At 67.9% G+C, this 54,821-nt stretch carries 50 protein-coding genes, 1 tRNA gene, 1 pseudogene and 1 riboswitch (2 of these 53 running past the window's edge); of the genes and pseudogenes, 24 read left to right on the top strand and 28 right to left on the bottom strand.

Features of this window, described 5'->3' with window-relative positions; translation table 11 throughout:
- A protein-coding gene (metX, locus tag IEX93_RS02020; RefSeq protein WP_188845909.1) for a homoserine O-acetyltransferase MetX crosses the window boundary here: on the bottom strand, positions 1-1,083 show its 5' portion. Its footprint begins 60 nt before the window's first position; only the first 1,083 of its 1,143 coding nucleotides appear in the window; its start codon is at positions 1,081-1,083; the stop codon falls past the left edge of the window.
- Entirely contained in the window at positions 1,080-2,345 is a 1,266-nt protein-coding gene (locus tag IEX93_RS02015; RefSeq protein WP_188845907.1) for an O-acetylhomoserine aminocarboxypropyltransferase/cysteine synthase family protein, read from the bottom strand. Before IEX93_RS02015 ends, metX begins: the two co-directional genes overlap by 4 nt.
- Before the next feature lie 116 nt (positions 2,346-2,461).
- A riboswitch (SAM riboswitch) is annotated at positions 2,462-2,598 on the bottom strand.
- Positions 2,599-2,713: 115 nt separating this feature from the next.
- Here IEX93_RS02015 and IEX93_RS02010 point away from each other — a divergent pair.
- From IEX93_RS02010 to IEX93_RS01990, 5 genes are all read left to right on the top strand, one after another.
- Positions 2,714-2,790: transfer RNA gene (locus IEX93_RS02010), tRNA-Pro, on the top strand.
- Positions 2,791-2,852: 62 nt separating this feature from the next.
- Positions 2,853-4,337: a Na/Pi cotransporter family protein gene (locus IEX93_RS02005; protein ID WP_188845905.1), complete on the top strand. Its 1,485-nt coding sequence runs from the start codon at positions 2,853-2,855 to the stop codon at positions 4,335-4,337.
- Between the two features lie 9 nt (positions 4,338-4,346).
- Positions 4,347-4,862, top strand: coding sequence for an RsmD family RNA methyltransferase (locus IEX93_RS02000; protein WP_188845904.1), 516 nt, complete (start codon positions 4,347-4,349; stop codon positions 4,860-4,862).
- Positions 4,863-5,363: a pantetheine-phosphate adenylyltransferase gene (gene coaD / locus IEX93_RS01995; protein ID WP_188845902.1), complete on the top strand. Its 501-nt coding sequence runs from the start codon at positions 4,863-4,865 to the stop codon at positions 5,361-5,363.
- Positions 5,364-5,383: 20 nt separating this feature from the next.
- Positions 5,384-6,976, top strand: coding sequence for an aldehyde dehydrogenase family protein (locus tag IEX93_RS01990; RefSeq protein ID WP_188845900.1), 1,593 nt, complete (start codon positions 5,384-5,386; stop codon positions 6,974-6,976).
- Positions 6,977-7,002: 26 nt separating this feature from the next.
- Here IEX93_RS01990 and aroH read toward each other — a convergent pair whose 3' ends face one another.
- Positions 7,003-7,371 (bottom strand): chorismate mutase, encoded by a 369-nt coding sequence (gene aroH / locus IEX93_RS01985; protein WP_188845898.1) that lies wholly within the window; start codon positions 7,369-7,371, stop codon positions 7,003-7,005.
- 68 nt (positions 7,372-7,439) lie between these two features.
- On the opposite strand from aroH, the gene IEX93_RS01980 reads away from it, so the two are divergent.
- Entirely contained in the window at positions 7,440-8,123 is a 684-nt protein-coding gene (locus tag IEX93_RS01980; RefSeq protein WP_188845966.1) for a PIG-L deacetylase family protein, read from the top strand.
- Positions 8,124-8,181: 58 nt separating this feature from the next.
- Here IEX93_RS01980 and IEX93_RS11425 read toward each other — a convergent pair.
- From IEX93_RS11425 to IEX93_RS01950, 7 genes and pseudogenes are all read right to left on the bottom strand, one after another.
- Positions 8,182-8,940 (bottom strand): annotated as a pseudogene (locus tag IEX93_RS11425) (chloride channel protein); the annotation flags it as partial.
- Positions 8,941-9,302: 362 nt separating this feature from the next.
- Positions 9,303-10,412, bottom strand: a complete 1,110-nt coding sequence (locus IEX93_RS01975) for an amidohydrolase family protein (protein ID WP_188845896.1) — start codon at positions 10,410-10,412, stop codon at positions 9,303-9,305.
- Complete coding sequence (locus IEX93_RS01970) at positions 10,393-11,175, bottom strand: GNAT family N-acetyltransferase (RefSeq protein WP_188845889.1); 783 nt, start codon at positions 11,173-11,175, stop codon at positions 10,393-10,395. The genes IEX93_RS01975 and IEX93_RS01970 overlap by 20 nt, the downstream gene beginning before the upstream one ends.
- Positions 11,148-12,257, bottom strand: coding sequence for an o-succinylbenzoate synthase (menC, locus tag IEX93_RS01965; protein ID WP_188845887.1), 1,110 nt, complete (start codon positions 12,255-12,257; stop codon positions 11,148-11,150). Before menC ends, IEX93_RS01970 begins: the two co-directional genes overlap by 28 nt.
- Positions 12,248-13,513 carry a serine--tRNA ligase gene (serS, locus tag IEX93_RS01960; RefSeq protein WP_188845885.1) on the bottom strand — a complete coding sequence of 422 codons (1,266 nt, stop codon included), beginning with the start codon at positions 13,511-13,513 and terminating at the stop codon, positions 12,248-12,250. The genes menC and serS overlap by 10 nt, the downstream gene beginning before the upstream one ends.
- 2 nt (positions 13,514-13,515) lie before the next feature.
- A complete protein-coding gene (gene gatC / locus IEX93_RS01955) occupies positions 13,516-13,785 on the bottom strand; it encodes an Asp-tRNA(Asn)/Glu-tRNA(Gln) amidotransferase subunit GatC (RefSeq protein ID WP_188845883.1) in 270 nt (89 codons plus the stop codon).
- Positions 13,786-13,795: 10 nt separating this feature from the next.
- Positions 13,796-14,539, bottom strand: coding sequence for a DUF554 domain-containing protein (locus IEX93_RS01950; RefSeq protein WP_188845881.1), 744 nt, complete (start codon positions 14,537-14,539; stop codon positions 13,796-13,798).
- Between the two features lie 21 nt (positions 14,540-14,560).
- Between IEX93_RS01950 and mnmC2 the strand changes: the two genes are divergently transcribed.
- Complete coding sequence (mnmC2, locus tag IEX93_RS01945) at positions 14,561-15,214, top strand: tRNA (5-methylaminomethyl-2-thiouridine)(34)-methyltransferase MnmC2 (protein ID WP_188845879.1); 654 nt, start codon at positions 14,561-14,563, stop codon at positions 15,212-15,214.
- Here mnmC2 and IEX93_RS01940 read toward each other — a convergent pair.
- Positions 15,123-16,301: a polysaccharide deacetylase family protein gene (locus IEX93_RS01940; protein ID WP_188845878.1), complete on the bottom strand. Its 1,179-nt coding sequence runs from the start codon at positions 16,299-16,301 to the stop codon at positions 15,123-15,125. The genes mnmC2 and IEX93_RS01940 overlap by 92 nt on opposite strands.
- The gene (locus IEX93_RS01935; protein ID WP_188845876.1) at positions 16,292-17,458 is read right to left on the bottom strand and encodes an MFS transporter; all 1,167 of its coding nucleotides are present in this window, start codon (positions 17,456-17,458) and stop codon (positions 16,292-16,294) included. The genes IEX93_RS01940 and IEX93_RS01935 overlap by 10 nt, the downstream gene beginning before the upstream one ends.
- 14 nt (positions 17,459-17,472) lie before the next feature.
- Between IEX93_RS01935 and IEX93_RS01930 the strand changes: the two genes are divergently transcribed.
- Positions 17,473-18,156, top strand: a complete 684-nt coding sequence (locus IEX93_RS01930; RefSeq protein ID WP_188845874.1) for a glycosyltransferase family 2 protein — start codon at positions 17,473-17,475, stop codon at positions 18,154-18,156.
- Here the strand turns inward: IEX93_RS01930 and IEX93_RS01925 are convergent.
- Genes IEX93_RS01925 through IEX93_RS01910 form a run of 4 tightly spaced genes read right to left on the bottom strand, consistent with a single transcriptional unit; the run spans position 18,104 to position 22,000 of the window.
- Entirely contained in the window at positions 18,104-19,306 is a 1,203-nt protein-coding gene (locus IEX93_RS01925) for a glycosyltransferase family 4 protein (protein ID WP_188845873.1), read from the bottom strand. The genes IEX93_RS01930 and IEX93_RS01925 overlap by 53 nt on opposite strands.
- The gene (locus tag IEX93_RS01920; protein ID WP_188845871.1) at positions 19,307-20,386 is read right to left on the bottom strand and encodes a glycosyltransferase family 4 protein; all 1,080 of its coding nucleotides are present in this window, start codon (positions 20,384-20,386) and stop codon (positions 19,307-19,309) included.
- On the bottom strand, positions 20,379-21,425 hold the full coding sequence (locus IEX93_RS01915; protein ID WP_188845869.1) for a glycosyltransferase family 4 protein: 1,047 nt from the start codon (positions 21,423-21,425) through the stop codon (positions 20,379-20,381). The genes IEX93_RS01920 and IEX93_RS01915 overlap by 8 nt, the downstream gene beginning before the upstream one ends.
- On the bottom strand, positions 21,407-22,000 hold the full coding sequence (locus tag IEX93_RS01910) for a pyroglutamyl-peptidase I (protein ID WP_188845867.1): 594 nt from the start codon (positions 21,998-22,000) through the stop codon (positions 21,407-21,409). Before IEX93_RS01910 ends, IEX93_RS01915 begins: the two co-directional genes overlap by 19 nt.
- A 31-nt stretch (positions 22,001-22,031) precedes the next feature.
- On the opposite strand from IEX93_RS01910, the gene IEX93_RS01905 reads away from it, so the two are divergent.
- From IEX93_RS01905 to IEX93_RS01885, 5 genes are all read left to right on the top strand, one after another.
- Positions 22,032-22,868 (top strand): DegV family protein, encoded by an 837-nt coding sequence (locus tag IEX93_RS01905; protein WP_229906072.1) that lies wholly within the window; start codon positions 22,032-22,034, stop codon positions 22,866-22,868.
- 23 nt (positions 22,869-22,891) lie between these two features.
- Positions 22,892-25,828, top strand: coding sequence for a transcription-repair coupling factor (gene mfd / locus IEX93_RS01900; RefSeq protein WP_188845863.1), 2,937 nt, complete (start codon positions 22,892-22,894; stop codon positions 25,826-25,828).
- A 141-nt stretch (positions 25,829-25,969) separates the two neighbouring features.
- The gene (locus IEX93_RS01895; RefSeq protein WP_188845861.1) at positions 25,970-28,261 is read left to right on the top strand and encodes a 3-hydroxyacyl-CoA dehydrogenase/enoyl-CoA hydratase family protein; all 2,292 of its coding nucleotides are present in this window, start codon (positions 25,970-25,972) and stop codon (positions 28,259-28,261) included.
- A 32-nt stretch (positions 28,262-28,293) separates the two neighbouring features.
- The gene (locus IEX93_RS01890) at positions 28,294-29,487 is read left to right on the top strand and encodes a thiolase family protein (protein ID WP_188845859.1); all 1,194 of its coding nucleotides are present in this window, start codon (positions 28,294-28,296) and stop codon (positions 29,485-29,487) included.
- Between the two features lie 10 nt (positions 29,488-29,497).
- Positions 29,498-31,225: an acyl-CoA dehydrogenase FadE gene (locus IEX93_RS01885; RefSeq protein WP_188845858.1), complete on the top strand. Its 1,728-nt coding sequence runs from the start codon at positions 29,498-29,500 to the stop codon at positions 31,223-31,225.
- A 92-nt stretch (positions 31,226-31,317) separates the two neighbouring features.
- Here the strand turns inward: IEX93_RS01885 and cysS are convergent, their stop codons facing one another.
- Positions 31,318-32,760 (bottom strand): cysteine--tRNA ligase, encoded by a 1,443-nt coding sequence (gene cysS, locus IEX93_RS01880; RefSeq protein ID WP_188845856.1) that lies wholly within the window; start codon positions 32,758-32,760, stop codon positions 31,318-31,320.
- Between the two features lie 37 nt (positions 32,761-32,797).
- Between cysS and hslO the strand changes: the two genes are divergently transcribed.
- The 3 genes from hslO to IEX93_RS01865 are packed head-to-tail and all read left to right on the top strand — an operon-like array spanning position 32,798 to position 35,497.
- Positions 32,798-33,823, top strand: coding sequence for an Hsp33 family molecular chaperone HslO (gene hslO, locus IEX93_RS01875; protein WP_188845854.1), 1,026 nt, complete (start codon positions 32,798-32,800; stop codon positions 33,821-33,823).
- 12 nt (positions 33,824-33,835) lie between these two features.
- Positions 33,836-34,249 (top strand): universal stress protein, encoded by a 414-nt coding sequence (locus IEX93_RS01870; protein ID WP_188845852.1) that lies wholly within the window; start codon positions 33,836-33,838, stop codon positions 34,247-34,249.
- Between the two features lie 9 nt (positions 34,250-34,258).
- A complete protein-coding gene (locus tag IEX93_RS01865) occupies positions 34,259-35,497 on the top strand; it encodes an O-acetylhomoserine aminocarboxypropyltransferase/cysteine synthase family protein (RefSeq protein WP_188845850.1) in 1,239 nt (412 codons plus the stop codon).
- A 90-nt stretch (positions 35,498-35,587) separates the two neighbouring features.
- Here the strand turns inward: IEX93_RS01865 and IEX93_RS01860 are convergent, their stop codons facing one another.
- From IEX93_RS01860 to IEX93_RS01850, 3 genes are read right to left on the bottom strand one after another with little or no spacing between them, the layout of a single operon-like run.
- Positions 35,588-36,814: an aminopeptidase gene (locus IEX93_RS01860; protein ID WP_188845849.1), complete on the bottom strand. Its 1,227-nt coding sequence runs from the start codon at positions 36,812-36,814 to the stop codon at positions 35,588-35,590.
- A 32-nt stretch (positions 36,815-36,846) separates the two neighbouring features.
- Positions 36,847-36,987: a hypothetical protein gene (locus IEX93_RS01855; RefSeq protein WP_188845847.1), complete on the bottom strand. Its 141-nt coding sequence runs from the start codon at positions 36,985-36,987 to the stop codon at positions 36,847-36,849.
- A gap of 9 nt (positions 36,988-36,996) precedes the next feature.
- Entirely contained in the window at positions 36,997-37,254 is a 258-nt protein-coding gene (locus IEX93_RS01850) for an HTH domain-containing protein (protein WP_188845845.1), read from the bottom strand.
- A 35-nt stretch (positions 37,255-37,289) separates the two neighbouring features.
- On the opposite strand from IEX93_RS01850, the gene polX reads away from it, so the two are divergent.
- Positions 37,290-39,017, top strand: a complete 1,728-nt coding sequence (gene polX, locus IEX93_RS01845) for a DNA polymerase/3'-5' exonuclease PolX (protein ID WP_188845844.1) — start codon at positions 37,290-37,292, stop codon at positions 39,015-39,017.
- On the opposite strand, the gene IEX93_RS01840 is transcribed toward polX, so the two are convergent.
- The gene (locus IEX93_RS01840; RefSeq protein ID WP_188845841.1) at positions 38,995-39,654 is read right to left on the bottom strand and encodes a type-5 uracil-DNA glycosylase; all 660 of its coding nucleotides are present in this window, start codon (positions 39,652-39,654) and stop codon (positions 38,995-38,997) included. The two genes, polX and IEX93_RS01840, sit on opposite strands and share 23 nt — an antisense overlap.
- A complete protein-coding gene (locus tag IEX93_RS01835; RefSeq protein WP_188845839.1) occupies positions 39,654-41,219 on the bottom strand; it encodes an acyl-CoA carboxylase subunit beta in 1,566 nt (521 codons plus the stop codon). The genes IEX93_RS01840 and IEX93_RS01835 overlap by 1 nt, the downstream gene beginning before the upstream one ends.
- Positions 41,220-41,277: 58 nt before the next feature.
- Here IEX93_RS01835 and IEX93_RS01830 point away from each other — a divergent pair, with 58 nt between their 5' ends.
- A complete protein-coding gene (locus tag IEX93_RS01830) occupies positions 41,278-41,748 on the top strand; it encodes a hypothetical protein (protein WP_188845837.1) in 471 nt (156 codons plus the stop codon).
- A 49-nt stretch (positions 41,749-41,797) separates the two neighbouring features.
- Here the strand turns inward: IEX93_RS01830 and IEX93_RS01825 are convergent, their stop codons facing one another.
- Genes IEX93_RS01825 through IEX93_RS01815 form a run of 3 tightly spaced genes read right to left on the bottom strand, consistent with a single transcriptional unit; the run spans position 41,798 to position 44,654 of the window.
- On the bottom strand, positions 41,798-42,742 hold the full coding sequence (locus tag IEX93_RS01825; RefSeq protein ID WP_188845836.1) for an electron transfer flavoprotein subunit alpha/FixB family protein: 945 nt from the start codon (positions 42,740-42,742) through the stop codon (positions 41,798-41,800).
- A 9-nt stretch (positions 42,743-42,751) separates the two neighbouring features.
- Positions 42,752-43,495 carry an electron transfer flavoprotein subunit beta/FixA family protein gene (locus tag IEX93_RS01820; protein WP_188845834.1) on the bottom strand — a complete coding sequence of 248 codons (744 nt, stop codon included), beginning with the start codon at positions 43,493-43,495 and terminating at the stop codon, positions 42,752-42,754.
- Between the two features lie 13 nt (positions 43,496-43,508).
- Positions 43,509-44,654, bottom strand: coding sequence for an acyl-CoA dehydrogenase family protein (locus IEX93_RS01815; protein WP_188845832.1), 1,146 nt, complete (start codon positions 44,652-44,654; stop codon positions 43,509-43,511).
- 96 nt (positions 44,655-44,750) lie between these two features.
- Between IEX93_RS01815 and IEX93_RS01810 the strand changes: the two genes are divergently transcribed.
- The 3 genes from IEX93_RS01810 to IEX93_RS01800 are packed head-to-tail and all read left to right on the top strand — an operon-like array spanning position 44,751 to position 49,085.
- Positions 44,751-47,645: an ATP-binding protein gene (locus IEX93_RS01810; RefSeq protein WP_188845830.1), complete on the top strand. Its 2,895-nt coding sequence runs from the start codon at positions 44,751-44,753 to the stop codon at positions 47,643-47,645.
- Positions 47,617-47,979 carry a response regulator gene (locus IEX93_RS01805; RefSeq protein WP_188845828.1) on the top strand — a complete coding sequence of 121 codons (363 nt, stop codon included), beginning with the start codon at positions 47,617-47,619 and terminating at the stop codon, positions 47,977-47,979. The genes IEX93_RS01810 and IEX93_RS01805 overlap by 29 nt, the downstream gene beginning before the upstream one ends.
- A 32-nt stretch (positions 47,980-48,011) precedes the next feature.
- On the top strand, positions 48,012-49,085 hold the full coding sequence (locus IEX93_RS01800; protein WP_188845826.1) for a TRAP transporter substrate-binding protein: 1,074 nt from the start codon (positions 48,012-48,014) through the stop codon (positions 49,083-49,085).
- Here IEX93_RS01800 and galK read toward each other — a convergent pair.
- Positions 49,082-50,125, bottom strand: a complete 1,044-nt coding sequence (gene galK / locus IEX93_RS01795) for a galactokinase (protein ID WP_188845824.1) — start codon at positions 50,123-50,125, stop codon at positions 49,082-49,084. The genes IEX93_RS01800 and galK overlap by 4 nt on opposite strands.
- A 7-nt stretch (positions 50,126-50,132) precedes the next feature.
- Complete coding sequence (locus IEX93_RS01790; protein WP_188845822.1) at positions 50,133-50,978, bottom strand: metal ABC transporter substrate-binding protein; 846 nt, start codon at positions 50,976-50,978, stop codon at positions 50,133-50,135.
- 62 nt (positions 50,979-51,040) lie between these two features.
- Between IEX93_RS01790 and IEX93_RS01785 the strand changes: the two genes are divergently transcribed.
- Positions 51,041-52,711 (top strand): ABC-ATPase domain-containing protein, encoded by a 1,671-nt coding sequence (locus IEX93_RS01785; RefSeq protein WP_188845820.1) that lies wholly within the window; start codon positions 51,041-51,043, stop codon positions 52,709-52,711.
- A 6-nt stretch (positions 52,712-52,717) separates the two neighbouring features.
- Here the strand turns inward: IEX93_RS01785 and IEX93_RS01780 are convergent, their stop codons facing one another.
- Entirely contained in the window at positions 52,718-54,259 is a 1,542-nt protein-coding gene (locus IEX93_RS01780) for an acyl-CoA dehydrogenase family protein (RefSeq protein ID WP_188845818.1), read from the bottom strand.
- 96 nt (positions 54,260-54,355) lie between these two features.
- On the opposite strand from IEX93_RS01780, the gene IEX93_RS01775 reads away from it, so the two are divergent.
- Positions 54,356-54,757 carry a MarR family winged helix-turn-helix transcriptional regulator gene (locus tag IEX93_RS01775; RefSeq protein ID WP_188845816.1) on the top strand — a complete coding sequence of 134 codons (402 nt, stop codon included), beginning with the start codon at positions 54,356-54,358 and terminating at the stop codon, positions 54,755-54,757.
- Positions 54,754-54,821, top strand: partial view of an MDR family MFS transporter gene (locus tag IEX93_RS01770; RefSeq protein ID WP_188845814.1) — the 5' end (the start) only. The gene runs 1,990 nt beyond the window's last position; the window shows 68 of its 2,058 coding nt (coding positions 1-68); its start codon is at positions 54,754-54,756; its stop codon lies beyond the right edge, outside the window. The genes IEX93_RS01775 and IEX93_RS01770 overlap by 4 nt, the downstream gene beginning before the upstream one ends.

The following is a 54,821-nucleotide window of genomic DNA, read 5'->3' as shown; positions in this document are numbered from 1 at the left end:
GTGCCCGTGGGGGCTTTTGATCTCCCGGTAGCGCCCCCCCGCCAGCCGGGCCGCCTGGCGCACCTCCCAGGCGGGGTAGAGGAGGTCGGTGTCTATGCCCACGAAGAGGGAGGGGATCCCCCGGAGCCGCTTCAGGGCCTCCTCCACCCCGCCCCGGCCCCGGCCCACGTCGTGGGTGTCCATGGCCCGGGAGAGGACCAGGTAGCTTTCCGCGTGGAAGCGCTTTAGGAACTTCTCCCCCTGGTAGTCCAGGTAGCTTTCCCCAAGCGCGGGCTCGGCCCCCCAGCGGGCCTCAAACCCCTCGGGGGCCCGGTAGCTCATCATGGCGATGCCCCGGGCCAGGGCCATCCCTTTGGGGGCGGGGTTCCCCTTTTGGTACTCCGGGTCTTGGAGGATGGCCTGGCGGGCCAGGTGGTTGAAGGCCCTGGCCCAAGGCCCGTGCCGGGCGGGGGCCGCCAGGACCACGAGCTTCTTCACCCTCTCCGGGTACATGAGGGCGAACTCCAAGGCCACCATCCCCCCGAGGCTTCCCCCGATGACGGTGGCCCTTTCCACCCCCAGGTGGTCCAAAAGCCTCGCCTGGGCCCGGGCCAGGTCCCGGATGGTGAGGGGAGGGAAGTCCCGGCCGTAGGGCCTGCCCGTGCGGGGGTCTAGGGAAAGGGGGCCGGTGGAGCCGTAGCAGCTTCCCAGGTGGTTGGCGGAGACCACGTAGTAGAGGGCGGGGTCCAGGATCCGCCCGGGGCCCACCAAGCTATCCCACCATCCCTCCTTCCCGAAGGCCTGTTCTAAGGGGGAGAGGCTTTGGAAGGTCTCCTCGTCGTAGGTGCCCGCCAGGTGGGCGCTTCCCGTGAGGGCGTGGAAGACGAGGACGGCGTTGTCCCGCCTGCGGGAAAGCCGCCCGTAGGTCTCAAAGCGGAGGCGCACCTCGGGGAGATACCCCCCAAGCTCCGTGTAAAACCCCTCCCGCCGGGGGAAGAGAACAGCGGTGCGGGGCTTGGGCGGGGGGATGGAGAGGGGGGAGCGGGGGGGTTTGAGGAGGAGGGCCTCGTGCTCCCCCCAGGCCTCGAGGGTGATCTCCCTCATGCCAGGGCCTCCCGGATCTCCTCTTTTAGGTCCTCCACGTGCTCCAGGCCCACGCTAAGCCGCACCATCTCCGGGGAGACCCCGGCCAGGGCCTGCTCCTCGGGGGAGAGCTGGGAGTGGGTGGTGGAGGCGGGGTGGATGGCGAGGGTGCGGGTGTCCCCCACGTTGGCCAGGTGGGAAATGAGCTTGAGCCGGGAGATGAAGCGCTTGGCCGCCTCGTACCCCCCCTTGAGGCCGAAGGTGAGGACGGCCCCCGGCTTCCCCTTGAAGTACTTCTGGGCCCGGGCGTGGTGGGGGTGGTGGGGAAGCCCGGGGTAGTTCACCCAGGCCACCTGGGGCTGTTCCAGGAGCCAGTGGGCCAGGTGCAGGGTGTTTTCCACGTGGCGCTCGGCCCTCAAGGAGAGGGTTTCCATGCCCAGAAGGACCACCCAGGCCTCAAAGGGCCCCAGGGCCTGCCCCTGGTCCCGGAGGCCGTCCACCCGGGCCTTGACGATAAAGGCCAGCTCCCCGAAGGCCTCGGTGAGCCTGAGGCCGTGGTAGCCGGGCTGGGGCTCGGTGAGAAGGGGGTAGCGGCCGTTTTCCCAGGGGAAGTTCCCCCCGTCCACGATGGCCCCGGCGATCACCGCCCCGTGCCCTCCCACCCACTTGGTGAGGGAGTGGGTGACGAGGGCGGCCCCCCACTCCAGGGGCCTTAGGAGGTAGCCCCCCATGCCGAAGGTGTTGTCCACGATGAGGGCCACCCCCTTTTCCCGGGCGGCCTGGGCCAGGGCCTCGAGGTCCGGGATGTTGAGGGCGGGGTTCCCGATGGACTCCACCCACCAGGCCCGGGTCCTCTCGTCGGTGAGGGCCAGAAACTCCTCGGGGGCCTCCTCCCGGGAGGTGAAGCGCACCTCAATCCCAAGCCTCTTCAGGGTCACCTTGAACTGGTTGAAGGTGCCCCCGTAGAGGTTGGGGGTGGAGACGATGTTGTCCCCCGCCTGGGCCAAGGTGGTGAGGGCCAGGAACTGGGCGGCGTGGCCGCTTGCGGTGGCCAGGGCCGCCTTGCCTCCTTCCAGGGCCGCCAGGCGCTTTTCCAGCACGTCCACCGTGGGGTTCATGATGCGGGAGTAGATGTTCCCGAACTCCTTGAGGGCGAAGAGGTTAGCGGCGTGCTCGGGGCTTTGGAAGACGTAGCTGGTGGTGGGGTAGATGGGAACCTGGCGGCTTAGGGTGGTGGGCTCAGGGGTGTAACCGGCGTGGAGCTGCAGGGTCTCAAACCGCATCTTTGGCCTCCTTTCCAAGTCCCGGCCTGGGGCGCTTGGAAGGGGCCGTAAAAAGCCCCTTCCCGGCAAGACCGTTCTCTCGCCAAGAAGGGGTTGGGCGTGGCGCTTACCCCCCTCTCTTATCGTCCCCGGGTGTTTCCCCCACCCGGGCCGGCGTTGGCACCAGCCCCGCCCGCATCCGGCCATGAAACGGAAGGGACGGGAGGTTGCCGCGGCTTCGCAGGGCCGTACCCTCCACCGCTCTGGATAAGAGAACGGGCTGGTTTTCGCCGCGCCCCGGCGCGGTTGGGAACTAGTGTAGGGAAGACCGGGGGCTTCGTCAACCCCTTTGACCTTTGGCGCAACTTGCCCTATACTGGCTTCCGCTACGGGGAGTAGCGCAGCCCGGTAGCGCACCTCGTTCGGGACGAGGGGGTCGCTGGTTCAAATCCAGTCTCCCCGACCAGGTTCGCGCGCAAGCGCGCCTAGGGGCCGGCCGAAAGGCCGGCTTTTCCGTATACTTCGGGCGTGGGTTTTGCGGCGGGGCTGGCCCTTTTGCTTTTGGGGCTTCACCTGGTGGGGGAGGGGCTTTCCGCCCTGAAGGCGAGGCGCCACCTCCTCTCCTTTGCCCTTTCCCGGCCCTGGGGCGTCCTTCTTTGGGGGTTTCTCTTGGGGCTTGTCTCGGGGAGCGGCACGGGGTTTTCCCTCCTGGCCCTGGGGCTTTTGGAAAGCGGGGTGGTGGGCCTGGGGCAGGCGGCCCTGCTCTCCTTAGCCGCCACTGCCGGGGCCACCCTCTGGGTGGGGGTGGTGGCCCTGGCCCGGGAGGGGGTGGCGGAGGCCCTTTTGGTCTTGGGGCTTCCATGGCTCCTTTTTCCCCGTCTGCGCCGGGTGGGGCTCTTCCTCATGGGGCTTGGCCTCCTTTTTTGGGGTTTCCTCCGAATGGGTCAGGGTCTAGAGGGCGTGGCCCCCCTTCTCGCCCTCCTAGGGCCCCACCCCCTGGGGCTTTTCGCGGTGGGGCTCCTGCTGGGCTTTTTCCTGGGCACCGCCAACGGGGTGGCGGCCTTGGCCTTGGCCTTGGTCCCGGCCTTGGGCCTGGAGGGGGGGATGGCCCTGGGGGCCGGGGTCGGGGTCTCGGGAGTGCTTCTGATCGCCTACGCCTCGGGGCGGCGGGAGGCCTTGCCCTTGGGCGTGGCCCTTTTCCTGCATCGCTTCCTCTTGGCCTGGCCCTTCCTCTTCCTCTTGCCCTGGCTTGCTCCTTTGGGGGTGGTGGGGTTTCACCTTCTCGTTCACCTGGTCTTCGCCCTGGGCTTCCTCCCTTTGGCGGAGGGGTACGGGCGCCTCGTGGAGCGGCTTTTCCCCAAGCGGGGCGTGGCGCCTAAATACCTGTCCCGGGAGGCTTTGGAAACCCCAGGCCTCGCCTTCGCCCTGGTGCAGCGGGAGCTGGCCCGGGTGGCGGACGCGGTGCGGGGCATGCTTTCCCAGGCGGTGCGGGTTCTGGCCCAGGAGGAGGGGGGTGAGGGGGAGCTTGCCCCCTTGGAGGAGAAGGTGGACCGCCTCACCCGGGAGGTGGTCCTCTACACCGCCGAGCTTTCCACCCGCACCCAGGACGAGCGGGCGGTGCGCTTCTTCGTCATGGCCTCGGAGCTGGAGCACCTCGGGGACTTGGTGCGGCGGGTGGTGCGCCAGGCGGAAAAGCTTTGGGCCCAGGGCCTCACCTTTAGCCCCGAGGGCAAGGAGGACCTCCTGGAGGCCGCCCGGGGGGTGCTCCGGCGGATGGAGCTCCTTTCGGCGGCTTTGGGCACGGGGGAGAAGGCCTTGGCGGAGGAGGTCATCAGGGGTTCCGAGGCCTTCGCCGCCTTCCTGAACCGGCTTCGCCGGGCCCACCTGGCCCGCCTCGAGGGGGGGCGGCCTGAGTCCCGGGCCACCACCTTGGCCCATTTGGACCTCCTCCTCACCCTAGAGGAGATGGCCTCAGGGATAGAGAGGCTTTGCCGGCTGGTCCTGGAGCTTTAAGCTAAGGGCGTGTTGCGGATCCTGGGCGGCAAGGCCAAGGGGGTTCCCCTGAAGGTGCCCGCCTCGGCCCGGCCTTCCCCCGTGCGGCTCAGGAAGGCCCTCTTTGACTACCTACGCCTCCGCTACCCCGCCAAGGGGCGTTTTCTGGACCTCTACGCCGGGAGCGGGGCGGTGGGCCTCGAGGCGGCCAGCGAGGGCTGGCAGACCACCTTGGTGGACAAGGACCCGGAGGCGGTCCGCCTCCTGCGGGAAAACGCCCGGCGGGCCGGGCTTGCCGTGCGCATCGTGCCCTTGCCGGTGGAGGTCTTCCTGCCCGAGGCCAGGGCCAAGGGGGAGCGCTACACCGTGGCCTTCATGGCCCCGCCCTACGCCCTGGACCTGGCCCAGGCCTTCCAGGCCCTTCTGGAAAGCGGCCTGGTGGAGAAGGGGGGGCTTTACATCCTCCAGCACCCCAAGGACCTCTACTTCCCCTTGGGCGAGCGGAGAGTCTACGGGGAAAACGCCCTCACCCTGGTGGAGGTGTGAATGCACGTGGTCTATCCGGGAAGCTTTGACCCCCTCACCAACGGCCACCTGGACGTGATCCAGCGGGCGAGCCGCCTCTTTGACAAGGTGACGGTGGCCGTCCTGGAGAACCCTAGCAAGCGGGGCAACTACCTCTTCACCGCCGAGGAGCGCCTCCAGATCATCCGCGAGGCCACGGCCCACCTCAAGAACGTGGAGGCCGCCACCTTCTCGGGCCTTCTGGTGGACTTCGTGAAAAAGGTGGGGGCCCAGGCCATCGTGAAGGGCCTGCGGGCGGTCTCGGACTATGAATACGAGCTCCAGATGGCCCACCTGAACCGCCAGCTCCTCCCAGGCCTGGAGACCCTCTTCATCCTCTCCGCCACCCGCTACTCCTTCGTCTCCAGCACCATGGTCAAGGAGATCGCCCGCTACGGCGGGGATGTCTCCAAGCTGGTCCCCCCCGCCACCCTCCGCGCCCTCAAGGCCAAGTTCGGCGAGAGGGGGCCCATGGGCGGGTAGAATGCCCCTGGGAGGTCCCCATGAAGGCGTTTCCTGGTAAGTACGGGAACACCCTGGAGTTCGGCCACCTGGTGGGTGGGGAGGAGGTCCTCGAGGGCCCGGTTTGGGAAAGGCGAAACCCCTCGGACCGGGAGGACGTGGTGGCCCGCTTCCCCGAGGCTTCCAAGGAGCGGGTGCGCCAGGCGGCCCTCGTGGCCCGGGAGGCCTTCGCCGAGTGGAGCCGGACCCCGGCGCCCGTGCGGGGCCAGGTCCTCTTCAACTTGGTGAAGATCCTGGAGCGGGAAAAGCCCACCCTTACCCGCCTCATGGTGCGGGAGGTGGGCAAGACCCCCAAGGAGGCGGCGGGGGACGTGCAGGAGGCCATAGACACCGCCCTTTTCTTCGCCTCGGAGGGCCGAAGGCTCTACGGCCAGACCGTCCCCAGCGAGATGCGGGACAAGGAGCTTTTCACCTTCCGCAGGCCCTTGGGGGTGGTGGGGGTCATCACCGCCGGGAACTTCCCCATCGCCGTTCCCAGCTGGAAGCTCATCCCCGCCGTGCTCACGGGGAACACCATTGTGTGGAAGCCTTCCGAGGACGCCCCCACCCTCGCCTTCGTCTTCGCCAAGCTCTTTGAGGAGGCGGGCCTGCCCCCGGGCGTGCTCAACGTGGTCTTCGGCGGGGGAAAGGGCTCCACGGGAGAGTGGATGGTGGAGCTCATGGACGAGGGCCTCTTCCAGAAGTTCGCCTTCACCGGCTCCACCCAGGTGGGGCGCTGGATCGGGGAGGTGGCGGGGCGGAACCTCCTAAGGCCCACCCTGGAGCTTGGGGGCAAGAACCCCCTGGTGGTCATGCGGGACGCCGATTTGGACCTCGCTGTGGAGGGGGCCTGGTGGAGCGCCTTCGCCACCGGGGGGCAGCGGTGCACCTCGGCGGGGAACATCCTGGTGGACGCCCCCATCTACGAGGAGTTTAAGAAGCGCTTCCTGGAAAGGGTGGAGGCCACCCGGGTGGGCAACCCCCTCCTTCACCCCGAGGTCACCTACGGGCCCTTCATCAACGAGCGCTTCTTCACCCGCTGGCAGGAGCACTACCGGGTGGGGGAGGCGGAAGGGGCAAAGCTCCTCTTCGGCCGGGGCCGGATCACCCGGGAAAACCCCTACCCCCACTTCCTGGGGGACCCCGAGGCCGGGCTTTACGGCTGGCCCACGGTCTGGGAGGCGGCCCCTGGGATGCGCCTTTTCCAGGAGGAGATCTTCGGGCCCACGGTCAACCTGGTGAAGGTGGACGGGATAGAGGAGGCCATCGCCGTGGCCAACAGCACCCCTTATGGCCTATCCAGCGCCATCTACACCAACCACCGCCACTGGGCCTACCTCTTCAAGGTGGGGATCCGCGCCGGGATGACCAGCGTGAACAACGCCACCGTGGGGGCCGAGGCCCACCTCCCCTTCGGTGGGGTGAAGGCCAGCGGCAACGGGGGGCGGGAGTCGGGGATCTGGGTGATTGAGGAGTACACCTACTGGCAGGCGGTGAACGAGGAGTACTCGGGCCGCCTCCAGCTCGCCCAGATGGACACCGCCTACGTGGCCCCCAAGGCGCCCACCCCTTGGGGCGAGGTCTTGGGGCTTTAAGTACCCCACCGGGGGGCCCCCCTTAGCTACTGGGCGCTCTCCAGGTCGGGCCGGAGCCGCACCGCCTCCCTGAGGTAGACGTGGCGCACCTTCTCCTGGGGGGTGTCGGTGTTCCAAAGGGCCAGGACCCGGATCACCCGGGGAAGGCTTCCCGGCACCGGCACCTCCCGGGCGGAGAGGAGGGGCACCCGGTGCATGCCGATCTGCCGGGCGGCCTCGGCGGGAAAGGCGGAGGTGAGGTCCTCGGTGACGGTGAAGATGATGGCGGCGAGCTCCTCGTAGCTTTGGATGCCGTTTGCCTCCAGCATCCTAAGGAGGAGTTCCCGGGTGGCCTGGTGGATGGCCTCTGGGGTGTCCTCCTCCACGGTGATGGCGCCACGGATGCCCCGGACCATAGTTAGCCCCCATGCTAAGGGGTTTTTCCCTGGGGGGCAAGGCGGATAGACTGGCTTCCATGAACCTGATGGCGGTGTTCGCCCACCCCGACGACGAGATCGGGGCCGCGGGGACTCTGGCCCTCCACGCCCGACGGGGAGACCGGGTGATGCTGGTCTGGATGACCAAGGGGGAGCTTGCCAGCCAGTTCGGGGATGCGCCCGAGGCGGAGGTGGCCCGGGTGCGGGAGGGGCACGGGGCCCACGTGGCGGGGCTCATCGGGGCCGAGTACCGCTTCCTCCCCTTCCGGGACACCCACCTCACCGGGGGGAGGGAGGAGGCGCTGGCCCTGGCCCGGCTCATGGCCGAGTTCCAGCCCGATGCGGTGCTCACCTGGGACCCCTTGGACGTCCACCCGGACCACCGGGCCACCCACCAGGCGGTGCTTTCCGCCCTGAAGCTTTGCCGCATCCCCAAGCTGGTGGGGAAGGCCCACCGGAGGCCCGTGCGCCTCTTCCACTACCCCCGCAAGGACCTCCCCCGCCCCTGGGTCTACGTGGACACCAGCGAGACGCAGGGGGTGGCCGAGGCGGTCTTCGGCTTCTACCGGGACTTTTACCGCTGGCCCTTCACCCTGGAGGAGTTTCGGGCCCGGAGGCGTCTTCTGGGCCTGGAGGCGGGGACGCGCTTTGCGGAGGCCTTTCAGATGGAGGGGGCTTTTGCCCTTCCAGGGCTTCCCGTGCTTCCTCCAGAGGATCGGCGCCCGGGGTAAGGGCGTAGGCTAGGAAGACGGCGGGGAGGACCAAAGGAAGGGCGCCGTAGCCCCCCCACTCCGCTGCCAGGGCCAAGGCGGCGAAGGGGGCCCGGGCGGTGCCCGCCAGGAGGGCGGCCCCGGCGGCCAGGGCCCCGGCCTCCGGGGAAAGGCCCAAGGGGAGGAGCCGGGCCAGAAGGACCCCGAGAAGCCCCCCGAGGACCAGGGCGGGGGTGTAGGGGGCCCCGTAGGCCCGCACCCCCAGGGCCAGGACGAGGAGGAGAAACTTGGCCAAAAGGAGGAGGCCCAAGGCCTTGGGGGTGAGGAGGGGGGTGAGGGCCACGGCCAGCCACCCCACCCCGGGGCCTAGGGCCTCGGGCAGGAAGAGGAGGCTTGCCGCAAGGCCAAGGCCCAAGAGCCCGTGGCGCAGGTAGTGGGGCAGGTGGCCCAGGGCTCCCCTGAGGAGCCTTGCCCCTTCTATCCACAAGGCGCCCAGCCCGGCGGCGAGGAGGCCGAGGAGCATCCCGGGAAGAAAGGCCTTTAGGTCCGCCTCCACCGGCAGGGGCACCAGGGGGGCGTAGCCCAGGAGGGCCCCGTAGACGGCGAAGCCCGCCAGGGCCCCGAGGAGGGCGGGGGTGAGGGCCTTGGCCTCCAGGTAAAGCCCCCGGTAGAGGACCTCCGTGGCCAGAAGGGCCCCCGCCACGGGGGCGTGGAGGGCGGCTCCAAGCCCGGCGGCGAGCCCGGCGAAGGCCAGCCCCCCGCCCACCCGGGGAAACCTCCGGTCCAGAGCCTCCCCCAGCCAAAGCCCGAGAAGCCCCATGGGCCCTTCCCGGCCCATAGGGGAGTAAAGGGCCAGTTGCAAAAGGCTTCCCAGGAGGGCCCGGAGGGGGGCGAGGGGGGGAGGGGCTTTTCCTTCCCGGGCCAGGAGGAGAAAGGCGGTAAGCCCAAGCCCGCTTCCCAGGAAGCTCACCCCTCCGTAAAGCAGGGGGAGGAGGAGGGCCAAGGCCCAAGGGGAAGGCCCCAGGAAGGCCTGGGCCAGACCCCCTTCCCCCGGGGCCTCCGGGGGGAGGTAGCCGAAGGCCTTCCCGAGGCCTTCCCCCAAAGCTTTGAGGGAAAGCCCGAAGAGGGCGGCCCCTCCGCCGGCCAAGGCCCCGGTGAAGAGGCTGTAGAGGATCAGAGGGCCTGGGCTCCTCTCCTGCATCAGAGGGAGTGTACCAAAGCCGCGGGCGTCCCCCGGGTGAGCCTAGGCGTGGGGAGGCCCAGGGCCCGGTATCCTCCCCGGGTGAGGGCCCGGACCAGGAGGCGGGGGTCGGCCTTCTCCCAGAGGAAAAGGGCCTCCTGGCGCACGTCCAGGTCGGGGCTTGAGCCCCGGGAGTCGGTGCCTAGGGCGAGCTCCACCCCGTGTTTGGCGTAGAGGGCGAGGGGGGCCTCCCCCACCTCCAAGGAAGCGTTGGAGCGGGGGCAGAGGACCACCTTGGTGCCGGTCTCGGCGAGGAGCCCCACCTCCTCCTCGTCCACCTGGACTCCATGGACCAAAAGGGTGGTGGGGCCCAAGACCCCGAGGGCGTGGAGGTGGCGGATGGGGGTGGTGCCCGGGGGGGTCCAGGGGGTCTTGGCGAAGCGCCCGTACACCTCCCGCAAGGGGCCTTCCCCCCGGGCGAGGAAGGCCACCTCCTCGAGGCTTTCCGCCCCGTGGACCATGAGGGGGATCCCCTCGGCCTTGGCCCATTGAGCGAGCTTCTTTAGGAGAGGGGGGCTAACGGAGTAAGGGGCGTGGGGGGAAAGCCCCACCTTCACCCTGCCCTCCCGCCTCCGCCAGGCCTCCACCTTCCGCCGCACCGCGGCGAAGGTTACCTCCGCCAGGGAGGGCTCCGGGGCGAAGACCTCGTAGAAGGCCACCCCGGGGAGGGGGCTTTCCTCCAGGAGGAAGTCCATCACCTCGTCCTTGAAGACGATGTCGGCGAAGGCCCCCGCCCCGGAGGCCACAAGCTCCTCAAGGCCCTTTTTCGCCCCCTCGAGGCCCCGCCTTTCCCGGTGGGCCACCACGTGGTGGAGGAAGCCCGGGAAGGGCCCCCGGTAGCGGGGAAGGAGGCTTAGGTCCAGATGGGTGTGGGCGTTCACCGGGGGCGGGAAAAGGGCCTTCCCTTTGTGGACCACCTCCGCCTCGGGGAAGCGGGCCCTTAGCTCCAAGAGGCTTCCCACCCCCACCACGAACCCCCCCTGCACCGCCAGGGCCCCCCGGAGCATGGGGGTGCCGAAGCCGGCGTAGACCACCTCGGCGGTCCAGAGCTCAGTCCTTAGCCAGGACATAGCGGTTGGGGTGGCGGAGGAAGTCCACCGCCACATAGCCCCGGGCGAAGTAGTGGGAAAGGACCAGGCGGCTATGCTCCCGCCACTTCAGGGCGAGGGCGGGGTCTTCCCGGAGGATCCTCCCCCAGTCCTCAGGGATCTGGAAGAGGAGCCTGGGGGCCTCGAGGCCAAGCCTTTCCTCCACCGGCACCTCTTCCTCCACCCGGTTCACCTGGGGGAGGCCCGCCACCTGGGGCTCGGGCGGGGGGGCGTAGAGCCGGGCGTAGACCCTTTCCGAAAGGAGGTCCCACTCGGCGAGGAGCCGGTCCGAGGGGGCCCCGGCGTTGATCCCGGTCATGGGGCCGTAGAGGTCGGGGAGGTAGGTCCTGGCCGTGGCCCCGAGCTTCCGCAGGTTGAAGTTGGCGTTCGCCCCCCGCATGGGGTCAAAGGTCCAGACCACCTTGCGGATCCCTCGGGCCAGGCACCAGTCCCTCTGGAAGCGCTTGAGGAGGAGGGCCGCCCCCGTGCCCCTGTAGGCCTCCAGGACCCCCAGCATGTGGGAGTGGTGAAGGGCGGGGTCCCTCGTGGGGAAGCCGAAGACGAAGCCCACCATTCTTCCCCCCACGAAGGCCCCGGCCACAAGCCCCCCCTCATCCTGGACGGCCACGAGGAGGCCCCGCGGCACCAGGTCGCTTTCCGCGCGCCCCCAGACCTCCCGCTGGAGGTCCACCACCCTTTCCATCTCCTCCCAGCCCCTTAGCTCGCGGACATGTACCTCTGCCATAGGGTGATCCGCTCCACGAAGGGAAGCTTCAGGTGGACCCCGATGCCCGCTCCCTCCGGCACGGGCATGAGGCCGTCCTTGGCCTCCAGGGCCTCTTCCACGATGTCCTCCTCCCAGTAGCGGCTCGCCGAGCTCACGTCCCCGGGCTTGGTGAAGCCGGGGAGGGTGGCCAGGTGGAGGTTGTGGGCCCTCCCCACCCCCGCCTCCAGCATCCCCCCCATCCAGAGGGGAATCCCGGCGCTTTGGGCTAGGGCGTGCACCCTTAGGCTTTCCCCGTGCCCCCCAAGCCGGGCGGGCTTGATGTTGAAGACGAGGCCCGCCTTGAGCTCTATGGCCTTCCTCGCCTTCTCCGCCGAGGTGAGGCTTTCGTCCAGGCAGATGGGGGTGGCAAGCTCTCGCTGAAGCCTGGCGTGGTCCAGGAGGTCGTCGTAGGCGAGGGGTTGCTCTATGTAGTCCAGGCGGAGTTCGTCCAGGCGCTTAAGCCGGGGAAGGTGGGCGAGGCTATAGGCGCTGTTGGCGTCGGCGGTGAGGGTGGCCTCGGGGAAGGCCTGGCGCACCGCCTTCAGGACCTCGTAGTCCCAGCCCGGCTTGATCTTGAGCTTGATGCGGCGGTACCCCTCCTTGAGGTGCTTCTCCACCACCCTTAGGGTGTCCTCCACCGAGGGCTGGATCCCCAGGGAAACCCCCACCTCCACCGCCCTTCTTACCCCCCCCAGGACCTGCCAGAGGGGCTTCCCCAAGGCCTTGGCCCAGAGGTCAAAGAAGGCCATCTCCAGAACCGCCTTGGCCATGGGGTTGCCCCGGAAAGGGCGGAGGGCCTCCCATAGGGCCTCGGGGTTGGGGAGGTCTTGGCCCAGGACCTGGGGCAGGAAGACCTCTTCCAGGAGGTACCTGGCTCCTATGACCGTCTCTTCCCGGTAGAGGGGAAGGCGCTCCATCACCCCTTCCCCGAGGCCCTCTAGCCCTTCCCCGAAAAGCCTGAGGAGGAGGATGGTTCTTTTGGTCTGCACCCCGAAGCTCGTCTCAAAGCGGAACTTCAGGGGAAGCTCCAGGAGCCTAAGCTCTGCCGCCTCTATTCGCACGGTTCCAGCACCTCCTTGCCCATGTAGGGAATAAGGGCTTCGGGTATGCGCACCCGGCCGTCGGGGAGCTGGTGGTTTTCCAAAAGCATGGCCAAGATGCGGGGAGTGGCCAGGGCGGTGTTGTTCAGGGTGTAGGCGTACCGGACCCGGCCTTCGGGGTCGCGGTAGCGGAGGTTGGCCCGCCGGGCCTGCCAGTCCAGAAGGGCCGAGCAGGAGTGGGTCTCCCGGTAGCGCTCCTCCGAGGGAAGGTAGACCTCGAGGTCCACCTGCCGCCACTTCCCCGGGCCCATGTCCCCTGTAGCCACCTCCACCAGGCGGTAGGGGAGCTCTAGAAGCCTCAGGATCTCCTCGGCGTTTTCCAAAAGTTCCTGGAAGGCCTGGTCGGAGGCCTCGAGGCTCGCCTCCGTCAGCACGTACTGCTCCACCTTGTGGAACTGGTGGACCCGCATGAGCCCCCGCACGTCCCGCCCGAAGCTTCCCGCCTCGGAGCGGAAGGCGGGGGCGTAGCCGGCGTAGCGCAGGGGAAGGGCCTCGTGGGGGAGGATCTCCCCGGAGTGGAGGGCGTTTAGGACCACCTCGGCGGTGCCCGTGAGGTAGAGGTCAGTCTCGGCGATGGCCCAGACCTGGTCGCGGTAAGCGGGGAAGTGGCCGGTGCCCACGAAGGCCTTCTCCCGGGCGTAGGAGGGGAGGGTCATGGGAAGGAAGCCCCGCTTCGCCATGAAGTCCATGGCGAAGCGAATAAGGGCCAGCTCGTAAAGGGCGAGGTCCCCCCTTAGGGCGTAGGAGCGGCTCCCCGAGACCTGGCTGATCCTAGGCTCCCACCAGCCGTTTTTCTCCATGAGGGCCACGTGGTCCAAAGGGGGGAAGGAAAACGCAGGGGGGGTCCCCACCCTTTTGATCTCCCGGTTCGCCTCCTCGCCCCCCACAGGGGCCCCGGGCCATGGGGGGAGGGGGATCTGGAGGAGGAGGTCCATGAGCCTGGCCTCCTTCTCCCTTAGGGCCTCTTCCACCCGCTTGGCCTCCTCGGCCAGGGCCTTGCCCCGGGCGATCAAGGCTTCCTTCTCCTCCGGGGGGGCCTTCGGGACCCGCTTGGCTACCTGGTTGCGCTCGGTCTGGAGCTCCTGCAGGCGCTTTTTCAGGTCCTGGACCTCCCGGTCCAGAGCGAGGAGGGCTTCCAGGTCCAGCGCCACCCCTTTTTCCCGGATGGCCCGGTGGAAGACCTCGGGCTCCTGGCGCAGGCGTTTGAGGTCCACCATGGCTACTCCAGAACGGGGGGCACGCGGAAGAAACCATCTTCCGCCTCGGGGGCTAGGGCCAAGGCCTCCTCCTGGGGCAGGGAGGGCCTGGGCTCGTCCTCCCGCAGGCGGCCCCAGGCCTCCTCCGCTTCCCCTCCCTCCACCCGGGGAAGGGCGTCCACGAAGTCCAGGATCCGCTTGAGGTCCTGCAAAAGCAGGGCTTCCTCCTCGGGGGATAGGCGGATTTTGGCCAGGGTTTCCAGCTTGCGGAGAAGCTCGGGAGACAGCTCCATACCGGGCATTTTAGCCGAACCGGTCCGCCAGGGCCCAGGCCAAGGGGGCGAGGAGCAGGGCGGGGAGGAAGGAGGCCACCCGCACCCGGGTGAGGCCGAGGAGGTTGATGCCGATGCCCAGGATCATGAGCCCGCCCACCCCGGTCACGAGGAGGACCCTGGGGTCTTGCGCGGGGTCGGGGAGGGCCTGGCTCAGGGTCCCGGCGAGGAGGGCCACGCCTCCTTGGTAGAGGAGGATGACCAAAACGCTGAAGCCCACCCCCACCCCGAAGGAGCTGGTGAGGGCGATGGCGGAAAGGCCGTCCAGGGTGGCCTTGAGGAGGAGGAGGCTCGGGTCGCCCACGAGGCCGTTTTGAATGGCCCCGAGGAGGGTCATGGGCCCCACGCAGAAGAGGAGGCTCGCCGCCACGAAGCCCTCGGTGAAGCTCCCCCCGCCCTTGACCGCCTGCTTGATCCTCTCCCCTAGGCCCTCTAGCGCCTCTTCCAAGCGGGCCCACTCCCCAAGAAGCCCCCCAAGGACCAGGGCGATGAGCCCCAGGACCACCCCGTCCACCGCCCCACCCTTGGCCCTCCCCAGGGCCTGGGCCATGGAGAGCCCGATGAAGAGGGTGGTGAGCCCTACCCCTTGCACCATGATCCGGGCCATCCTCTCGGGAAGCCTTCCCCGCAAGGCGAGGCCCAGGCCGGTCCCTAAGGCCACGGTGAGGGCGTTGGCCAGGGTTCCCGAAAGCTTGTCCAGAAGGGTGAGCTCCATGGCGGCTATTCTAGCCAAAGGATGGAGCTTCGCCTCACCCAAGACGGCACCCCCACCCTCTTCCACCCGGGCTACGGGGAGGCCTACCACCCGAGGCAGGGGGCCCTCCTCCAGGCCCGGAGGCTTTACCTGGAGAAGACCCTGACCCACCTTCACCCCGCCCCCAGGGTCCTGGAGGTGGGGTTTGGCCTAGGGGTGAACTTCCGGGTGGCCTTGGAAAGCGCCCTCCAAAGGGGAGTGCGGCTTTTCTACCTGGCGGTGGAGAAGGAGCCCTTGCCCAAGGAGGTCCTGGCGCAAATCTCCCTTCCCCTGCCCCGGGCGGAGGCGGTGTTCGCCGCCCTCCTTAGGGCCTGGCCCACCTCTCGCTTCCTTGGGCCTTGGGGGGAGCTTCGGGTCCTCTTCACGGACGTGCGGGAGGTGGGCTTGCCCCCTGGTTGGGCCACGGCGGTCTACCTGGACCCCTTCAGCCCCAAGGCCAACCCCGAGGCCTGGGGACTTCCCGTCCTCTGCAAGCTCCGGCGAAGCCTCAAGCGGGGTGGGAGGCTTGCCACCTACTCCGCCCAGGGGGCTTTCCGGCGGGCCCTCAAGGAGGCGGGGTTCCGGGTTCACCGGGTGCCTGGGGTGGGGAAGCGGGAGTGGACGGTGGGTATCGCCGTAGGAGCTCCTCCCGGGTGAGGTAGGCCATCCCCGCCCAGAAGTGGGCCCTTTTGGGGAACTCCCCCCGGTAAAGCCAGAGGAACCAGGCGCTGGCCAGGCTGCCCACGAGCCTGGGCCAGAAGGGGAGGGGCTGGGTGGAAAACCCCAGGTACCTCCCCCCCTGGGCCAGGTAGCTGTACCCGTAGACCAGGCGCACCTCCGGGTCCTGGGCCACCGTCTCCGCCACCCGGTGGAGGCTTTTTCGCAGATAGCGGGCCACCTCAAAGGTGGAGAGGTCCATCATCCGGGCGCTTTCCAGGTGGAGTTCCAGGGCGGGCACCCCGGGGGGAAGCCCGGGCAGGGCGGGCCCGGGGAAGGGTTTTTTCTCTATGCGGAAGAGGTCAAAGGGGCCAAGCCCAGCCCGGCGCACCCGGTGCCTTTGGTTGTAGCGCTCCTCGAGGCCCTGTAGCCCCCGGAGGAGGGCGAGGCGGAAGGTGAGGGGGATGGGCTTTAGGTCGTCCAGGGTAACGGGCTCGTAGCCCAAGGCCAGGATTTTCGGCAAGAGGATCTCTAGAAGCCTTAAGGTGCGCTCGGGGCCGTCGTGGAGGAGGACGATGCTTCCCGGCTTCAGGTAGAAGAGAAGCCTTTCCGCTAAGGCCTCTGGGGGAAGGTCCAGCCAGTCCTTTCCCTCCACGTCCCAAAGGGCGATGCGCTTCCCCAAAAGCCGGGCGAAGAGGCGGGTGAAGGGGGTGTGGAGGCCGTGGGGGGGGCGGTAGTAGCGGCTTGGGGTTTCGCGCATGTGCCGCCACTCCACCCAGGGGAGGAAAAGCCAAAGGGCCTGGTGGTAGGCCCCGTGGTCCTCCACCTGGTGGCCTTCCCGCCTTAGGGCCTCCACCAGGTCCGGCCTTCCCTTGGCCTTTTCCCCGGTGAGGAAAAAGGTGGCCTTGACCCCGTGCCGGCGGAGGAGGGCGAGAAGGGCTTCGGTCCTCTCCGAGGGGCCGTCGTCAAAGGTGAGGGCGACCTTGGCCTCCCGCCTTTTCCCGTGGGCGTAGGCCCCAAGCCCCAGGAAGCGGAAGAGGAGGTCGGAGAGGCCGTAGAGGAGAAGGATCCCAAGGGCTACTTCCACGCTTTCCCCCTAAGGACCAGGGCGTAGAAGAGGGCCAGGCCCAAAAAGATGCCTCCTCCCACGTAGAAGGGCGTTTCCAGGCCGAAGGCTTCCCACAAGGCCCCGCCCACCGCTGGCCCTAAGGCCAGGCCCAGGCCCTCCACCGTCATGAGGCCGCCCCAGATGGCCGCCCGGTTCTCCTGGGGCAGGTGGCGGACCAGAAACCCCGTCCAGCCCGGGAGGAAGAGGCCAAACCCAAGCCCCCCCAGGGGGGCGAGGAGGAGGACCTCCTGGAGGGAGGGGCCCATCCCCAGCCGCACCATGACCCAGCCCAGAAGGCCAAGCCCCCCCACCAGGGCCAGGCGGTAGCCGCCCCGGTCCACGAGCCTTCCCGTGAAGGGGAGGAGGCCGAAGGCCACCGCCCCGCCCAAAAGGAGGAGCCCTCCTAGGGCCAAGGGCTCGAGGCCCAGCTTCTCCTTGGCGAAGCGGAGGAGGAATAGGGAAACCAGGCCCGGGGCGAAGGTCTGGCCGAAGGCGGCGGGCAGGAAGTAGAGGAGGCGGTGGTAGCTAACGCGCTCCCGTCTTTCCTGGGGGAGGGGGATGCGGAAGCGGAGGAGGCTTAGGGCTAAGGCCAGGGCGGCGCCTTGGGCCAGGAGGAGGAGGTGGAGGGCAGTCGCCGGGTGCTGCTGGGCCACCTGTCCCGTTCCCACTACCCCGATCCCCACCCAGGGCATGACCAGGACCAGGGTGAAGGAGAGGGCCCTGGCCTCCCGGCCCGCCACGGCGATGCGGCTCGCTAGGGTGAGGAGGCCGGGGTAGAGGGTGGACATGGAAAGCCCCCAGAGGAGGGCCAGGCTCCAAAGGCCCAAAGGCGCTTCCGCCTGAGGGGTGAGGAGGAGGGCGAGGAGGCCCGTGGCGGCAGCCGCGGCCACCATCCGGCCGAAGCCCAGCCGCTCGGCGAGGAGGCCCCCCAAGGACTTGCTTAGGTTTTCCGCCAGCTGGTGCAGGGTGAAGGCCAGGGTGAAGACGGCGGGCCCTAGTCCCAGATGCTCGGGGGCGTAGAAGGGAAGGAGGCCGGCGAAGAACCCGCTCCGGGCCCCTTCCATCAGGCCTAAGGCCAGGACCAGGCGTAGGAAGGGGCCGAGCTCCTCCTTTCGCCACGGAAGCCAGCGAAACACGCTAGAGTATACCCGTGCGCATCAGCGTGGTCATCCCCGCCCACAACGAGGAAGCCTACCTGCCCGCTGCCCTGGAGGCGGTCTTCGCCCAGACCCTTCCGCCCTTTGAGGTCATCGTGGTGGACAACGCCTCCACCGACCGCACCCGGGAGGTGGCGGAGGCCTTCGGGGTGCGGGTGGTCTACTGCGGGAGAAAGGGGGTGGCCCATGCCCGCCAGGCGGGGCTTTTGGCGGCCCGGGGGGAGTGGGTGGCCATGACCGACGCTGACTCCCTGCCCACGCCCCGCTGGCTGGAAAAGCTGGCCGGGAAGGCCCCGGGGGCGGTGGCCCTTTACGGCCCCTTGCGCTTCTATGGAGTCTCCCCCCTCGAGGCCGCCCTCTCCGAGTGGGGCTATAGGGCCTTCCTCCACCTCATGGCCCTCCTTCGCCGCCCCAACCTCGCCGGGGCCAACATGATGGTTCTCAAGGAGGCGGCCTTGAAGGTGGGGGGCTTTCCCGAGGTGGAGGCCCGGGAGGACGTGCTTTTGGGCTACCGGCTTGCCCGCTTGGGCCCCGTGCGCTATGTGCCCGAGGCTTTGGTCCTCACCTCGGCCCGCAGGCTCAAGGGGGGGTGGGGGCGGTTCCTCCTGCGGCAGGCCCGGAACCTCATGGGCGATCCTCGAGGCTACTTCGGGGAAGCCGGGGAAAGGGAAAGATGAGCCTTCTCGGCTCCACCCGCAGGATCTCGCTGGCCTCGTCGTAAACGGCCACGATCTGTTCGGCGATGGTTTCCGCTGAGCGCTTTAGGGCAAAAGCCCGGGCCTGGAGGCTGAAGCGCTTGCGCCGCTCCTCGTCTTTGAGGAGTTCCAGGGCCTTGGCCGCCAGGGCGCGGAAGTCCCCCGGCGGCACCAGAAAGCCCGCCTTTCCGTCCTCCACGCCCTCCAGGACGCCTTCCGCCCCCACCGCCACCACCGGGACCCCCATGGCCTGGGCCTCCCAGATGACAAGGCCCTGGGTCTCCGTCTCGCTGGCGAAGAGGAAGAGCTCGGCCAGGCGGTAGTACCCCCCGATCCTCCTGTAAGGCACGGGGCCCAGGAAAAGGACCTGGTCGGCGATCCCGAGTTCCTGGGCAAGGGCCTTGAGGTGGGGAAGCTCGGGGCCTTCCCCGATGTGCACCAGGAAGACGTCCTCTTCCTTGGCGAGCTCCGCCACCGCCTTGAGGACCACGTCAAAGCTCTTCTCCTTCCCCAGCCGCCCCACGGTGATGAGGCGCCTTTTCCCCTCGGGCCAGGGGGAGGGGGAGGGAAGGGGGGCCTCTTCCAGGAGGCGGTTGTCTATGCCGGTGGGGATAACACGGATGGGGCGCTCTATGCCGTAGCTTTCCGCTAGGCGCTTCACGGGCTCGGTGGGGGCGATGACCACCTCCACCCGGTTGTAGAAGGCCTTGGCCAGGCGGGGCACGATGCCCGTGTAGCGGTCCAGGACCGCAAGCCCCGGCACGTAGTGGGCGTACTTCTCGTAGTGGGTGTGGAAGGTGGAGACGTGGGGCAGGCCCTTGTTGCGGGCAAGCCGGAGGCCCCACACCCCCAGGGTGAGGGGAGTGTGGGTGTGGATGAGCTCAAACTCCGTGGGTAGGTACTTGGCCGAGGGGAGGGCGATCTGCTGCCCCTCGTAGAAGGGGTAGGCCACGGAGGGGACCCGCACCACCCCTTCCTCCCCCTCCGGGGCCTCGGGATGGGCCGGGGCGATGACCCAGGCCTCGTGCCCCATGCGCCTAAGTTCCCGGAGGAGGAGGTAGACGCTGGTGGTCACCCCGTTGGGGTTGGGGAAGTAGACATCGGTGAAAAGGCCCACGCGGTAGAGGCGCATCTAGGGGGATTGTACACTCTTGGTTTCGTGCAGGCATGCCGCTAGGGCCTGGGCGGTGTGAAGGGTGGTCCGTTGGGCGACCACCCTCTCCCGGCCGCGCTTACCCATGGCTTGGGCCTCGCTTGGGTGGTCTATGAGCCAGCGGATGGCCTCGGCCAAGGTGTAGGGTGTGGGGGGGACCAGGCATCCCTCAAGCGGGGAAATGACCTCCGCTTGAGGAGGGAAGGGGCTGGTTATGACGGGAAGCCCTGTGCTCATGCCCTCTAGGATGACCAGCCCGGGGTTGTCGGCAAGGGTAGGGAAAAGAACCGCGTCGCTGGCTCGGTAAACTTCGGCTATATCCCATCGGTTCCCCAAGAAGCGCACATTGTTCAATTTCCAAAGGATTGCTAAAGCCTTGATAAGCCGCGCCAGTTCGCCGTCACCGGCCAGCGCGAAGTCCACATCGGGTAGGCGCTTGGCGGTTTGCAGGATCACGAGGTGGTTCTTTTCCAGGGTGAAACGGGCCGGGGTCAAAACGGTAAAGCGGTGGAAGCCGAACCTGGCCCTAAGGTCCTTGCGCTCGGTGGGGGTTGGGGGCCGGAAACGCTCGGGGTTGACCCCGCTAGGCACCGTGTGGGCTTGGAGACCGAAGTGGCGCGATAGGTAATCGGCGGCCCAGTAGGTTCCTACCAGGATCCGGCTGGCGAGGCGGATCCGGTGGGCCTTGGTATAGCGGTAGATGGCGCGATAGAGGCGGTCAAGCCCAAAGGGATAGTGGTACTCCAGTTGGTCGTGGATGTAGACCAGACGAGGTTCGGGAAGATACCTCAAGAGGTTATAGGTGCTGGGGAACCAGGCTTGGAGGACGCGGGCATGAAAATTTTTGAGATCGCTAAGGACTTTGGCCAAGCTAGGGTATTGAATGACCGGTATGCCGGCCTGCTCAAAACGCGAGGCTAAGCCTCGGAGGGCAGGGGACTTGGGCAGGAAGACGGTGGGGTGGATGCCGAGGCGGGGAAGAAGGGGCAGCACTTCCAAGAGCCAGATCTCGCTTCCGGCCACGCGGGGGGCGTCGGTGAGGAAGGCCACCTCAAGCACCGGCCACCTCCCTTAAGGCGGCCATGAGCTGCCGGGCGGCCTGGTCTAAGGTGTGGTGCCGCTCCACAAAGGCCCGCGCCCGAAGGCCCAGCTCCGGGGTGGCCTCCTTGAGGGCCTGGGCGAGCCTTGGGGGCCAGGGGGGGACGAGCCTCCCGGTGAGGCCGTCTTGGATGAGCTCGGCCTGGGCGGGGATGGGGGTGGTGATGACGGGAAGGCCGGAGGCCATGGCCTCGAGGGTGGCCAGGGACTGGTTCTCCCCCAGGGTGGGGAGGAGCATGGCGTCGGCGGCCCGGTAAAGCCCCGGCATGTCCTCCCTCCGGCCTAAAAAGCGCACGTTCCTTAGGCCGAGAAGCCGCGCGGTCTTCCGCCAGATGCCTAAAAGCGCCCCCGTGCCCACCAGGAGAAAGTCTACCTGAGGGAGGAGCTTCGCCGTGAGGAGCGCTGCCAGGTGGTTCTTCTCCGGGCTCATCCGGGCGGGCACCAAGGCGGTGAAGCGCCTGAGGCCGTAGGCCTCCCGAAGGGCGGCCTTCTCCTCGAGGGTGGGGGGGCGGAAGCGGCGGGTGTCCACCCCGTTGGGCACCGCCAGGACCCTGTCCACCCCGTGCACTTCCCGAAGCCACCGGGCGGCCCACCGGGAGACGGTGAGCACCGCCTTGGCCCTCCGGAGGTTGGGGGCCTGGAGGAGGCGGTAGCCCAGGCGGTAGAGGTACCGCCCCCCTAGGGGATAGAAGATCTCTATCTGGTCGTGGACCAAAGGGATAAGGCCCGGGTAGCGTCCGAAGAAGGCCTTGTAGCTTTGGGGGTACCAGGCCGAGGCCACCACCAGGTCAAAGCCCTGGGGCAGGGCCTGAGGGTGGGTATAGGCGTGGACTGGGACCCCCGCTTCCTCCAAGGCCTGGCGGACGGGGAGGTTTCCCGGGGCCTCGGGCAGGGCGGCCTCCGGGGCAAGCCCCAGGGCCTTGAGCCGGGGGAGCATCTCCTTGAGGTAAACCTCGCTTCCCCCGATGGCCCGGGCGTCCGTCAGGAAGAGGACCCGCACAGGGCCTCCAGGAGGAGCCGCACCCCCCGGGCTTGCTCGGCCAGGGGCACATAGGCCCCGCCCCTTTCCAGGGCCAGGGTCTCGTCGGGGGGGAGGTGGAGGAAGCCCACGGGGACCTCTTCCGGGAGGTGGTACAGAGAAAGGTAAAAGGCCTGGTTGCAGAGGTAGCTTCCCGCCGAGAGGCTTGGCCTTCCGGGGATCCCCGCTTCCCGGAGGTGCGCCAAAAGCTTCCCCACGGGAACCCGGGCGGGCAGGGCCAAAGGCCCCCCGGGAACCACCGGCCTTTCCCTTACCACCACCCCCCGGTTGTCGGGTTGGTCAAAGTCCAGGAGGTTCACCGCAAGCCGCTCCAGGGTGAGGTGGGGGCGGTTTAGGGCGAGGCCCAGGTGCAAAACGGCCCGGGGTTTAAGCCCCCAGAGGGCCTTTAGGACCTCGGGAAGGGCCTCGGTGTCCACCGGAAGGACCGCCTTGTGGAGGGGGGTTTCCCTCAGGGCCTCGGGCAAGAGGTCCAGGAGGGCGGCCGAGGGGTTGTGCCTTAGCCCCCCGAAGGGTGCGAACCCTGTGACCAGAACCATGGCAACCGCCCGCCATTATAAGATGGGGCCCGTGGAACTGGGCCTTGTGACCGACACCACGGCAGACCTCTCCCCAAGCCTCCTGGAAGAGGAAGCGGTGGGCCTGGTGCCCATCTACGTGCGGCTGGGCGACCGCAAGTACAAGGACCGGGAGGAGCTCACCCCCGATGCCCTCTACCAGGCCATGCGCGCCGGGGCCGAGCCCGTGACCGAGCCCCCCACCGTGGAGGACTTCGCCGAGGTCTACGAGCGCCACCTAAAGGTCTACGACCGGCTCCTTTCCCTCCACGTCTCCGAGGAGCTTTCCAAGACCGTGGAGCGGGCCCGGGAAGCGGCCCTCAAGGTAGCTCCCCACCGGATCCGGGTGGTGGACACGGGAATGGTCTCCGCCGGGCTTGGGGCCATGGTGCTTCGGGCCGTGGAGATGCTCAAGGGCGGGGCGGACGAGGAGGAGGTGGTGCGGGAGGTGGACAGGCTCAAGCGCTCCAGCCTCTACTTCAGCGTGGCCGACCTCTCCCACCTGGCCCGGAACGGCCGCCTACCCCGCTTCGGGGAGGTGGTGGGGAACCTCCTGGGCCTAAGGCCCATCCTCCGCATTGAAAAGGGGCATATCCGCTTCCTGCGGGTGGCCCGGGAGGGGAGCATCCCCGAGGTCCTGGCCCGGCTGGTGGCCGAGGAGCTTAGGGGAAGGCTTGCCCGCATCACCATCGCCCACTCCGACGCCAAGCCCGAGTGGATTGAAGGGCTTAAACGGAGTCTTGAGAACTCCTTGCGGATAGAACGGGGCCGTTTGGTCCGCTCCGGGGCCACCATCGCCGCCAACGTGGGCCTCGGCGCCTTGGCCGTCCACGCTTACGCGGTAGAATAAGGAGGCCCGCAAGGGCCTTTCCCATGGAGCTTGCCCTAGAGCGCCTTTACGGCTACCGTCTGAGCGTGCCCCAGGTGGTGGGGGCTCTCCTCTTCGCCCGGGAGAACCCCCCGGCGGTCCTTTTGGCCCCTGAGGACCGGGTCCGCCGCTACCGGAACCTCTCTGCCTTCGGGGTGCCGGTCTACGTGAACCCAGGCCTCGAGGCCCTGGAGGAAAAGGCCCTCTTCGTCTTCTCCTACGAGGAGGCCTTAAGCCCCTTCCCCGAGGACCCCGAGGCCTGGCGGCTTCTTCTGGAGGTGGGCCGGGCCTACCCCCGGGAGGCCCTCCTTTCCCGCCTCCTCAAGCTGGGCTACGCCCGGGACGAGGACTACCGCGTCCTGGGGGAGGTCTTGGAGCTCGGCGAGGTGCGCCTGGAGTTCTACGGGGACGAGCTGGAAAGGCTTTTGGTCCGGGGGGAGGAAAGGCGGCGCCACGTCCTTTTGCCCAAGCCAGGGAAGGCGGAGGGCTTCACCTCCAAGAAGGTCCTCCACTTCCCCGGCCCCGTCTACCTGGACACCCCGGCCCTCGCCCCCAAGGCGCTCTGGCCTCTCCTCACAGGAAGGCCCTGGGTGGCCTTGGGGGGCGGGGTGGAGCTTCCCCCTTTGGAGCTTGGCGTGCGGGCCCTTCCCCCTTACCGGGGAAGCTTGAAGGCCCTGGAGAAGGACCTCGCCCGCTGGCTTGCCGAGGGGAAGCGGGTCCACCTCTTCGTGGGCCACGCCCGCACCCTGGAGTACCTCAAAAGGCGCCTTCAAGCCTTCTCGCCCCTCCTTCTGGACCGCTTTCCCGGCCCCAAGGGGCGGCTTGCCCTCTTCTTCGGGGACTTTGAGGGCGGGGCGGAGTGGGGGGAGTGGGTCCTCCTCACCGAGGCCCTGGTCTTTGCCACGGGAGGGGTGCGGGCCAGAGTCCGGGTGGGGGAGGGGCTTTCCGACCCCGGGGCCCTCTCCCCGGGGGACTACCTCATCCATCCCGAGCACGGCATCGGCCAGTTCCTGGGCTTGGAGACCCGGGAGGTCCTGGGGGCCAGGCGGGACTACCTGGTCCTGCGCTACCGGGGGGAGGGGAGGCTTTACCTCCCCGTGGAGCAGCTTCCCCTCCTCAAGCGCCACCCCGGGACCACGGACGACCCCCCGGAGCTCTCCTCCCTGGGCAAGAGCGAGTGGCAGCGGGCCAAGGAAAAGGCCCGGAAGGACGTGGAGGAGCTGGCCGCAAGGCTCCTCGTCCTCCAGGCCAAGCGGAAGGCCACCCCGGGCCGGGCCTTCCCGCCCCTGCCCGAGTGGGACCCTCTGGTGGAGAAAGGCTTTCCCTACGAGCTCACCCCCGACCAGAAGCAGGCTCTGGAGGAGGTGCTAAGGGACCTGGAAAGCCCCCACCCCATGGACCGCCTGATCTCGGGGGACGTGGGCTTCGGCAAGACCGAGGTGGCCTTGAGGGCCGCCCACCGGGTGGTGGGGCACGGGGCCCAGGTGGCCTTCCTGGTGCCCACCACCCTCCTTGCCGAGCAGCACGGGAAGACCTTCCGCGAGCGTTTTGCTGGGCTTCCTGTGCGGGTGGCGGTCCTTTCCCGCTTCACCCCGGAGAAGGAGGAGGCGGCCATTTTAAAGGGCCTCGCCGAGGGCACGGTGGACATCGTCATCGGCACCCACCGCCTCCTCCAAGGGGACGTGCGCTTCAAGGACCTCGGCCTTCTCATCGTGGACGAGGAGCACCGCTTCGGGGTGGCCCAGAAGGAGAGGATCCGGGAGCTTAAGGCGGAGGTGGACACCCTCTACCTCTCCGCCACCCCCATCCCCCGCACCCTTTACTCCGCCCTGGTGGGGCTTAAGGACCTTTCCAGCATAAAAACCCCACCCCCGGGCCGGAAGCCCATCAAGACCTTCCTCGCCCCCTTTGACCCCCTTTTGGTGCGGGAGGCGATCCTCTTTGAGCTGGAGCGGGGCGGCAAGGTCTTCTACGTCCACGACCGGGTGGCCTCCATTGAGGCCAGGCGGCGCTTTCTGGAAAACCTCGTCCCCGAGGCCCGCATCGGGGTGGTCCACGGGAAGATGCCCGAAAGCCTCATAGAGGAGACCATGCTCCTCTTCGCCGAGGGGGCGTACGATGTCCTCCTCGCCACCACCATCATTGAGGCAGGTCTAGACGTGCCCGAGGCCAACACCATCCTCATTGAGCGGGCGGACCGCCTGGGCCTTGCCACCCTCTACCAGCTTCGGGGCCGGGTGGGAAGGCGGGACCAGGAGGCCTACGCCTACCTCTTTCACCCGCCCCGCCTCACCGAGCAGGCGGAAAAGCGCCTCGCCGCCATCGCCGACCTCTCGGACCTGGGCTCGGGCCACCTCCTGGCCGAAAGGGACATGGAGATCCGGGGTGTGGGGAACCTCCTCGGCCCCGAGCAGCACGGGCACATCAAGGCCCTTTCCCTGGAGGTCTACACCGAGCTTCTGGAAGAGGCCATCCGCAAGCTCAAGGGGGAGGTGCGGACAGAGAGGCCCCACGTCACCCTGGACCTTTCCGTTTCCGCCCGGCTTCCCGCGGAGTACGTGGGGAGCCTCGAGGCCCGAAGCCGCTACTACAGCCGCTTCGCCCAGGCCCAAAGCCTGGCCGAGGTCTCCCGGCTGGTGCGGGAGCTAAAGGAGCGCTACGGGCCTCTTCCCGAGGAGGCGGAGAACTTCGTGAACCTCACCCGGCTCCGCCTGGTGGCGGAGCGCAAGGGGGTGGTCTCCCTCACCGAGGACCTCACCCACCTGCAGGCGGTCTTCGCCGCCTGGCCCTTAGACTACGACGCCCGGGGGCTCAAAAACCTCCCCTACCGGGTGGAGCTCACCCAGTACCCCCCGGGCTTCCGCCTGGAGAAAAAGGGCCTAAGGCCCCGGGACTACCCCGAGGCCCTGATGGAGGCCCTCTACCTTTTCGCCGACCGCTAAGGGTTCGGGTTGAAGAGCTTCAGGCGGAGGGCGATCTCGCCCTGGGGATGCCTTGTCAAGGGTCTTCAAGCCCTAAAACGCTCCCCCTTTGACATCGGGGCGGTCCCGGCGTAAACTTTGACTCAGTATAAGGAGGTGGCCATGATCAAGAAGGTAGGCGTGGTGGGCGCAGGGACCATGGGTAGCGGGATCGCCGCCCTGGTGGCCAGCGCTGGGATCCCGGTGGTGCTCTTGGATATCCCTGGGCAAAAGGACCGCAACGAGTACGCCAAGCGGGGGCTGGAGCGGGCCCTAAAGGCCAGGCCCGCCGCCTTCATGGACCCCGAGCTTGCCCGGTACGTGGAGATCGGCAACACCGAGGACCACCTGGACAAGCTCAAGGACTGCGACTGGGTGGTGGAGGCCATCATTGAAAAACCCGAGCCCAAGCAGGCCCTCTACGCCCGCCTGGAAGGCCTCTTGAAGCCCACCGCCATCGTTAGCTCTAACACGAGCGGCATTCCCATGCGGGTGCTTCTGGAAGGCCGCTCGGAAGGTTTCCGCAAGCGTTTCTTGGGCACCCACTTCTTCAACCCCCCCCGCTACCTTCACCTTCTGGAGCTGATCCCCACCCCGGAGACCGACCCCAAGGTCCTGGAGGAGATCCGCCGCTTTGGGGAGCGTATTTTGGGCAAGGGTACGGTGCTGGCCAAGGACCGCCCCGGCTTTATCGCCAACCGCCTGGGGGTCTACGGGATGGTCCAGGCGGTGCGGCTCATGGAGAAGCACGGCCTCACCATCGACGAGGTGGACGCCCTCACCGGTCCCCTCCTTGGCCGGCCTAACTCCGCCACCTTCCGCACCGCCGACCTCACGGGCCTGGACGTGCTGAAGCTGGTGACCGGGGAGCTGGCCCAGGCCACCGGGGAGGACTTCACCCTTCCCGAGTGGGTCCACCGGCTGGTGGAGGAGGGCCGCCTTGGAGAAAAGGCGGGCGCCGGCTTCTACAGGCGGGTGAACGGGGAGATCTACACTTTGGACTACCGGACCCTGGAGTATGTGCCCCGGGCCAAGGTGGACCTGCCCGAGCTCCGGGCCCTAAGGGACCTGCCCTTGCGGGAGCGCCTACCCAAGGTCTTGGACCTCCCGGGGAAGTACGGGGCTTTCCTGAGGGAACTTTTCGCCCGCACGGCCCACTACACCTTGGAAAAAGCCGAGGAGATCGCTTACGACTTGGTCTCCGTGGACCAGGCCCTGGAGTGGGGCTTCGGTTGGGAGGAGGGGCCCTTTAAGAGCATGGACGCCTTGGGCCTAGACCGGCTCCATGCCCTTTTGAAGGAGCACGGCCTCGAGGCGCCCGCCCTTCTCCAGAAGGCCCAGGGGGCCTTCTACCAGGATGGCACCTACCTGGGGTTTGACGGGGCCTATCACCCCTTGCCCAAGCGGGAGGGCGTCATCTCCCTAAAGGCCCTCAAGTCCGAGGGCAAGACCCTTTTGGAAAGCAAGGAGGCGGCCCTTCTGGATCTGGGGGATGGGGTGGCCCTCCTGGAGTTCCGCACCAAGATGAACGCCATCGGGGAAGGGGTCATCCGCATGCTCCAGAAGAGCCTGGAGTACGTGGAGGAGAAGGGCTATGTGGGCCTTGTCATCGGCAACGAGGACCCGAGGGCCTTCTCCGCCGGGGCCAACCTGGCCCTCATCCTCTCCCTGGCCCAGGAGGGGGACTGGGACGAGCTCGCCTTGGCGGTGCGCCAGTTCCAGAAAGCCTCCCTGTCCCTCCGCTATAGCCCCTTCCCCGTGGTGGTGGCTCCCTTTGGCCTCACCTTAGGGGGTGGGGCGGAGTTCACCCTGCACGCCGACGCGGTTCAGGCCCACGCCGAGCTTTACATGGGCCTGGTGGAGGCGGGGGTGGGGCTTCTGCCCGCCGGGGGTGGCACCAAGGAGATGCTTTTGCGCTTCACCCAGGAGCTTGCGCCCTACGAGGAGGCGGACCCCTTTGAGGGGGTGAAGCGGGCCTTCAACCTGATCGCCTTGGCCAGGACCTCCACCAGCGCCCTCGAGGCCCGGAAGATGGGCTTCCTCCGCGACCGGGACCGCATCAGCATGAACCGGGACTTCCTCATCGCCGACGCCAAACGGCGCGTCTTGGAGCTGGCCCCGGATTACCGGCCGCCCCTTCCCCCCAGGATCCGGGTTCTGGGAAGCGAGGCCTTGGGCAACCTGCGCTATGCGGTCTGGGCCTTTAGGGAGGCGGGGGAGATTTCCGACCACGACATGCGCATCGGCCTGGAGATCGCCTACGTGCTCTCCGGGGGCGAGGGACCGGCCCGGGAAGTTTCGGAGGAGTTCCTTTTGGACCTGGAGCGGGAGGCTTTCTTGAAGCTGCTGGGGACCCGTAAGACCCAGGAGCGGATCGCCCACACCTTGAAGACGGGTAAGCCGCTTAGGAACTGAGCCAAAGAACTGGAAAACGATAGGGGGATGCGATGCGGGAGGCAGTAATCGTCAGCGCGGTTCGGAGCCCTGTGGCCCGGGGTAAAAAGGATGGGGCCTTGGCGGAGCTCCATCCTGTGGACCTTTCGGCCCAGGTGATGCGGCAGGCGGTGGAACGGATTGGCCTGGACCCCAAGGAGCTTGAGGACGTGCTTTGGGGGTGCGCCATGCCGGAGGCGGCCCAGGGGCTTAACATCGCCCGTCTGGCCCTCCTCCGGGCGGGCTTCCCCATTGAGGTGGCGGGGGCCACGGTCAACCGCTTCTGCTCCAGCGGCCTCCAGACCATCGCCATGGCCGCCCAGGCGGTGATGACCGGGATGGCGGAGGCGGTCTTGGCGGGCGGGGTGGAGATGATGAGCCAGGTGCCCATGTCCGGCTACCACACCCGCCTCCACCCCGACCTTACCCCCACGGAGTGGAGCCCCGAGACCTACTCCACCTACATCGGCATGGGCTTCACCGCCGAAAGGGTGGCGGAGCGCTTCGGCATAAGCCGGGAGGACCAGGACAAGTGGGCCTTGCGCAGCCACCAGCGGGCGGCCCAGGCCTGGGCCGAGGGGCGCTTTACGGAGGTGGTGCCCATCCGGGTGCCCAAGGTCCGGTACCAGGGCACCAAGAAGCAGGTGGAGGAGGTCCTGTTTGACCGGGACGAGACGGTCCGCCCCGACACCAGCCTCGAGGCCCTGGCCAAGCTCAAGCCCGCCTTCAAGAAGGGAGGCACCGTCACCGCCGGCAACTCCAGCCCCTACTCCGACGGGGCGGCGGCGGTGGTCGTCATGAGCCGGGAGAAGGCGGAGGCTTTGGGGCTTAAGCCCCTGGCCCGTTTCGTGAGCTTCGCCGTGGCCGGGGTGGAGCCCGACATCATGGGGATCGGCCCAGTGAAGGCGGTGCCCAAGGCCTTGGAACGGGCGGGGCTGAAGCTAGACCAGATTGACCTCATTGAGTTCAACGAGGCCTTCGCCGCCCAGGTCCTGGCGGTGATGCGCACCCTGGAGATGCCCGAGGAGAAGACCAACGTGAACGGCGGGGCCATCGCCTTGGGCCACCCCTTGGGGGCCACGGGGGCCAAGCTCACCGCCCAGCTCATCAGCGAGCTTTCCCGGAGGGGCGGGGGGTATGGCCTCGTGACCATGTGCATCGGCGGCGGCATGGGGGCTGCCGGCGTGTTTGAGGTGTATCCGGCATAGGAGGTAGGCCATGACGCAGGAGAAGAAGCTTTGGCAAAAGGGCGGCGGCTGGCTTTTGGAGGCTCCCGAGCGGATCTACACCCCCGAGGACTTTGACCCCACCATCCGGGAGATCGCCAAGACCACGAGGACCTTCGCCGAGAAGGAGGTCCTTCCCCTCCTGGAGCGGCTGGAACACGGGGAGCTTGAGCTCAACCGGGAGCTTCTCCGCAAGGCGGGGGAGCTGGGCCTCCTGGGGGCGGAAACCCCCGAGGAGTACGGGGGGCTGGACCTACCCAAGACCGTCTCCACGGTGATCGCCGAGAACCTCTCCGGGCTTGGGGGCTTCGCCGTGACCCACGGGGCCCACACCACCTTGGCCATGCTCCCCATCATCTACTTCGGCAACGAGGAGCAGAAGCGCAAGTACCTGCCCAGGATGGTGACCGGGGAGCTCATCGGGGCCTACTGCCTCACCGAGCCTGGGGCGGGGTCCGACGCCCTTTCCGGCAAGACCCGGGCCACGCTTTCCGAGGACGGGAAATACTACATCCTGAACGGGGTTAAGCAGTTTATTTCCAACGCCGGGTTTGCCGACGTCTTCATCGTCTTCGCCAAGGTGGACGGGGAGAAGTTCACTGCCTTCATCGTGGAGAAAAGCTTCGGGATCCAGCTGGGTGCGGAGGAGAAAAAGATGGGCATCAAGTCCTCCAGCACCCGGCAGGTGATCCTGGAGGACGTCAAGGTCCCGGTAGAGAACGTCCTTGGGGAGATCGGCAAGGGCCACAAGATCGCCTTCAACATCCTCAACGTGGGCCGGTACAAGCTGGGGGCGGGCTCCATCGGCGGGGCCAAGCTGGCCTTGGAGATCTCCACCAAGTACGCCAAGGAGCGGGTCCAGTTCGGAAAGCCCATCGCCGAGTTCGGCCTCATCCAGGAGAAGCTGGCGGAGATGGCCACCCGGATCTTCGCCGGGGAGAGCGCCGTCTACCGCACCATGGGCCTCATTGACGAGGCCATCGGGGACAAGAAGGGCCCCGAGGCGGTGATGACGGGGATTGAGGAGTACGCCGTGGAGGCCAGCATCATCAAGGTGCTGGGCTCCGAGGTGCTCGCCTACGCCGTGGACGAGGGGGTGCAGATCCACGGGGGCTACGGCTACATCCAGGAGTACCCCATTGAACGGGCCTACCGGGATGCCCGCATCAACCGGATCTTTGAGGGGACCAACGAGATCAACCGCCTCCTCATCCCCGGGATGCTCTTGAGGCGGGCCATGAAGGGGGAGTTGCCCCTGGTCCAGGCGGCCACCAAGCTCCAGGACGAGCTCATGTCCCCGAGCTTTGACGAGCCCGAGGACCAGGAGGCCGCCCTCCTTCAGAACCTGAAGAAGCTCGCCCTGATGCTCTCCGGTCTTGGGGCCATGCGCTTCCAGCAGAAGCTGGAGGAGGAGGAGGAGCTTCTGGCGGCGGCGGCTGACCTCCTCATTGACATCTACGCCGCAGAAAGCGCCCTGCTCCGGGCCCGGAGGCTTGGGGGGGTGGCCCAGAAGATGGCTCAGCTCTACCTCTACCAGGCGGCGGACCGGGCCCAGATGCGGGCGTCCCAGGTGGTGCCCCGCCTGGCCCAGGGGGACGAGCAGGGCTTTATCCTCTCGGCGGCGCGCCGCCTCACCAAGCGTCCCCCCACGGACTTCATCGCCCTGAGGCGGGAGATCGCCCGGGCGGTCCTCGAGGCCGAGGGCTACCCCATCCGCTAGGCCTTCGGGAAAACCCCCCCAGGCCGCGGCCTGGGGGGGTTTCCTAGCCCGCTAAGGGGCCCCCACCGCGGCTTTAGCCGCGGTGGGGTACTTTAAAGCTCCAGCCGCCACTTGGGGCCCTCCTTGGTGTCCTCCACGATGACCCCGAGGGCCCTTAGCCTTTCCCGGATGCGGTCGCTTTTCTCGTAGTCCTTGGCCCGCCTCGCCTCCTCCCTGAGCTCCAAGAGGAGTTCTATGAGGCCCTCGAGGAGGGGCCCGGAAAGCCTTTCCTCTAAGACCCTTTCCGGGAAGATCCCCAGGATCCCCTCGCCCAGGGTGTGGAAGACCGCCTCGGCCCGGGCCAGGCTTTCCCCCTTGGCCTCGGGGAGGAGTTTGTGGAGCTCGGGCAGGAAGGTGAAGAAGGCGGCCAGGGCCTCGGGGGTGGAGAGGTCGTCCTCTATGGCCTCCATGAAGGCCTTTTCCAAGGCGTCCAAGGCCCTTTCCAGCCCGGGGGTGGTGCCGGGAGGGGCGGTTTTTCTGCGCTGGCGCACCTCCCGGTAGGCCTGGAGGAGGCGGGCGTAGCCCCGCTTGGCGCTTTCCAGGCCCTCCCAGGTGAAGTCCATGGGGCTTCGGTAGTGGGTCTGGAGGAGGTAGAAGCGGAGGGCCATGGGCTCGTGGGCTTTCAGGAGGTCGTGGAGGAGGACCAGGTTCCCCGTGCTTTTGGCCATCTTCTCCCCCTCCAGGAGGACGTGGTTGTGGTGCATCCAGTGGCGGGCGAAGCGGAAGCCCGCCGCCTCCGCCTGGGCGATCTCGCACTCGTGGTGGGGGAACTGAAGGTCTATGCCGCCCGCGTGGAGGTCAAACCCCTCCCCCAGGTACTTGAGGCTCATGGCGGTGCACTCAATGTGCCACCCGGGGTAGCCCTCCCCCCAGGGGCTTTTCCAGCGCATGAGGTGCCCCGGCTCGGCCGCCTTCCAGAGGGCGAAGTCCAAGGGGTCCTCCTTCTCCTCCCGCACCTCCACCCGGGCCCCCGCCCTGAGCTCTTCCAGCCTTTTCCCGGAAAGCTTCCCGTACTCGGGGAAGGCCCTCACCCGGAAGTAGACACTTCCCTTGCGCTCGTAGGCCACGCCCCGCTCCAAAAGCCTTTGGGTGAGTTCTAGCATCTCCGGGATGTGGCCCGTGGCCCTGGGGGCGATGGAGGGCCTGAGGACGTTCAGGGCCTGCATGGCGTCAAAGTAGCTCCACATGTACTTGTCGGCCACCTCCATGGGCTCGAGGCGCTCCAGCTTGGCCCTCCGTACGATCTTGTCCTCGCCCTCGTCGGCGTCGTCGGTGAGGTGGCCCACGTCGGTGATGTTGGAGACGAAGCGCACCTTGTAGCCCTTGTGGAGGAAGTAGCGCCTTAGGACGTCGTAGACGATGGGCCCCCGGGCGTGGCCCAGATGAGGGTCGGAGTAGACCGTGGGGCCGCAGACGTAGATCCCCACGTGGCCGGGGACCGCCGGTTCAAAGGGCACCTTGGCCCGCCTTAGGGTGTCGTAGATCACGAGGCCCATATGGGGGATTATAGGCCCCGTGGCATAATGGCGGGGTATGGGAAGGATTCTTCGGGGCTTGGCCGGGGAAGGGAATTTGCGGGTGGTGGCCGCCGAGACCACGGACGTGGTGGAGGAGGCGAGGCTTCGCCACGGGCTTTCCCCCACGGCCACCGCTGCCCTCGGGCGCGCCATGACCGGGGCGCTCCTTCTGGCGCAGCTTCTCCTAAAAACCCCCAAGGAGCGGATCACCCTCCGGGTGGAGGGGACGGGGCCCTTGGGGGGGATCGTGGTGGAGGCCGACCCCCAGGGGAACGTGCGGGGCTACGTGAAGAACCCCAAGGCCGAGGTGCCCTTGAGGGAGGACGGGAAGCTCAACGTGGGGGAGCTCGTGGGGGGCGGGGTCTTGCGGGTGGACCGGAGCCTCCCTAACGGGGAGGTTTACACCAGCACCGTGCCCCTGGTCTCGGGGGAGATCGCCGAGGACCTGGCCCACTACCTCTGGCAATCGGAGCAGATCCCCTCGGCGGTGCTTTTGGGGGTGCGGGTCAAGGGGGAAGGGGAGGTGGAGGTGGCGGGGGGTGTGGCCATCCAGGTGTTGCCGGGGGCGGGGGAGGAGGTCTTGGGCCGCCTCGAGGCCAACCTGAAGGGCCTTCCCGGCCTCACCCCCCTCCTTCGGGAAAAGGGCCTGGAGGGGGCCTTGGAGGTCCTTTTGGCGGGCTTAGGCTTTGCCCGCACGGACCTAAGGGCCTTGGGCTACCTCCAAAACGAGATCCCCGCCCGCTTCCGGTGCCGCTGCAACCGGGAAAAGGCCCTGGAGGCCCTGGTCTTCTTCACCCCGGAGGAAAGGGAGGAGATGATCGTTAAGGACGGGGGGGCCGAGGTGGTCTGCCACTGGTGCGGGGAGGTCTACCGCTTTAGCCCGGAGGAGATCCGCTCCCTGGTGGCCGAGGTGCGCTGCCCCGACTGCGGGGCGCTTTGGCTTTACCCCAAAGCGGACGGCACCCTTTTCCGCATAGAAGGGGAGACCTGCCGCTGCGGCCGCAAGGTGGAGCTCCCTTCGGAGACCCGCCCCCAGGCCTGATAAGCTTAGGGCATGTTCCGGACGATCCTTCTCGCCTACGACGGCTCGGACCACGCCAAGCGGGCGGCGGAGGTGGCCAAGGCCGAGGCCCAGGCCCACGGGGCGAGGCTTCTCGTGGTCCACGCTTACGAGCCCGTTCCCGACTACCTGGGGGAGCCCTTTTTTGAAGAGGCCTTGAAGCGGCGCCTGGAGCGGGCGGAAAGGATCTTGGCCGAGGCCCGGGCCCTCACCGGGGTTCCCAAGGAGGACGCCCTTCTTTTGGAGGGCGCCCCCGCCCAGGCCATCCTCGAGGCCGCCCGCGGGGAGAAGGCGGACCTCATCGTCATGGGCACCCGGGGGCTTGGGGCCTTGGGAAGCCTCTTCCTGGGAAGCCAAAGCCAACGGGTGGTGGCCGAGGCCCCCTGTCCGGTGCTCCTCGTGCGCTAGGAGGGGAGGATGGAGTACGAGACCCTGGCGGTGCTTGCGGGCCTGCCGGAAGACCCCCACGGGGCGGTGGGGCTTGCCATCTACGCCGTGGCCGCCTACGGCTTTAAGACCCTAGAGGAGGGCCAGGCGCGCTTCGCCACCGGGGAGGGCTACGTCTACGCAAGGCAGAAGGACCCCACGGCTAAAGCCCTGGAGGAGCGGCTTAAGGCCCTGGAGGGCGCTTTGGAGGCCGTGGCCCTGGCCACGGGCCAGGCGGCCACCTTCGCCGCCCTCCTCGCCCTTCTCCGCCCGGGGGACGAGGTGTTGGCGGCCAAGGGGCTTTTCGGCCAGACCATCGGGCTATTCAACCAGGTCCTCGCCCCCATGGGGGTCAGGGTGCGCTACGTGGACCCCGAGCCCGAGGCCGTGCGGGAGGCCCTCACGGAGAGGACCCGGGTCCTCTTCGTGGAGACGGTGGCGAACCCCGCCCTCCTGGTCCCCGACCTCGAGGCCCTGGCCTCCTTGGCCGAGGAGAAGGGGGTGGCCCTGGTGGTGGACAACACCTTCGGGGCGGCGGGGTCCCTTTGCCGGCCTCTGGCCTGGGGGGCTCACGCCGTGGTGCAAAGCCTCACCAAGTGGGCCTCGGGGCACGGCTCTGTTCTGGGCGGGGCGGTGCTTTCCCGGGACACCGCCCTTTGGGCCCGTTTCCCCCAGTTCTTGGAGCCCGACCCCAGGGGCCAGGTCCCCTGGGAGGCCCTGGGGGCCCGCTGCTTCCCGGAAAGGGTGCGCACCCTGGGGCTTTCCCTTTGCGGCATGGCCCTTTCCCCCTTCAACGCCTACCTCCTCTTCCAGGGCCTGGAGACCGTGGCCTTGAGGGTGCGGCGCATGAGCGAAACCGCCCAGTACCTGGCGGAAAACCTCAAGGGCCACCCCAAGGTGAAGGCCCTCCGCTACCCCGGCCTCCCCGAGGACCCCGCCCACCAAAACGCCCGGAAGTACCTGGCCTCGGGCGGGCCCATCCTCACCCTGGACCTAGGAAGCCTCGAGGGAGCAAGCCGCTTCCTTAGGGCCGTCCGCCTCTTTAAAGCGCCCAACCTCGGGGATGCCCGCACCCTCCTCGTCCACCCCTGGACCACCACCCATAGCCGCCTCAAGGAGGAGGCCCGCCTCGAGGCCGGGGTCACCCCGGGGCTCGTGCGGGTCTCCGTGGGCTTGGAGGACCCCAAGGACCTCCTCGCCCTCTTTGAGGAGGCCCTTGGGGCGGTATAGGAGAGCGTTGGCACAAGCCTGACGAATCGTGAAATAATCTACGAATAGAAAAAGGCCCCGCCACGCGGGGCCCCTTGCCCTTTGGGGTGCTTAGACCACCCACCTTCCCCGGCGCATCAGGGGAATGCGGGTCCCATCCTCGTAGAGCCCGTCCACGTCCACCTCCTCGGAGCCGATCATCCAGTCTATGTGGACGAGGCTTTCGTTGCCCCCGCGCCTTAGGAACTCGGCCCCGCTTGGGCGGCCCTCGAGGGTTTCCTGGTAAGCCTGGCCGAAGGCGATGTGGCTGGCCGCGTTCTCGTCAAAGAGGGTGTCCAAGAAGACGAGGCCCGTTTTGGCGATGGGGTTGTCGGCGGGGACCAGGGCCACCTCGCCCAGGCGCCTCGCCCCCTCGTCCGTGTCCAGAAGGCGTTTAAGCACCTCCTCGCCTTTCTCCGCCCGCACCTCCACCGCCACGCCCCGTTCAAAGCGGGCGAAGATCCCCTCCACCAGGGTGCCCCCCAGGGCCAGGGGGCGGCTTGCGCGCACCACCCCCTCCACCCGCTCCCGGTGGGGGGCGGTGAAGACCTCCTCCGTGGGCAGGTTGGGGTTGCAGAGGCGGCCCTTCTTCGTGGGGGTGGCCCCGCCCTGCCAGAGGTGGCCTTCCGCCAGGCCCACCACCAGGTCCGTCCCCGGGCCTTGGAAGTGGAGGGCGTGGAAGCGGCGGGCGTTCAGGTAGGCCACCTTCTCGTGGAGGTAGCGGTTGTGGGCCTCCCAGGCGGCGATGGGGTCCTCCTGGTCAGCCCGGGTGGCCTGGAAGATGGCCTCCCAAAGCCTCCTCACCGCTTCTTCCTCGGAAAGGGCGGGGAAGACCGCCTTGGCCCAGCCCGGGTGGGCGAAGGGGACGATGGTCCAGTTGGTGACGAACTCGGTGATGGCCTCGAGGGCGGGCTTGTAGGCGCGGGCATTGGCCTTTTGGGCCCGGCCCACCCGTTCCGGGGGAAGGCCTTCCAGGGCCTTGGGATCGTTGCCCGAGACGGCAAGCCGGGCGGCCCCTTCCCGGAAGGCCTTGCCCATCCCCTCGTAAAGCCAGGCCGGGGCCTTGTCCAGGGCCTCTTCGGGTACCAGGCTTAGCCGCTTCCTCGTCAGGGCGTTGTCCCCGTAGATCACGGTGAAGAGGCTTGCCCCGGCTTTGTAGGCCTTTTCCGCCAGGAGGCGGACGAAGTCCACCGCCTCAATGGGGGCGGTGGCGATGATTTCTTGGCCTTCCTCCAGGTTGAGCCCCACGCGGATGGCGAGCTCCGCAAGCCTTTCCAGGTTCCTCTGAAAAGCGTCCACGCCCCCAAGTCTTCTCCCCCAAGGCCTTCCCGTCAAGCCCTAGGGCAGGCCCGGGGCCGGCCCAAGAGGAGGACGAGGCCCGAAAGGAGGAGCAAAGGGGCCCGGTAGGCCTCCAAGAGGAGGGCCAAGGCCAGAAGCCCTAAAGCCAAGGCGTAGCGCACCCAAGCCGGCATGCTCCCATCTTACCCGGGCGGGGCTTCTGGGCTCGCATTCTCCGCCTCTCTGAGGCCGTAGAACCCCCTGCCCAAGGCCACCACCGGGCTTCGCTCCCAGCGGGCCAGGGCGGAAAGCCGGATCTTGGCGATCTTCTCGGGCTCCTTCACGTCCTTCCAAAGCCCCTCCTCCTTGAGGCGGCGGCCGATCTCCGTGTAGTGGAGGGGCTTTCCCGCCTCCTGGAGGAGGGCCACCACCCTTTTGCGGAACTGGTCCGGCCTGGGCATAAAGGCTTCTCCCAGTCTACCCGTATAGTGAGGGTATGCGGAACCAGGAGCTGGCCCGGCTTTTTGAGGAGATTGGGCTCATGAGCGAGTTCTTGGGGGATAACCCCTTCCGGGTCCGGGCCTACTACCAGGCGGCCCGCACCCTCTACGACCTGGACACCCCCATAGAAGAAATCGCCGAAAAGGGCAAGGAGGCCCTTTTGGAGCTTCCCGGGATCGGGCCCGATTTGGCGGAGAAGATCCTGGAGTTTTTAAGGACCGGAAGGATCGCCAAGCACGAGGAGCTCGCCCAGAAGGTGCCCCGCGGGGTCCTCGAGGTGATGGAAATCCCGGGGGTGGGCCCCAAGACCGCCCGCCTCCTCTACGAAAGCCTAGGCATAGACTCCCTGGAAAAGCTAAAGGAGGCCCTGGAGCGGGGCGACCTCCTAAAGCTCAAGGGGTTTGGCGCCAAGAAGGCCGAGAGGATCCGGGAGGGCCTCGCCCTGGCCCAGGCGGCGGGGAAGCGGAGGCCCTTGGGGGCGGTGCTTTCCCTGGCCCGAAGCCTTCTAGAGGCCATTAGGGCGCTTCCCGGGGTGGAGCGGGCGGAGCTATGCGGCTCGGCGAGGCGCTACAAGGACACCGTGGGGGACCTGGACTTTTTGGTGGCGAGCCAGGAGGGAAAGGCGGTGGTGGAGGGCTTCGTGCGCCTTCCCCAGGTCAAGGAGGTCTACGCCAAAGGAAAGGAGCGGGCCACCGTCTTCCTGAAAAACGGCCTCCAGGTGGACCTTAGGGTGGTGCCCACGGAAAGCTACGGGGCGGGCCTCCAGTACCTCACGGGGAGCAAGGCCCACTCCATCCGCCTTAGGGCCCTCGCCCAAGAAAAGGGCCTGAAGCTTTCCGAGTACGGGGTCTTCCGGGGGGAAAAGCGCCTGGCGGGAGAGACCGAGGAGGAGGTCTACGCCGCCTTGGGCCTCCCCTGGATCCCGCCCCCCTTGCGGGAGGACCAGGGGGAGGTGGAGGCTGCCTTGGAGGGAAGGCTCCCTAAGCTTTTGGAGCTATCCCAGGTTAAGGGGGATCTCCAGGTCCACTCCACCTACTCCGACGGGAAAAACACCCTGGAAGAGCTTTGGGAAGCGGCCAAGGCCCTGGGCTACCAGTACCTGGGCATCACCGACCATTCCCCGGCGGTGCGGGTGGCGGGGGGGCCTTCCCCGGAGGAGGCCCTGAAGCGCATAGAGGCCATCCGCCGTTTCAACGAGACCCACGGGCCCCCCTACCTCCTGGCGGGGGCCGAGGTGGACATCCGCCCGGACGGCTCCCTGGACTACCCGGACTGGGTTCTGAGGGAGCTGGATCTGGTTCTCGTTTCCATCCACTCCCAGTTCAAGCTCTCCAAGGCGGAGCAGACCAGGCGGATCCTGAGGGCCTTGGAAAACCCCTTCGTCCACGTCCTGGCCCACCCCACGGCGAGGCTCATCGGGCGGCGGGCCCCCATTGAGGCGGACTGGGACACCATTTTCCAAAAAGCCAAGGAAAAGGGCGTGGCGGTGGAGATTGACGGCTACTACGACCGCATGGACCTCCCCGATGACCTGGCCCGGATGGCCTACGGGATGGGGCTTTGGGTGAGCCTTTCCACCGACGCCCACCAGACCGACCACCTCCGCTTCATGGAGCTCGCCGTGGGCACGGCCCAGCGGGCCTGGATCGGCCCCGAGCGGGTCCTAAACGTCCTGGACTACGAGGCCCTTCGGGGCTGGCTCAAAGCCCGGCGAGGGCTTTAGCCTTTAGGAGAACCTCTAAGAACATCTCCCGGGTGAGCCTTCCCGTCTGGGTGTTCTGCCGGGAGACGTGGTAGCTGGCGAGGAGGTGCCTTCCTTCGGGAAGGGGGTAATGGGCCCCGTGGAAGAAGGGGTGTTGGGCCTTCTTGAGGCCGAAGTGGGCGAGGAGGGCCTCGAGGGCAACCCTCCCCAGGGCCAGGTAGACCCTTGCCTCCGGGAGGAGGCCGAGCTCCACCTCGGTCCAGCGGGCGCAGGCGCGAAGCTCCTCCCGGGTGGGCTTGTTCTGGGGCGGGGCGCACCGCACCGCCGCGGTGAGGTAGACCCCATAGAGCCTGAGGTCGTCCCCGGGGCGGCTTTCCGGCTTGCTGGAAAGGCCCGCCTCGTAAAGGAGGGGGTAGAGGAAGGCCCCGGAGGCGTCCCCGGTGAAGGGGCGGCCCGTGCGGTTGGAGCCGTGGGCCCCAGGGGCGAGGCCGAAGAGGACGAGGCGGGCCTTGGGGTCCCCGAAGCCCGGCACCGGCCTGGCCCAGTAAGCCTCGCCCCGGAAGGCCCGTTTTTTCCCCGCCACGCCTTCCCGCCAGGCCACGAGCCTGGGGCAGAGGCGGCAGGCGACAAGGCTTTCCAAAAAAGCTTCCCGGTCCATCAGAGGGGGATGTTGTCGTGCTTCTTCCTGGGCCTTTCCTCCTGCTTTTCCCAAAGCATCCTCAGGTGCAGGTAGAGGAGGCGGCGGGTGTCCTTGGGGTCAATGACGTCGTCAATGTAGCCCCGCCCCGCCGCCACCCAGGGGTTGTCAAAGGCCCGGCGGTACTCCTCAATCTTCCTCCTCCGGGTCTCCTCGGGGTTGGGGGAGGACTGGATCTCCTTGCGGTAGATGATGTTGGCGGCCCCCTCCGCCCCCATCACCGCCACCGCCGCCGTGGGCCAGGCCAGGACCACGTCGGCCCCCATGTCCTTGGAGTTCATGGCGAGGTAGGCCCCCCCGTAGGCCTTGCGGGCGATGAGGGTGATCTTGGGGACCGTGGCCTCGGCGTAGGCGAAGAGCATCTTGGCCCCGTGGCGGATGATCCCCCCGTGCTCCTGGGCCACCCCGGGCAGGAAGCCGGTCACGTCCACCAGGGTGAGGAGGGGGATGTTGAAGGCGTCCATGGTGCGGATGAACCGGGCCGCCTTGTCCGAGGCGTTGATGTCCAGAGCCCCGGCCATATAGCGGGGGTTGTTGGCGATGACCCCCACGGGGTACCCCCCGAGCCTTCCCAGGCCCACGATGATGTTGCGGGCGTAGCGGGGCTGGATCTCCAAGAACTCCCCGTTGTCCAGGAGGGTGCGGATCACCTGGTGCATGTTGTAGGGGCGGCGGGCGTCGGGGTGGACGATCTCCAGGAGCTCTGGGGTGGGGCGGAAGGGGTCGTCCGTGGGCTCCACCACGGGCGGCTTTTCCCGGCTGTTTTGGGGGAGGTAGGAAAGGAGCTTTTTGATAAGGTCCAGAACCTCCTGGTCGTCCTTGCCCTCCAGGTGGGCCACCCCGCTTTTTTCCATGTGCACGTCGGCCCCTCCGAGCTCCTCAAAGGTCACCTCCTCCTTGGTGACGCTTTTGATCACCTCGGGGCCGGTGATGAACATGTAGCTGGTCCCCCGGCTCATGAGGACGAAGTCGGTCATGGCGGGACTGTAGACCGCCCCTCCGGCGCAGGGGCCCAGGATGGCGGAGATCTGGGGGATAACCCCGGAGTAGATGGCGTTCCGGTAGAAGACCTCCCCGTAGCCGGAGAGGCTGTCCACCCCTTCCTGGATCCGGGCCCCGGCGGAGTCGTTAAGGCCGATGATGGGGGCCCCCACCTTGGCGGCCAGGTCCATGAGGCTTGCGATCTTGCGGCCGTGCATCTTGCCCAAAGAGCCCCCCAGCACGGTGAAGTCCTGGCTGAAGACGAAGACGAGCCTCCCCCCGATGGTGCCGTAGCCCGTCACCACGCCGTCGGCGGGGGCCTCTATCCCCTCCATGAGCCCGGTTTCCAGGTGCTCGGCGAAGGGCATGAGCTCCACGAAGCTTCCCGGGTCCAGGAGGTGGTCTATTCGTTCCCGGGCGGTGAGCTTGCCCTGTTGGTGCTGCTTCTGGATGCGCTCTTCTCCGCCGCCTAGAAGCACCCTTTTGCGCCGCTCTTCCAGTTCGGCCAGGAGTTCGTCCAGGATGAGCCGGGCATTGTCCGCCATACGGGAGGCATGATACAATAAGGAGTCTTTGGACGCTTTTCCGTCAAGGAGGTGGACGATGCGGCGTTGGGTCGGTTGGATCGCGGTGGTTTTGGCCCTGGTCCTTATCGCTTGGGGAGGGTACGAGGCGTACCGGGCCTACGTGGGTCTGGAGGACCGCCTGGCCCGCCTCGAGGCCCAGGTGGAAGCCCAGCGCCAGGCCCTGGAGGCCTTGGGAAGCCGGGTGGGGAGGCTGGAGGAGGAGGTCTTCCGCGCTCCCACCCAGGAAGCCCCGCCGGAGGTCCCGGCGCCGGTCTCGGCGCCCGCCCCCGCCTGGCCTTACGCCCTGGGGCTTGGGGTTTTGCTTCTTATCCTTTACCTGGCCTTAAGGCTTTTCCGGGGCGGGAAGGCAAAGGAGGCCCAGGCCCCTTCCCCCGAGGCGCCCCAGGCCCCTTCCCCCGAGGCGCCCAAGCCCCAGGAAGAGGCCCTGGCCGAGTCCAAGATGCTGGACGAAGGGGCTCCTCCTTCCCCCGAGGAGGGCCGCTCCTAAAAAAACCCGCCGTGACCTAGGCCACGGCGGGAGCCCCAAGGTTTGGGGGCTAGTCCTTGAGCTTCTTCACCGCTTGGATGAGGGCGGGCACCACCTGGTGCACGTCCCCCACGATGCCGTAGTCCGCGTGCTTGAAGATGGGGGCCTCGGGGTCCTTGTTCACCGCCACGATGTACTTGCTCTTGTTCATCCCCGCCAGGTGCTGCACGGCCCCGGAGACCCCGAGGGCGATGTAGAGGGAGGGCTGCACCGTCTTTCCCGTCTGGCCCACCTGCTCGGCGTAGGGACGCCAGCCCGCGTCCACCACGGCCCTTGTGGCCCCCACCGCGCCCCCGAGGAGGGCGGCGAGCTCCTCCACCATCTTGAAGGCCTCGGGGCTGCCCATCCCCCGGCCGCCCGTGACCACGATGTCCGCCTCGGTGAGGGAGACCCCCTTCTTCTCCTCCTGGACCCTTTCCAGGACCTCCACCGTGGGGACCTGGGGCACCTCCAGGGCCACCACCTCCGCCTCTCCCGAAAGGGGCTCGGCCAGGGGTGTGGTGTTGGGCTTCACCGTGAGGACCACGGGGAGGGCGGCCTTCACCTTCTGGGTCACCCGGTTCAGGTAGGCGTAGCGGGTGGCGTGGACCTCGCCGCCTTCCAGGCGAGAATCGAGGGTGTCCTCAAGAAGCCCCGCCTTCAAGGCGTAGGCCACCCTGCCCAGGTAGGCCCGGTTCTGCCTCGAGGAGGGCGCCACCACCGCCTTGGCCCCGCTGGCCTCGGCGGCCTTAAGCACCCCGGCCGCCCACTTCTCGGCGGTGTAGGGGCCTAGGGTGGCGGTGTAGAGGACCTCCACGTGCTTCCGGGCTTCCTCCACGGGGGCCTTCTCCTCGGCGAGGAGCACCCCGGCCACCTTCACGCCCAGGGCCTCGGCCAGGGCCCGGGCCCGGGTGAGGGCCTCGAGGCTTCCTTTCCTGAGCTTGTTCCCGTCGTGGTCCAAGACTACGAGCACCATAGGCACCTCCTAGATGACCTTGGCCTCCTCGTGCAGAAGCCGCACCAGCTCCTCGGCCGCCGCCACGGGGTCCTTGCCGTCCAGGATCTTGCCGAGCCTGGACTTCTCCTGGATCTCCTCGGAAAGAAGGGTGACCTTGGGGGTAAGGCTGGCCTGGACTTTCCGGATCTCCTTCTTCTTGGCCTTCATGATCCCGGGCAGGGTGGGGTAGCGAGGCTCGTTTAAGCCCTGCTGCGTGGTGAAGACGGCGGGAAGCTTCACCCGCACCCACTCCGCCCCCTCGTCCAGGTCGTGCTTGGCCTTGGCGGTTTCCCCTTCCAGCTCTAGCGCCGTGGTCCAGGCCACCACCGGCACCCCTAGGGCCTCCGCCAGGGCGCCCCCTAGGGCCTGGCTATCCCAGTCCGCCTGCTGCCCTCCGGTGAGGACCAGGGTGGGGGCTTCCTCCTTCAGGACCCCCACGAGGGCCTCGGCCACGGCCACGGGGTCGGCAAAGCCCTCGTAGACCACGTGGACCCCCCGGTCGCACCCCATGGCCAAGGCGGTGCGGATGGCCTCCTCGGTGCGCTCGGGGCCGAAGCCCACCACGATGGCCTCGCCCCCGTGCTTCTCCTTGAGGCGGATGGCCTCCTCCACCGCGTACTCGTCCATCTGGTCCAGGATCAGGGTGGCGCCGGAGAGGTCCACCCGGCCTTCCTGGATCTTAAGCCGGCTTTCCCCGTCGGGGACCTGACGTATGACCGCCACAAACTTCATCCCTCATCCCTCCTTACTCCGCCAGGATGTGCCTGGCGATGATGAGCCTCTGGATCTCGTTGGTGCCCTCGTAGATCTGGTTGAGCTTCACGTCCCTGAGGAGCTTTTCCACCGGGAACTCCCGCACGTAGCCGTAGCCCCCGTGGATCTGGATGGCCTGGTTGGCCGCCTCAAAGGCGATCTCCGAGGCGTAGGCCTTGGCGATGGCGCTGGCGTGGGCGTGGGGAAGGCCTTGGTCGGCGAGCCAGGCGGCGTAGTAGGTGTACATGCGGGCGGTTTCAATGCCGATCATCATGTCCGCCAGCTTGAACTGGATGGCCTGGAAGTTGGCGATGGGCTGGCCGAAGGCCTCCCGCTCCTTGGCGTACTTGCGGGCCTCGTCCAGGGCGCGCCTCGCCACCCCCACGCTTCCCGCCGCCACGGGGATCCGGGTCTTGTTGAGGGTCTGCATGGCGATTTTGAAGCCCTCCCCCTCCTCCCCCAGGCGGTTTTCCACGGGCACCTTCACGTCCTCAAAAACGAGCTCGTAGGTGCCGCTCGCCCTCTGCCCCATCTTCCCGTGGATCTTGATGGCCTTGAAGCCCGGGGTGCCCTTCTCCACCACCAGGGCCACCACCCCCTTGTGGCGGAGCTCGGGGTTCACCGTGGCGAAGACCACCACCCACTCCGCCTCCCCGCCGTTGGAGATCCACATCTTGGTGCCGTTTAGGATGTAGTGGTCTCCCTGGCGGATGGCCCTGGTTTTGAGGGCGGCGGCGTCGGAGCCGTTTCCGGGTTCGCTTAGGGCGAAGGCGGCGAGGGCGGGCTTCTCGGTGAGGGGCTTGAGGAAGCGCCGCTTCTGCTCCTCCGTGCCCGCAAGGAGCACCGGGGTGATGCCCAGGTCGCTGGCCATGGGGATGGTGTAGATCCCCATGCAGGCGTAGGCCAATTCCTCCCCCACGATGACCTCGTCCAGCATCTTGAGGCCCATCCCCCCGTACGCCTCCGGGATGATGGCGTTCAGGAGGCCCACCTCGTGGAGCTTCTCTATGACGGGCCAGGGGACCTCTTCCTTCTCGTCGTACTCCGCCGCCACCGGTAGGATGACTTCCCTGGCGAAGCGCCGGGCCAGGGCCTGGAGTTGCTTTTGCTCCTCGGTGAGGCTGAAGTCTATGGGCATTTTCCTCCCCCCTTGGGCCAAGGGGCTCCTCTTTGACCAAGTCTAAGATTAGGCCAAGCCCCTTGCAACCCCTGCCCATGCTACCATTGACCCTAGATGAAGTTTAAGGGAGAGCTTGGGGTCTTGGGGCGTTTCCAGCGGGCGCTCCTTTCGGACCTGAAGCCCAAGCAGATCCTCCGCAATCTCCTCGAGGTGGCCACGGAGGAGGGGGTGGAGCGGGCGGCCCTCTTCCTCTACCACCCGGAGACCCGGGAGCTTATGGGAGAGGTGGCCTCGGGCCGGGGGCGGCACCACACGGTCTCGGCCATCGCCCTTCCCCTTTACGCCCGGGGGCCGGTGCAGGAGGCCTTCTTCGCCGAGGGCCCGGTGCGGCTTGGGGAGGAGTGGCTTCTGCCGGTGGTGGGGGAGAAGGGGGTGCGCTGCTGGGCGGACCCCGAAAGGCGGTGCACGGAGCGCCCCCGGGCCACCCGGCAAAGCCGGTTCCTTCTTTGCCCCTCCTGCCCGCGGTTCGCCGCCAAGGGGGTGCTCTCCCTGGAAGGCGTTCCCCCTTCCCTGAAGCCGCTTCTGCCCCTCCTCGCCCAGCTCACCGCCTTGGCCCTGAAAAACGGCGAGCTCCTCCAGGAGCGGGATGAGGCCCTGGCCCGGCTCGCCCGGAACGCCGAGGCTTTGGCCCACGTGGGGGAGCTTGCCCGGGAGGTGGCGAAGCCCCTGGAGCCCGACGAGGTGCTTTGGGTTTTGGCCCGGGTTTTGCACGAGCGCTTCGGCTTTTACCGGGTCACGGTGGCCCTGGTCCGGGAGGGGGTCCTCTTGGGGCACCTCACCTTGAGGGGGGAGGAGGCCTTTTGGACCCAGGAGGTGAGCCGGATCCGCTTCCCCCTGGGGGCCTCCTCCGACCCCCTGGCCCAGGCGGCCCGGGAGGGGCGGACCCTCCTTGTCCCCAGGGAGGCCCTGCCCGAGGTGGTGGCCCAGGGGATGGGGGCCAGCGTGGCCATGGTGGCCATCCTGGCGGAAGGGGAGGTGCTAGGGGTTTTGGCGGTGGACCACGGGCCCGGGGGGCGGCCCGTCTCCGAGGAGGAGGTGCGGTACGCGGAGCTTCTGGCCGGGGTGGCGGGGGTGGCCTTGCGGAACGCCCACCTTTACCGGGAGAAGACCCAGCTCTCCTCGGCCCTGGCGGCAGAGCGGGCGCGGCTTTCCGCCCTCTTGGAGGAGCTTCCCGACGGGGTGGTGATCCTGGAAGGGGAGAAGGGGGTGGCCAACGCCCGGGCCCGGGAGATCCTGGGCTCGGGTCCCGAGATCCAGGCCAAAGCCCTCCCCCCGTCCCTGGCCCCGGCCCTGGAGGGCGGTCGGGTGGAGGTGGTTTTGGGGGGACGGGCCTACTCGGTGCGGGGCAAGCCCCTGGGGGAGGTGCGCCTTCTCGTCCTCCACGAGATCACCGAGCGGATCCGCATGGAAAGGGCCCTCAAGGAGCAGGCCACCTTCACCCAAGCCCTCCTGGACCTGGCGGAAAGGGCCTTGGCGGAGGAAGGGCTTCGGGCCATGGCCCGGGGGGTGGTGGAGCGCTTGCGGCGCCTTTTCGCCGCCGAGGAGGGGGCGCTTGTGGCCGAGGTGGGGGGCGAGGGGCGGCTTCTTTACCACACCTTCCCCTGGGAGGGCACCATGCCCCGGCCCAACCTTCTGGAGGTGGCCCTGGAGGAGGAAAAGCCCCGGGTGGCCCGGGCAGGGGAGGGGACGTGCGCCTTGGTGGAGGGCCTGGGTCTGGCCCAGGCCGTGGCGGTGCCCTTTAAGGGGGAGGCCTTTAGGGGAGGTTTCCTCCTGGCCTATCGGACGCCCAAGGCCTTGGGGGAAAGGATCCTGAGGCGGATGGGCCAGGTGGGTTCCCTGGTGGCCCTGATCCTGGAGAAGGCCCTCCTCCTAGAGCGCCTCGAGGCCGAGGAGGCCCGCCTCTTCGCCCTTTTGGAGCATGCCCAGGACCTGGTCTACATCCTGGACCGGGAGGGCCGGATCCGCTTCGCAAGCCCCAACGTTCCCACCCTTTTGGGCTACGGGCGGGAGGCCCCGAAGGAGGAGGCCAGGGCCTGGGACTTCCTCCACCCCGAGGACCGCCCCCAGGCCCAGGCCCTCTTACAGGAGCTCCTCGCTTCTCCGGGGGAGGTGCGCACCGCCCAGTTCCGGGTCCTCCACCGAGACGGCACCCCCATCCCCATGGAAGCCTGGGGGCGGAACCTCCTCCACGACCCCCGGGTTCAGGGCGTGGTGGTGGCCTTGCGGGACCTGAGGCCCCGCCTCGAGGCCGACCACCTCAAAAGCGAGTTCATCGCCGCCGTCTCCCACGAGCTCCGCACCCCCCTGGCGGTGATCATGGGCCTGGCGGAGCTTTTGCAGGAGGAGCCTTTGCCGCCATCGGCCCAAGAATCGGTGGAGCTCATCCGGGAAAGCGCCTTCCGCCTGAAGACCATGGTGGACAACCTCCTGGACACGAGCCGCCTCGAGGCGGGCCGCTTTGAGGTGTCCAAAAGGCCCGTGGACCTTAGGCCCCTCCTTCTGGACCTGGCCCGAAGCTTCCAGGGGGTGGCCCGGCTTTCCGGGGTGGACTTTCGGGTGGAGGTGGAGGAGCTTCCCCTTCTGGAGGCCGACCCCGACCGCATGGCGCAGGTGGTGGGGAACCTCCTCAATAACGCCTTCAAGTTCACCCCCCCGGGTGGGAAGGTCTCCCTTCGGGCCAGGGTCCAGGGGGAGGCGGTGGTGCTGAAGGTGGAGGACACCGGCCCCGGCATCCCCAAGGAGGAGCTTCCCAAGCTTTTCCAGCGCTACGCCCGGGCCAAGAACGCCAGCGCCCGGGGGGTTTCCGGCACCGGGCTTGGGCTTTTCATCTCCAAGCACATCGTGGAGGCCCACGGCGGGCGGATAGAGGTGGAGACCGAGGAGGGCCGAGGAAGCCTTTTCCGGGTTATCCTACCCTTAGATGGCGCGCATCCTGGTGGTGGAGGATGAGCCTTTGGTGGCCCACCTGGTGCGCCGCATGCTGGAGCGGGCGGGGTACCAGGTGGCCTGGGCCCCTTCGGGCAAGGCGGCCTTGGAGGCCTTGGGCCGCGAGGCCTTTGACCTGGTGGTCTGCGACCTGGTGATGCCCGGGGTGTCGGGCCTCGAGGTCATCCGGGAGGTGCGAAGGCTTGGCGGGCCTCCGGTCTTGGCCCTTTCCGCCAGCGTCTCCGCCCAAAGCCAAGAGGAGGCCCTGGTCGCCGGGGCCAAGGCCTTCTTGGGCAAGCCCTTTGAGGGGGAGGCCCTTTTGGCCCAGGTGCGGCGGCTTCTCGGGGAGACAGCCTGAACCTGCTAAAGTGAGAAGCCTAAGGAGGTCCCATGGAGCGGCGGAGCTTCCTGAAGCGGATGGGCGTGGGCCTTGCGACAAGCCTCACCTACACCGCCTTCGCCCAGGCCACGCCCCAGGTGCGCTGGCGCCTCGTCTCCAGCTACCCCAAGAGCCTGGACACCCTCTATGGCGGGGCCGAGGACCTGGCCCGCAGGGTCTTGGAGCTCACGGGCGGGCGCTTCCAGATCCGGGTCTACCAGGCGGGGGAGATCGTGCCCGGGGGGCAGGTGCTGGATGCGGTGCAGCAGGGCACCGTGGAGGCGGGGCACACCTACGGGCCCTTCTACGTGGGGAAAAACCCCGCCCTGGCCTTTGACGGGGGCGTGCCCTTCGGCATGACCTACCGGCAGCACAACGCCTGGATGCTCTTTGGCGGGGGGCTTGAGCTTCTGCGCCAGGTCTACGCCGACTTCGGCGTCCTCCAGTTCCCGGGGGGGAACACCGGGGCCCAGATGGGGGGGTGGTTCCGCAGGGAGGTCCGGACCCTGGCCGACCTGAAGGGCCTCAGGATGCGCATCCCGGGCCTCGGGGGGCTCGTCATGGGGCGGCTTGGGGTGGTGCCCCAGACCCTGGCCGCCGGGGACATCTACCCCGCCTTGGAGCGGGGCGCTCTGGACGCCACGGAGTTTTCCGGCCCCTACGACGACGAGAAGCTGGGCTTTTACAAGGTGGCCCGCTACTACTACTACCCCTCCTTCTGGGAGCCTTCCGCCCAGCTTTCCTTCCTGGTGGCCCAAAGGGAGTGGAAAAGGCTTCCCAAGGAGTTTCAGGAGGCCTTCCAGGTGGCCGCCGCCGAGGTGAACCTCACCATGATGGCCAAGTACGACGCCCAAAACCCCCCGGCCCTAGAGCGCCTCGTGAAGGCGGGCGTGCGCCTCCGGAAGTGGCCGGCCGAGGTCATGAAGAAGGCCTTGGAGGAGGCCCAGGCCCTCTACGAGGAGCAGGCCGCCAAGGACGCTACCTACAAAAGGGTCTACACCGCCTACTGGCGCTTCCGCCAAGAGGTGTACCGCTGGTTCGCCGTGGCGGAGCTGGGCTACGAGACCTTCGCCTTTGTCGGCTAGAGGAGGCGGAGGCCGGGAAACCGCTCCTTCAGGGCCTTCTGGAAGGCGGGGTAGTGCCCTTCCGGTACCAGAGCCACCACCGCCCCGCCAAACCCCGCCCCCGTGAGCTTGGCCCCGTAGGCCCCCGCCTTCAGGGCCTCCTCCACCAGGAGGTCCAGCTCCGGCAGGCTCACCTCGTAGTCCCGGGCCAGGGAGCGGTGGCTTTGGACCATGAGCTCGCCGAAGGCCCGGGCGTCCCCCCGTCTCAAGGCCTCCACCCCCTTTAGGACCCGGAGGTTCTCGCCCACGATGTGCCGGGCCCTCCGGTCCAAGGGCGGGGGGAGGCTTTCCACCAGACAGAGGTCCGCCACGTCCCTTAAGGTCCTGACCCCAAGGCGCCTTGCCGCTTCCTCCGCCTCCTGGCGGCGCTCGTTGTACCCGGCCTCCGCCAGGCGGCGCTTTAGGCCCAGGTCCAGGACCACCACCCGGCTTCCCGGGGGCAGGGGCAGGTTCTCGTGGGCCAGGGTGCGGGTGTCCAGGAAGAGGGCCTTCCCCACCTCCCCGAGGCTTGCCGCCATCTGGTCCATGATCCCGCACCGCACCCCCACGTATTCCACCTCGGCCTTCTGGGCCAGGAGGGCCACCTCCAGGTCGCTTAGGGGCAGGCGGTAAAGGGCCCTTAGGGCCTTTAGGGCCGCCACCTCGAGGGCGGCGGAGCTGGATAGCCCGGCGCCCATGGGGACTTGGCTTTTGATGTAGAAGCGGGCCCCCGGCACCTTGTGCCCCGCCTCCTGGAGCGCCCGCACCACCCCCAGGAGGTAGTCCAGGAAGTCCCCCTGGGGCGGGCTTTCCAAGGGGCGGGCCCTCAGCTCCTTTAAGGTTTCGCTATAGGCCTCCACCTTGCCCTCGGCCCGCCCCGCCTCCACCTGGGTGAGGTAGGGGAGGGGGGTGGGGAGGACGTAGCCTTCCTGGTAGTCGGTGTGCTCGCCCAAGAGGTTCACCCGGCCCGGGGCCTTGGCGCTGGCCTCGGGCAGGGTGCCGAAGACTTCCTGGTAGCCCATGTCCCTATTATGGACAAAGAGCCTTCCGGTTGTGGTCCAAAAGGGCCAGGTAGCTAGGTACCTTGGCGTCCAGGGTGTCGGTGTAGAGCACCGCCACCCGGGCTCCAAGGGCCTCGGCCAAGGCCTTTAGGGCGGTTCCCTGGAACTGGGGCTCGGCCAGAAGGAGTTTCACCCCCTCTTTCCTGGCCCTTTCCACGAGGGCGAGGAAGCTTCGGCTTCCTACCTCCTGGGCCCCGCTTTGGCTTAAGACCCCCACCACCTTAAGGCCGTAGCGGCGGGCGAAGTAGCGGAAAGCGTCGTGCTGGACCACCACCTTCACCCCCTTAAGCCCGCAGGCCTGGAAGGCCCGGTCCCGCTTTTCCACCTCCTCCCGGAAGCGGCGGAGGTTGGCCTGGTAGTGGGCCTTTCCCTGGGGGTCTAAGCGGGCAAGCTCCTGGGCGATCCTTTCCGCGTAGCGGAGGGCGTAGGTGGGGTCCAGCCAGAGGTGGGGATCGCAGGGGCCGTGGCCATGGGCTTCTTCGTGGTGCTCCTCGGGGCAGATGAGCCCCGGCTGGCCTTCGCCCAAAAGGACCACCCGGCTTCCCTTGGGCAGGAGGTTTCGCAGCTTGGGGAGGAAGGGCTCGAGGCCCAGCCCGTTGGCGAAGAGGAGGCGGCTTTGGCTCAGGGCCTTGGCCACGGCGGGGGTGGGCTCAAAGGTGTGGGGGTCGGCCCCCGGGGGGACCACCCCCACCGCCCGCACCCGCTCCCCGCCCACCGCCCGCACCAGGTCCTGGAGGATGGGGGTGGTGGCGGCCACCTGGATCTGGGCCAGGGCGGGGCCGAGGAGGAGGAGGCCTAGGATCCACCGCTTCATAGCTATAACGATAACTCATTTTCACTTGGCGTCAAGCCCTCCCTGGGGTAAAATGCCCTCCCGTGCGCACGCTGGAGGACCTCTTCGCCTTTCTCCGGAGCCTGGACGGCCGCCCCTACCCCGCCTACAAGGACCTCAAGGGGGTCTGGCGGGGGGAGGGGTTTGACCTGGCCTTCGTCCACGTCCAGGGGGACCCCTTTGCCAGCCCCTCAATCCTGGAGGTTCGCTACCCCAAGGAGGCCCTGGGGAGACTTAGGGTCTACGCCCACCCTTTGGGCAAGGTGGCGGTGGAGGACTTTCTCCTCCGAAGCCTCAAGGCCCGGTTCCGGGACCTTCCCCGGGTGGGGGGGATGGGCCACTCGGGGAGGGTCTCGGTGGAGGTGGAAAGCCCCAAGATCCTGAAACGGGCGGGGGCTCATCTAGGGCCCTCCGGGCTTTTCCTGCGCTTTCGCCTGGGGCTTCCCGCCCAGGGGCGGCGCATCCTGGGCAAGGAGGCGGAAAGGCTTTTCCGAGCCCTCGCCCAGCACCTCCGGGGCTTCCTCGCCGAGCTGGACCTAAAGGCTCTCCTCGCTCACGTCCACCAGGCGGAGGACTTCGCCTACATCCAGGAAAGGCTTCCCGAGCGGGGCCTGGTGGCTTTTGTGGGGGAGGGGGCGATCCTCCCCCGGGAAAGCGGGGTGAGCCAAAGACCCCTCCAAGGGGCCATTCCCTTTCAGAGCCCGCCTTCCCTAAGGGTCGCCTTCCCTGTGCCCCACGCCGGGGAGGTCTTGGGCATGGGGCTTCCCCAGGGCCTCACCCTCATCACGGGGGGCGGGTTCCACGGGAAGACCACCCTCCTCGAGGCCTTGGTCCACGGGGTCTTCCCCCACGCGCCCGGGGACGGCCGGGAGTGGGTGGTGACCGATTCCCTCGCCCAAAGGGTCCAGTCCGAGGACGGAAGGAGCGTGAAGGGCGTGGACCTCAGGCCCTTCGTCCACGACCTCCCCTTGGGCCAGGACACGGCTTTCTTCTCCACCGAGGACGCCTCCGGCTCCACAAGCCTGGCGGCGGCCATCCTCGAGGCCCTGGAACTCGGCGCCCGGGTCCTCCTCTTGGACGAGGACACCTCGGCCACCAACCTTTTGGTGCGGGACGCTCGCATGCAGGCCCTGGTGAAGCGGGAGACCCTCACCCCCCTTCTGGACAGGGTCCAGGACTTCAAGGCGCAGGGCGTGAGCCTGGTCCTGGTGGTGGGGGGCGTGGGGGACTACCTGGAGCTCGCCGACACCGTGGTCCTCATGGAGGAGTACAGGCCCTTTGAGGTGACGGCGGAGGCCCGGGCCATCGCCGAGGCCCGCCCCACGGGCCGCGCCTTCGGCGAGCCCCGCTACCCCTTGAGGGTGCGCCCTCGAGCCCCCTTGCCCGAAAGCTTTGACCCCCGGCGGGGCCGGAAGGCCAAGGTGAAGGGCCGGGGCCTGCGGGAGCTGGTCTACGGGGAGGGGGTGGTGGACCTCTCCGCCCTGGACCTTTTTGAGGAGGGCCAGGTGCGGGCCATCGGGGCCTTTTTCCAAAGGCTTCTCTCCCTGGCGGACGGGAAAACCCCCCTCCGGGCCCTGGTGGAAAGGGTGGTAGAGGCCGAGGACCTCTTCCGCCTGGGGGAGGCCCCGGAGCTTTCCGCGGTGCGCCCCTTGGAGCTGGGGGCGGCGGTGAACCGCCTGAGGGCCTTGGAGGTGCGCCCCGCCTCGGGTTCCTGAAGCCCCCTAAAGGCGCCACCAGGGATCGTAAAGGGCGGGCCGGGCCGCTTGGGGAGGAAGGCTTTCCCCTTCCAGAAAGGCCTTCCCGTAAAGCCGGGCGAGCTCGGGGAAGGGCTCGGCCCCTACCCGCTTTAGGGCGTGGACGGCCACGGCGTCCGCTAGGCGCCGCAAGGCCTCCTTGGCGTACCAGGGGCCTTCCTCCGCCAGGCGTTTTAGGGCGCTTTCCGCCGCCCGGGCTTCGGGGCTTTCCCGGAGCATATCCAAAAGGGGTTCGTGGGCCCGCTTCTTGGCGATGGCCTCCGCCATGTCCAGGGCCTGGATGTTGGCCGGCCCCTCCCAGATGGGGGTGATAAGGGCCTCCCGGTGGAAGCGGGCCACCCCGTAGTCCTCCAGAAAGCCCAACCCCCCGAAAAGCTCCATGGCGAGGGCGGTGATCTGGGTGCCGTGCTCGGCGGTGCGCCCCTTGGCCAGGTGAGAAAGAAGCCGGGCCAGGTGGTAGTGGGGGCCATAAGGGGGTCTTTCCTCCCAGGCCCGGTCAAAGGCGGCCACCGCCAGGAAGGCGAGGGCCGTCCCCCCCACCTGCCTTAGGCGCATCTCCAGAAGGTCCCGCTGTACCAGGGGGTGCTCCCTTAGAGGCTTGCCGAAGGCGGTGCGGCGGCCTACCCGGAAGAGGACCTCCAGGTGGGCCTTCTTGGCCAGGCCCATGGCGGCCACGGCGTTGGCCAGGCGGCTTACCGTGAGGTTTTCCAGGGTGTAGTAGATCCCTTCCTCGGGCTTGCCGATGAGATAGGCCAGGCTTCCCTCAAGCTCCACCTCCCCCGAGGGCACGGCCCGGGTGGCGAGCTTCTCCTTGAAGCGGCGCACCCTGTAGTTCAGCTTCCCCTCCACCCTGCGGGGGAGGAGGAAGAGGGCAAGCCCCTTGGGACCCGAAGGGGCCCCTTCCGGCCTGGCGGTGACGATGGCCCAGTCCGCAAGCCCCGCTCCCGAGGCGAAGTACTTGTCCCCTCCGTAGAGGCGGTAGGCCTCCCCCTCCTTCCGGGCCAGGGTGCGGTTCGCCCCCAGGTCGCTCCCCCCTTGGATCTCCGTCATCCAAGTGGCCCCGAAGGCCTTGCCGTAGAGGAGTTCCCGCTTGACCCCCTCCCATTCCGGGGCGTACTTGTGGAGGGCGTAGGCCACCTGGTGGGTGATGGTGAGGATGCAGTAAAGCCCCCCGTCCGCCAGGAGGTAGCCCAAGGCGTAGTGCAGGGGCCAGCCCCGGCCCTCGTAGGCGGGGCGGATCATGGGGCGGAGCTTTTCCAGAAGGGCCCTTTGGGCGGGGGAGAGGAGGGCTTGGTCTATGCGGTTCCCGTCCAGGTCGTGCATCAGGAGGTGGGGTGGGGAGAACTGGTCCACGTGGTGGGCCACCTCCAGGACCTCCTCCCCCACGAGCCGCCCGAAGGCGGAAAGCTCTTCCTGGGGCAGGCCCGGGGCAAAGGTGTCCAAAATCGCCTTTAGGTCCGGGTCTAAAGCGTAATGGTCCTCGCCCTGGCTGTAGAACAGGCTTTTCATGCTTCGCCTCCTCCCCGAGGCTATCCGGGGCGGGTGGGGTGGGTCAAGGTGGTTTAGTACACACTCAAATACTTTCTTTTGAAATAATCTTCCCCCATGGTCTTTGAGGTCCTGGGCCGGATCTGGCGCTTGCAACGGGCCCTGCGGGAGGAGGCGGAGCGGGGCCTTTCGGACATTGGGCTTGGCGGCCTCGAGGCCTGGCTCCTCCGGGTCCTAAAGCTCCACCCTTACCCCTCGGAGGCCGCCCGGCGCATGGGCCTTCCCCTTCCCACCATTAGCCACATGCTCCGCCGCCTCGAGGGGCAAGGTTTCCTGGAGCGCTCCTTGGACGAAAAGGACCTCCGCCGCTTCACCTTCCGCCTAACCCCCAAGGGGGAGGAGGCCTTGGCCCGGGCCGAGGGCTTCATGGAGGAGGCCCTTAGGAAGCGCCTCGCCCGGCTTAAGCCGGAGGAGGCCCAAGAGCTTCTCAGACTCTTGGAAAAGATGGAGGAAATATGAACCCTGGATCCCACACCAACCCCACGCCCCAGGAAGTGCGCTATACCATGGTGGGCATCTTCCT

The sequence above is a fragment of the Thermus composti genome, from assembly GCF_014647535.1.
Taxonomy (GTDB): Bacteria; Deinococcota; Deinococci; order Deinococcales; family Thermaceae; genus Thermus; species Thermus composti.
This window is presented reverse-complemented; position numbering and strand designations above follow the sequence as displayed.

Bases quoted from the DNA above. Each gene is read 5' to 3' on its own strand.
- IEX93_RS02015 (WP_188845907.1), bottom strand. From the start codon at position 2,345: ATGCGGTTTGAGACCCTGCAGCTCCACGCCGGTTACACCCCTGAGCCC.
- coaD (WP_188845902.1), top strand. From the start codon at position 4,863: ATGCACGTGGTCTATCCGGGAAGCTTTGACCCCCTCACCAACGGCCAC.
- IEX93_RS01990 (WP_188845900.1), top strand. From the start codon at position 5,384: ATGAAGGCGTTTCCTGGTAAGTACGGGAACACCCTGGAGTTCGGCCAC.
- aroH (WP_188845898.1), bottom strand. From the start codon at position 7,371: ATGGTCCGGGGCATCCGTGGCGCCATCACCGTGGAGGAGGACACCCCA.
- IEX93_RS01980 (WP_188845966.1), top strand. From the start codon at position 7,440: ATGGCGGTGTTCGCCCACCCCGACGACGAGATCGGGGCCGCGGGGACT.
- IEX93_RS01975 (WP_188845896.1), bottom strand. From the start codon at position 10,412: ATGTCCTGGCTAAGGACTGAGCTCTGGACCGCCGAGGTGGTCTACGCC.
- IEX93_RS01970 (WP_188845889.1), bottom strand. From the start codon at position 11,175: ATGGCAGAGGTACATGTCCGCGAGCTAAGGGGCTGGGAGGAGATGGAA.
- serS (WP_188845885.1), bottom strand. From the start codon at position 13,513: ATGGTGGACCTCAAACGCCTGCGCCAGGAGCCCGAGGTCTTCCACCGG.
- gatC (WP_188845883.1), bottom strand. From the start codon at position 13,785: ATGGAGCTGTCTCCCGAGCTTCTCCGCAAGCTGGAAACCCTGGCCAAA.
- IEX93_RS01950 (WP_188845881.1), bottom strand. From the start codon at position 14,539: ATGGAGCTCACCCTTCTGGACAAGCTTTCGGGAACCCTGGCCAACGCC.
- mnmC2 (WP_188845879.1), top strand. From the start codon at position 14,561: ATGGAGCTTCGCCTCACCCAAGACGGCACCCCCACCCTCTTCCACCCG.
- IEX93_RS01925 (WP_188845873.1), bottom strand. From the start codon at position 19,306: ATGCGCCTCTACCGCGTGGGCCTTTTCACCGATGTCTACTTCCCCAAC.
- IEX93_RS01910 (WP_188845867.1), bottom strand. From the start codon at position 22,000: ATGGTTCTGGTCACAGGGTTCGCACCCTTCGGGGGGCTAAGGCACAAC.
- mfd (WP_188845863.1), top strand. From the start codon at position 22,892: ATGGAGCTTGCCCTAGAGCGCCTTTACGGCTACCGTCTGAGCGTGCCC.
- IEX93_RS01895 (WP_188845861.1), top strand. From the start codon at position 25,970: ATGATCAAGAAGGTAGGCGTGGTGGGCGCAGGGACCATGGGTAGCGGG.
- IEX93_RS01890 (WP_188845859.1), top strand. From the start codon at position 28,294: ATGCGGGAGGCAGTAATCGTCAGCGCGGTTCGGAGCCCTGTGGCCCGG.
- IEX93_RS01885 (WP_188845858.1), top strand. From the start codon at position 29,498: ATGACGCAGGAGAAGAAGCTTTGGCAAAAGGGCGGCGGCTGGCTTTTG.
- cysS (WP_188845856.1), bottom strand. From the start codon at position 32,760: ATGGGCCTCGTGATCTACGACACCCTAAGGCGGGCCAAGGTGCCCTTT.
- hslO (WP_188845854.1), top strand. From the start codon at position 32,798: ATGGGAAGGATTCTTCGGGGCTTGGCCGGGGAAGGGAATTTGCGGGTG.
- IEX93_RS01870 (WP_188845852.1), top strand. From the start codon at position 33,836: ATGTTCCGGACGATCCTTCTCGCCTACGACGGCTCGGACCACGCCAAG.
- IEX93_RS01865 (WP_188845850.1), top strand. From the start codon at position 34,259: ATGGAGTACGAGACCCTGGCGGTGCTTGCGGGCCTGCCGGAAGACCCC.
- IEX93_RS01855 (WP_188845847.1), bottom strand. From the start codon at position 36,987: ATGCCGGCTTGGGTGCGCTACGCCTTGGCTTTAGGGCTTCTGGCCTTG.
- IEX93_RS01850 (WP_188845845.1), bottom strand. From the start codon at position 37,254: ATGCCCAGGCCGGACCAGTTCCGCAAAAGGGTGGTGGCCCTCCTCCAG.
- polX (WP_188845844.1), top strand. From the start codon at position 37,290: ATGCGGAACCAGGAGCTGGCCCGGCTTTTTGAGGAGATTGGGCTCATG.
- IEX93_RS01840 (WP_188845841.1), bottom strand. From the start codon at position 39,654: ATGGACCGGGAAGCTTTTTTGGAAAGCCTTGTCGCCTGCCGCCTCTGC.
- IEX93_RS01835 (WP_188845839.1), bottom strand. From the start codon at position 41,219: ATGGCGGACAATGCCCGGCTCATCCTGGACGAACTCCTGGCCGAACTG.
- IEX93_RS01830 (WP_188845837.1), top strand. From the start codon at position 41,278: ATGCGGCGTTGGGTCGGTTGGATCGCGGTGGTTTTGGCCCTGGTCCTT.
- IEX93_RS01825 (WP_188845836.1), bottom strand. From the start codon at position 42,742: ATGGTGCTCGTAGTCTTGGACCACGACGGGAACAAGCTCAGGAAAGGA.
- IEX93_RS01820 (WP_188845834.1), bottom strand. From the start codon at position 43,495: ATGAAGTTTGTGGCGGTCATACGTCAGGTCCCCGACGGGGAAAGCCGG.
- IEX93_RS01815 (WP_188845832.1), bottom strand. From the start codon at position 44,654: ATGCCCATAGACTTCAGCCTCACCGAGGAGCAAAAGCAACTCCAGGCC.
- IEX93_RS01810 (WP_188845830.1), top strand. From the start codon at position 44,751: ATGAAGTTTAAGGGAGAGCTTGGGGTCTTGGGGCGTTTCCAGCGGGCG.
- IEX93_RS01805 (WP_188845828.1), top strand. From the start codon at position 47,617: ATGGCGCGCATCCTGGTGGTGGAGGATGAGCCTTTGGTGGCCCACCTG.
- IEX93_RS01800 (WP_188845826.1), top strand. From the start codon at position 48,012: ATGGAGCGGCGGAGCTTCCTGAAGCGGATGGGCGTGGGCCTTGCGACA.
- galK (WP_188845824.1), bottom strand. From the start codon at position 50,125: ATGGGCTACCAGGAAGTCTTCGGCACCCTGCCCGAGGCCAGCGCCAAG.
- IEX93_RS01790 (WP_188845822.1), bottom strand. From the start codon at position 50,978: ATGAAGCGGTGGATCCTAGGCCTCCTCCTCCTCGGCCCCGCCCTGGCC.
- IEX93_RS01780 (WP_188845818.1), bottom strand. From the start codon at position 54,259: ATGAAAAGCCTGTTCTACAGCCAGGGCGAGGACCATTACGCTTTAGAC.
- IEX93_RS01775 (WP_188845816.1), top strand. From the start codon at position 54,356: ATGGTCTTTGAGGTCCTGGGCCGGATCTGGCGCTTGCAACGGGCCCTG.